Origin of the sequence: Campylobacter sp. RM9333, assembly GCF_020137705.1 — a bacterium.
In the GTDB taxonomy this organism is placed as follows: Bacteria; Campylobacterota; Campylobacteria; order Campylobacterales; family Campylobacteraceae; genus Campylobacter_E.
Window position 1 is genome coordinate 1 of sequence record NZ_JACGAY010000018.1, and the last position, 42,676, is coordinate 42,676.

43 protein-coding genes, 1 pseudogene and 1 riboswitch are annotated in these 42,676 nt (G+C 28.3%); of the genes and pseudogenes, 13 read left to right on the forward strand and 31 right to left on the reverse strand.

The features are described 5' to 3' along the window. Positions 1 to 55: 55 nt before the first annotated feature. The gene (gene ppsA / locus AVBRAN9333_RS06865) at positions 56 to 2,416 is read right to left on the reverse strand and encodes a phosphoenolpyruvate synthase (protein WP_336609667.1); all 2,361 of its coding nucleotides are present in this window, start codon (positions 2,414 to 2,416) and stop codon (positions 56 to 58) included. A gap of 55 nt (positions 2,417 to 2,471) precedes the next feature. Between ppsA and ppsR the strand changes: the two genes are divergently transcribed. Together ppsR and AVBRAN9333_RS06875 are read left to right on the forward strand one after the other, a co-directional pair. Beyond that, the gene (gene ppsR / locus AVBRAN9333_RS06870; protein ID WP_214120410.1) at positions 2,472 to 3,290 is read left to right on the forward strand and encodes a posphoenolpyruvate synthetase regulatory kinase/phosphorylase PpsR; all 819 of its coding nucleotides are present in this window, start codon (positions 2,472 to 2,474) and stop codon (positions 3,288 to 3,290) included. Between the two features lie 76 nt (positions 3,291 to 3,366). After that, a complete protein-coding gene (locus AVBRAN9333_RS06875) occupies positions 3,367 to 4,344 on the forward strand; it encodes a catalase (RefSeq protein ID WP_214118345.1) in 978 nt (325 codons plus the stop codon). 50 nt (positions 4,345 to 4,394) lie between these two features. On the opposite strand, the gene AVBRAN9333_RS06880 is transcribed toward AVBRAN9333_RS06875, so the two are convergent. The 5 genes and pseudogenes from AVBRAN9333_RS06880 to AVBRAN9333_RS06900 form a co-directional block, all read right to left on the reverse strand. After that, entirely contained in the window at positions 4,395 to 5,567 is a 1,173-nt protein-coding gene (locus AVBRAN9333_RS06880) for an NRAMP family divalent metal transporter (protein ID WP_214118343.1), read from the reverse strand. Continuing rightward, a complete protein-coding gene (locus AVBRAN9333_RS06885) occupies positions 5,567 to 6,304 on the reverse strand; it encodes a 5-oxoprolinase subunit PxpA (RefSeq protein ID WP_336609668.1) in 738 nt (245 codons plus the stop codon). The genes AVBRAN9333_RS06880 and AVBRAN9333_RS06885 overlap by 1 nt, the downstream gene beginning before the upstream one ends. Beyond that, positions 6,294 to 7,217 carry a biotin-dependent carboxyltransferase family protein gene (locus AVBRAN9333_RS06890; protein ID WP_214120412.1) on the reverse strand — a complete coding sequence of 308 codons (924 nt, stop codon included), beginning with the start codon at positions 7,215 to 7,217 and terminating at the stop codon, positions 6,294 to 6,296. The genes AVBRAN9333_RS06885 and AVBRAN9333_RS06890 overlap by 11 nt, the downstream gene beginning before the upstream one ends. After that, entirely contained in the window at positions 7,214 to 7,873 is a 660-nt protein-coding gene (gene pxpB, locus AVBRAN9333_RS06895) for a 5-oxoprolinase subunit PxpB (protein WP_214120413.1), read from the reverse strand. Before pxpB ends, AVBRAN9333_RS06890 begins: the two co-directional genes overlap by 4 nt. A 30-nt stretch (positions 7,874 to 7,903) precedes the next feature. Further along, a pseudogene (locus tag AVBRAN9333_RS06900) lies at positions 7,904 to 8,680 on the reverse strand (putative hydro-lyase); the annotation flags it as partial. Positions 8,681 to 8,896: 216 nt separating this feature from the next. Continuing rightward, positions 8,897 to 8,997, forward strand: a riboswitch (TPP riboswitch). Between the two features lie 41 nt (positions 8,998 to 9,038). Here AVBRAN9333_RS06900 and AVBRAN9333_RS06905 point away from each other — a divergent pair. The 5 genes from AVBRAN9333_RS06905 to thiD are packed head-to-tail and all read left to right on the forward strand — an operon-like array spanning position 9,039 to position 12,793. Beyond that, positions 9,039 to 10,172, forward strand: coding sequence for a cytosine permease (locus tag AVBRAN9333_RS06905; protein WP_336609669.1), 1,134 nt, complete (start codon positions 9,039 to 9,041; stop codon positions 10,170 to 10,172). Continuing rightward, complete coding sequence (gene thiM / locus AVBRAN9333_RS06910) at positions 10,150 to 10,929, forward strand: hydroxyethylthiazole kinase (protein WP_239802916.1); 780 nt, start codon at positions 10,150 to 10,152, stop codon at positions 10,927 to 10,929. The genes AVBRAN9333_RS06905 and thiM overlap by 23 nt, the downstream gene beginning before the upstream one ends. Then, complete coding sequence (gene thiE, locus AVBRAN9333_RS06915) at positions 10,913 to 11,530, forward strand: thiamine phosphate synthase (RefSeq protein ID WP_336609670.1); 618 nt, start codon at positions 10,913 to 10,915, stop codon at positions 11,528 to 11,530. Before thiM ends, thiE begins: the two co-directional genes overlap by 17 nt. Then, positions 11,506 to 12,060 (forward strand): hypothetical protein, encoded by a 555-nt coding sequence (locus AVBRAN9333_RS06920; RefSeq protein WP_336609671.1) that lies wholly within the window; start codon positions 11,506 to 11,508, stop codon positions 12,058 to 12,060. The genes thiE and AVBRAN9333_RS06920 overlap by 25 nt, the downstream gene beginning before the upstream one ends. Beyond that, complete coding sequence (gene thiD / locus AVBRAN9333_RS06925; protein WP_336609672.1) at positions 12,029 to 12,793, forward strand: bifunctional hydroxymethylpyrimidine kinase/phosphomethylpyrimidine kinase; 765 nt, start codon at positions 12,029 to 12,031, stop codon at positions 12,791 to 12,793. The genes AVBRAN9333_RS06920 and thiD overlap by 32 nt, the downstream gene beginning before the upstream one ends. 282 nt (positions 12,794 to 13,075) lie before the next feature. Here thiD and motB read toward each other — a convergent pair whose 3' ends face one another. The 4 genes from motB to polA are packed head-to-tail and all read right to left on the reverse strand — an operon-like array spanning position 13,076 to position 18,376. Next, the gene (gene motB, locus AVBRAN9333_RS06930) at positions 13,076 to 13,804 is read right to left on the reverse strand and encodes a flagellar motor protein MotB (protein WP_214150479.1); all 729 of its coding nucleotides are present in this window, start codon (positions 13,802 to 13,804) and stop codon (positions 13,076 to 13,078) included. A 2-nt stretch (positions 13,805 to 13,806) separates the two neighbouring features. Continuing rightward, positions 13,807 to 14,580 (reverse strand): flagellar motor stator protein MotA, encoded by a 774-nt coding sequence (motA, locus tag AVBRAN9333_RS06935; RefSeq protein WP_214118320.1) that lies wholly within the window; start codon positions 14,578 to 14,580, stop codon positions 13,807 to 13,809. 35 nt (positions 14,581 to 14,615) lie between these two features. Next, entirely contained in the window at positions 14,616 to 15,758 is a 1,143-nt protein-coding gene (locus AVBRAN9333_RS06940; RefSeq protein ID WP_336609673.1) for a GGDEF domain-containing protein, read from the reverse strand. 11 nt (positions 15,759 to 15,769) lie between these two features. Next, complete coding sequence (gene polA / locus AVBRAN9333_RS06945; protein WP_336609674.1) at positions 15,770 to 18,376, reverse strand: DNA polymerase I; 2,607 nt, start codon at positions 18,374 to 18,376, stop codon at positions 15,770 to 15,772. A 131-nt stretch (positions 18,377 to 18,507) separates the two neighbouring features. Between polA and AVBRAN9333_RS06950 the strand changes: the two genes are divergently transcribed. After that, entirely contained in the window at positions 18,508 to 19,428 is a 921-nt protein-coding gene (locus tag AVBRAN9333_RS06950; RefSeq protein ID WP_214118314.1) for a bile acid:sodium symporter family protein, read from the forward strand. Between the two features lie 81 nt (positions 19,429 to 19,509). Here the strand turns inward: AVBRAN9333_RS06950 and AVBRAN9333_RS06955 are convergent, their stop codons facing one another. The 3 genes from AVBRAN9333_RS06955 to AVBRAN9333_RS06965 are packed head-to-tail and all read right to left on the reverse strand — an operon-like array spanning position 19,510 to position 20,419. Beyond that, positions 19,510 to 19,641 (reverse strand): hypothetical protein, encoded by a 132-nt coding sequence (locus AVBRAN9333_RS06955; RefSeq protein ID WP_275591981.1) that lies wholly within the window; start codon positions 19,639 to 19,641, stop codon positions 19,510 to 19,512. 46 nt (positions 19,642 to 19,687) lie between these two features. Next, positions 19,688 to 19,843 carry a CstA-like transporter-associated (seleno)protein gene (locus AVBRAN9333_RS06960; protein WP_214118312.1) on the reverse strand — a complete coding sequence of 52 codons (156 nt, stop codon included), beginning with the start codon at positions 19,841 to 19,843 and terminating at the stop codon, positions 19,688 to 19,690. A gap of 54 nt (positions 19,844 to 19,897) precedes the next feature. After that, a complete protein-coding gene (locus AVBRAN9333_RS06965) occupies positions 19,898 to 20,419 on the reverse strand; it encodes a thermonuclease family protein (RefSeq protein WP_336609675.1) in 522 nt (173 codons plus the stop codon). A 54-nt stretch (positions 20,420 to 20,473) separates the two neighbouring features. Here AVBRAN9333_RS06965 and AVBRAN9333_RS06970 point away from each other — a divergent pair, with 54 nt between their 5' ends. Beyond that, positions 20,474 to 21,082, forward strand: coding sequence for a LysE/ArgO family amino acid transporter (locus AVBRAN9333_RS06970; RefSeq protein WP_336609676.1), 609 nt, complete (start codon positions 20,474 to 20,476; stop codon positions 21,080 to 21,082). Between the two features lie 182 nt (positions 21,083 to 21,264). Here AVBRAN9333_RS06970 and AVBRAN9333_RS06975 read toward each other — a convergent pair whose 3' ends face one another. From AVBRAN9333_RS06975 to napA, 10 genes are all read right to left on the reverse strand, one after another. Next, the gene (locus tag AVBRAN9333_RS06975; RefSeq protein WP_214120420.1) at positions 21,265 to 21,579 is read right to left on the reverse strand and encodes a hypothetical protein; all 315 of its coding nucleotides are present in this window, start codon (positions 21,577 to 21,579) and stop codon (positions 21,265 to 21,267) included. Between the two features lie 180 nt (positions 21,580 to 21,759). Next, positions 21,760 to 22,137, reverse strand: a complete 378-nt coding sequence (locus tag AVBRAN9333_RS06980) for an NINE protein (RefSeq protein ID WP_214118308.1) — start codon at positions 22,135 to 22,137, stop codon at positions 21,760 to 21,762. A gap of 180 nt (positions 22,138 to 22,317) precedes the next feature. Continuing rightward, the gene (locus AVBRAN9333_RS06985) at positions 22,318 to 22,476 is read right to left on the reverse strand and encodes a CstA-like transporter-associated (seleno)protein (protein WP_214118306.1); all 159 of its coding nucleotides are present in this window, start codon (positions 22,474 to 22,476) and stop codon (positions 22,318 to 22,320) included. Beyond that, positions 22,457 to 24,541, reverse strand: a complete 2,085-nt coding sequence (locus tag AVBRAN9333_RS06990; RefSeq protein ID WP_336609677.1) for a carbon starvation CstA family protein — start codon at positions 24,539 to 24,541, stop codon at positions 22,457 to 22,459. The genes AVBRAN9333_RS06985 and AVBRAN9333_RS06990 overlap by 20 nt, the downstream gene beginning before the upstream one ends. Positions 24,542 to 24,674: 133 nt before the next feature. After that, positions 24,675 to 24,986: a chaperone NapD gene (locus AVBRAN9333_RS06995; protein WP_214118302.1), complete on the reverse strand. Its 312-nt coding sequence runs from the start codon at positions 24,984 to 24,986 to the stop codon at positions 24,675 to 24,677. Continuing rightward, positions 24,986 to 25,813 (reverse strand): hypothetical protein, encoded by an 828-nt coding sequence (locus AVBRAN9333_RS07000; protein ID WP_214118300.1) that lies wholly within the window; start codon positions 25,811 to 25,813, stop codon positions 24,986 to 24,988. The genes AVBRAN9333_RS06995 and AVBRAN9333_RS07000 overlap by 1 nt, the downstream gene beginning before the upstream one ends. Further along, positions 25,810 to 26,331: a nitrate reductase cytochrome c-type subunit gene (locus tag AVBRAN9333_RS07005; protein WP_214118292.1), complete on the reverse strand. Its 522-nt coding sequence runs from the start codon at positions 26,329 to 26,331 to the stop codon at positions 25,810 to 25,812. Before AVBRAN9333_RS07005 ends, AVBRAN9333_RS07000 begins: the two co-directional genes overlap by 4 nt. Then, the gene (gene napH / locus AVBRAN9333_RS07010; RefSeq protein ID WP_214118290.1) at positions 26,328 to 27,131 is read right to left on the reverse strand and encodes a quinol dehydrogenase ferredoxin subunit NapH; all 804 of its coding nucleotides are present in this window, start codon (positions 27,129 to 27,131) and stop codon (positions 26,328 to 26,330) included. Before napH ends, AVBRAN9333_RS07005 begins: the two co-directional genes overlap by 4 nt. Beyond that, complete coding sequence (gene napG / locus AVBRAN9333_RS07015; protein ID WP_214118289.1) at positions 27,131 to 27,883, reverse strand: ferredoxin-type protein NapG; 753 nt, start codon at positions 27,881 to 27,883, stop codon at positions 27,131 to 27,133. The genes napH and napG overlap by 1 nt, the downstream gene beginning before the upstream one ends. A 5-nt stretch (positions 27,884 to 27,888) precedes the next feature. Beyond that, the gene (gene napA, locus AVBRAN9333_RS07020; RefSeq protein ID WP_214118288.1) at positions 27,889 to 30,660 is read right to left on the reverse strand and encodes a periplasmic nitrate reductase subunit alpha; all 2,772 of its coding nucleotides are present in this window, start codon (positions 30,658 to 30,660) and stop codon (positions 27,889 to 27,891) included. Between the two features lie 279 nt (positions 30,661 to 30,939). Between napA and nrfH the strand changes: the two genes are divergently transcribed. From nrfH to AVBRAN9333_RS07035, 3 genes are all read left to right on the forward strand, one after another. Beyond that, positions 30,940 to 31,407 (forward strand): cytochrome c nitrite reductase small subunit, encoded by a 468-nt coding sequence (gene nrfH / locus AVBRAN9333_RS07025; RefSeq protein WP_214118286.1) that lies wholly within the window; start codon positions 30,940 to 30,942, stop codon positions 31,405 to 31,407. Between the two features lie 11 nt (positions 31,408 to 31,418). Further along, positions 31,419 to 33,098 (forward strand): ammonia-forming cytochrome c nitrite reductase subunit c552, encoded by a 1,680-nt coding sequence (locus AVBRAN9333_RS07030; RefSeq protein WP_214118283.1) that lies wholly within the window; start codon positions 31,419 to 31,421, stop codon positions 33,096 to 33,098. A gap of 184 nt (positions 33,099 to 33,282) precedes the next feature. After that, entirely contained in the window at positions 33,283 to 33,825 is a 543-nt protein-coding gene (locus tag AVBRAN9333_RS07035) for a hypothetical protein (RefSeq protein WP_336609678.1), read from the forward strand. 1,316 nt (positions 33,826 to 35,141) lie between these two features. On the opposite strand, the gene hemH is transcribed toward AVBRAN9333_RS07035, so the two are convergent. From hemH to AVBRAN9333_RS07070, 7 genes are read right to left on the reverse strand one after another with little or no spacing between them, the layout of a single operon-like run. Next, entirely contained in the window at positions 35,142 to 36,071 is a 930-nt protein-coding gene (gene hemH / locus AVBRAN9333_RS07040; protein WP_336608803.1) for a ferrochelatase, read from the reverse strand. A gap of 42 nt (positions 36,072 to 36,113) precedes the next feature. After that, entirely contained in the window at positions 36,114 to 37,049 is a 936-nt protein-coding gene (locus AVBRAN9333_RS07045) for an acetyl-CoA carboxylase carboxyltransferase subunit alpha (protein WP_214118277.1), read from the reverse strand. A 5-nt stretch (positions 37,050 to 37,054) separates the two neighbouring features. Further along, positions 37,055 to 38,308 carry a beta-ketoacyl-ACP synthase II gene (locus AVBRAN9333_RS07050; RefSeq protein ID WP_214118274.1) on the reverse strand — a complete coding sequence of 418 codons (1,254 nt, stop codon included), beginning with the start codon at positions 38,306 to 38,308 and terminating at the stop codon, positions 37,055 to 37,057. 9 nt (positions 38,309 to 38,317) lie between these two features. Beyond that, the gene (acpP, locus tag AVBRAN9333_RS07055) at positions 38,318 to 38,551 is read right to left on the reverse strand and encodes an acyl carrier protein (protein WP_214118272.1); all 234 of its coding nucleotides are present in this window, start codon (positions 38,549 to 38,551) and stop codon (positions 38,318 to 38,320) included. A gap of 55 nt (positions 38,552 to 38,606) precedes the next feature. Then, positions 38,607 to 39,350, reverse strand: coding sequence for a 3-oxoacyl-ACP reductase FabG (gene fabG / locus AVBRAN9333_RS07060; RefSeq protein WP_336608804.1), 744 nt, complete (start codon positions 39,348 to 39,350; stop codon positions 38,607 to 38,609). Between the two features lie 8 nt (positions 39,351 to 39,358). After that, positions 39,359 to 40,609 carry an MFS transporter gene (locus tag AVBRAN9333_RS07065; RefSeq protein ID WP_336609679.1) on the reverse strand — a complete coding sequence of 417 codons (1,251 nt, stop codon included), beginning with the start codon at positions 40,607 to 40,609 and terminating at the stop codon, positions 39,359 to 39,361. Between the two features lie 9 nt (positions 40,610 to 40,618). After that, positions 40,619 to 41,017 carry a MarR family winged helix-turn-helix transcriptional regulator gene (locus AVBRAN9333_RS07070; RefSeq protein WP_214118266.1) on the reverse strand — a complete coding sequence of 133 codons (399 nt, stop codon included), beginning with the start codon at positions 41,015 to 41,017 and terminating at the stop codon, positions 40,619 to 40,621. Positions 41,018 to 41,128: 111 nt separating this feature from the next. On the opposite strand from AVBRAN9333_RS07070, the gene AVBRAN9333_RS07075 reads away from it, so the two are divergent. Next, entirely contained in the window at positions 41,129 to 41,797 is a 669-nt protein-coding gene (locus AVBRAN9333_RS07075) for an HAD family hydrolase (protein WP_239802928.1), read from the forward strand. Positions 41,798 to 42,173: 376 nt separating this feature from the next. On the opposite strand, the gene AVBRAN9333_RS07080 is transcribed toward AVBRAN9333_RS07075, so the two are convergent. After that, positions 42,174 to 42,575, reverse strand: a complete 402-nt coding sequence (locus AVBRAN9333_RS07080; protein ID WP_214150678.1) for a putative quinol monooxygenase — start codon at positions 42,573 to 42,575, stop codon at positions 42,174 to 42,176. Positions 42,576 to 42,676: the final 101 nt, after the last annotated feature.

The window sequence follows — 42,676 nt, forward strand, 5'->3', positions numbered from 1 at the left end:
AAAAAAAATAAATTTACATTGCTTTTTTATTTTTAGCAATGTAAATTAACTATTTTTAAATACTAGCTAGGCGTTTTGAAGTGCTAATAACGCTATCAGGATTAAGTGACATTGAGCTAATGCCTTTTTGTTTTAGCCAAACAGCTAAATCTATATGATCACTTGGACCTTGACCACAAATTCCTACATATTTGTTTGCTTTTTTACAAGCTGTAATTGCTCTTTCTAACATAAATAAAACCGCTTCATCTCTTTCATCAAAATCAGCCACTAAAATATCCATTCCACTATCTCTATCAAGTCCTAAAGTAAGCTGGGTTAAATCATTGCTACCTATACTAAAACCATCAAAATATTCTAAAAACTCATCGCATAAAATAGCATTACTAGGCACTTCGCACATCATAATCACTCTTAAGCCATTTACACCACGCTTTAAGCCATTTTTTGCTAATAGATTTATAACTGAATTTGCTTGTGATAAAGTCCTTACAAAAGGCACCATAATTTCAATATTATTTAGCCCCATTTCATCTCTTGCTATTTTTAAAGCTTCACATTCAAGCTTAAAGCATTCCGCAAAACTAGGAGCTAAATACCTACTTGCACCACGAAATCCTAGCATGGGGTTTTCTTCGTGCATTTCGTAAAATTCTCCGCCTAATAATTTTCTATATTCATTAGTCTTAAAATCACTAAGTCTAATAATCACAGGCTTAGGATAAAAAGCAGCTGCAATTGTAGCTATACCTTCGGCTAATTTTGATACAAAAAATTCTCTTGCATTAGCATAGCCTTTACTAGCTTCATTTATTTTATTTCTTAAATCATCATTTATATTGTCGTAATCTAAAATAGCATTGGGATGAATGCCTATGTGATTATTTATAATAAACTCAAGTCTAGCAAGTCCTACACCATCATTTGGCATTTGTGCGAATTTGAATGCTAATGCAGGATTTCCCACATTCATCATTATTTTTACACCGCAATTTTGCATTTCAAATTCTTCATTTTCAATTACTTCGTATTTTAATGCCCCTTCATAAACCCTACCTTCATCTCCATGAACACAACTAACGCTTACTAAATCTCCATCTTTTAATATAGTTGTAGCATTACTAGTGCCAACTACTGCACCAATTCCTAGCTCTCTTGCAATAATTGCTGCATGACAAGTCCTACCACCCCTATTTGTAACTATTGCTGCGGCTTTTTTCATAACAGGTTCCCAGTTTGGATCGGTCATATCAGTAACTATTACATCTCCAGCATTTACACGAGAAATCTCGCTAATATCGTTTATAACCTTAACTATCCCAACGCTTATTTTTTGTCCTATTGCTCTACCTGTTATTAGGACTTTTGATTCTTCTTTTAATTTATAGCTTATATCTTTTTTCTTTTGAGATTGAACGGTTTCAGGTCTTGCTTGAAGTATATAAATCTTACCATCTAATCCATCTAATCCCCATTCTATATCCATAGGTCTTTTATAATGCTCTTCTATAATTAAAGCATATCTTGCAAGTTCGTTTATTTGCTCATCATTTAGGCTAAATTTATCTTGCATATTTTTAGCTACATCTACTACTTTTACGGCGTTTTCTCCTGCTTTTCTTTCTTCTTTAAATTCCATTTTAATTAGCTTTGAGCCGATTTTTCTTGAGATTATTGCTTTATTATTGTTTTTTAGGCAAGTTTTTGATACATAAAACTCATCAGGATTCACCGAGCCTTGAACCACACATTCGCCTAATCCATAAGATGAAGTGATAAATACAACATCTTTAAATCCACTTTCAGTATCAAGGCTAAACATAACCCCGCTACTTCCTTTATCACTTCTTACCATACGCTGAATACCAGCACTAAGCGATACTTCAAAATGTGAAAAACCCTTATGCACTCTATAAGAAATCGCCCTATCATTATAAAGTGATGCAAAAACCAAACGGATTTTATCCAATATATCATCAATTTCACTAACATTCAAAAAAGTTTCTTGCTGACCAGCAAAAGAAGCATCAGGCAAGTCTTCTGCGGTAGCTGATGAACGAACAGCAAAAGTGCCTAATCCATCGCTATCTAATTCTTTATAAAACTTAATGATTTGCTCTAAAAATAAAGGCTGAAAATTAGCTTTAGTTATTAAGCTTCTAATTTTTGCACCACACTTAGCAAGTGCATCTAAATCATCAGGATTTAAATTCTTTAACTCATTAGTAATTATTTCATCTAAATTATTGTATTTTAAAAAATCTCTAAAAGCTTGTGCTGTAGTTGCAAAACCATCAGGCACTCTAACCCCACTACTAGCAAGATTTGAAATCATCTCGCCTAAACTAGCATTTTTACCACCAACTATTTCTACATCGCTCATTCTAAGTTTTGAAAAAGCTAAAACATATTCCATTTTCACACTCCTTTTTGATAGAATTATTTTATTTTAACAAGCAAGGATAACTTAAATGAAACAATTAAATAAAAAAATTGTGTTTTTTATAAGTGATGGAACAGGAATAACCGCTGAAACATTTGCTCACTCGGTATTAGCTCAATTTGAAGATGAATATGTTTTCACACAAATTAGAGAACCTTTTATAAATACTGAAGAAAAGGCGATTAAGGTTGCAAATAAAATTAATGAATTAGCAAAAACCGATATTCCGCTAGCATTTAGTACTTTAATTAATGTAAATATTGCTAATCATATTAAGAATTCTAATTGTGTTTTTATAGATTTATTAGAGCCTTTTGTTAGCTTAATTTCAAATAAATTAAATGTAAAACCAAGCATAAAACAAGGTCTATCTCACTCAAACACTCATAATAAAAATTATCAAAATAGAATAGAAGCTATTAATTTTACTTTAGAACACGATGATGGGCAATTCATCTACGCACTTGATAATGCTCAAATAATTTTAATAGGGGTTTCAAGATCAGCAAAAACACCAACTAGCCTTTATCTTGCTATGCAATATGGAATTAAGGTAGCTAATTATCCACTAACTCCTGATGATTTTAAGGCTTGTGCTTTGCCTAATGCTTTAAAACCTTATAAAAACAAGCTTTTTGGTCTTAGCATAGACCCATATCGCCTAAGTGAAATACGCAACGAAAGGCTGCCTAATTCTGAATACGCAAGTATAATTAATTGTAAAAATGAAGTAAAAAATGCGGAATTTTTAATGAAGATAAACAATATCCCATTTTTAAATATCACAAATAAAAGCATAGAAGAAGTAACTTCTACTTTATTAGATATATTTGACATACATAATTAATTATTACTTAAAAATAATTATTAATTATTAATATTTATCTTATAAGATTTTTTATATTTATATTAAGGAGATAAAAATGAAAAATCTTATAAAAATTAGTGTAGCAACAACTCTTTCAATTAGTTTATATGCTAACAATATAAATGAAGAAATTGCTGCAAAAGAATATGATGCTCAAAAACTAGCAGATATTATTGTAAAGTTAAATGTTATGGGAGATAAAAGCAAAAAACCAAATCATCATAAGGGTTTTTGCGTAGGTGGAGTTTTTAAGCCAGATAGTAATATTAATGAATATTTTAACATTGAGCTATTTAAACAAAAAAGCATACCTGTAAATGGAAGAGTTTCTTTAGGTGGTGGTGAATTAAATGATAAAAGTAAAGCAAGGGGTTTAGCTATTAAGCTAGAAGGAGATAATGATAATTGGACTATGGTAATGCTAAGCAATCCAATTAATTTTGCAAAAACTCTAAAAGAATTTGGATATTTTCACGAAATGCAATTACCTGATGAAAATGGTAATGTAAATAAAGAAAAAATAAAACAAGCTTTTAGCGAAGTTCAATCTTTTAAAAATTTTGCAGAATATACTAAAAATATAGGGTTTTCAAAAAGTGTTGCTAATACTCAATTTTACAGCGTTCATACTTTTTTCTTTGATGATAAAAACAATAACAAATTTCCAGCTAGATGGACTTTTAAACCAAAAGATGGAGTTAAATTTTTAAGCGAAGAAGAAATAAAAACAACAAGCAATGATTATTTAGCAAAAGATTTTCAAGAAAAAATAAAAAATGCTCCTATTGAATATGAATTATTTTTTACATTACCAAATGAAAATGATGAATTGTATTCAACAAATGCTTTATGGCAAGGAGAACACAAGCAAATTTTCGCAGGGACTTTGCAACTTACACAATATAATGGCTTAGATTGCAATCTTGATGTATATTTTCCTTGGGATATGGCAAAAGGAGTATATGAGCCAAAAGATGAACTTTTTATACCAAGAAACGAAGCTTATGTAATAACTTTTGGTTATAGACAATAAGCTAAAGGGGGTTTTAGAATTTGAAATATTAATTTCAAATTCTAATTATTTTAAGAGTTTATATATTTCATTAAAGTTACATAGCACAAATACGCCATAGCAATGGTAATTAACCAACCTATTAAAGCAAGTAGTTTAGAGTGTTTATAATCTCCTACTATGTTTTTCTTATAAGCTGCAATTAATATCACACATAAAGCAATAGGCAATATAAAACCATTTAAAGTCCCTACCAAAATTAATACTGCAGTTGGTTTTCCTATAGTTGAAAATACTAAAGTAGAAAATATAATAAAGGCTATTATTATATTGTTTTCATTCTTTTTAAGCCAAGGACTAAAGCTTGATATAAAACTAACTGATGTATAAGCACAGCCAACTACTGAAGTAATAGAAGCAGCCCAAATTACAATACCAAAAACAACACTACCAAAATTACCCAAAATATATTCAAAAGGAGTAAGAGCTGGATTGTTAGGATTTAAACTAACGCCTAAAGAAATAACCCCTAAAACTGCTAAAAATAAAAATACCCTAATAATACTAGCTATAATTATTCCTGAAACCGAACTTTTACTAACTTCTTTTAGGTTTTCAACACCACAAATCCCCGCATCAAGTAAGCGATGAGCACCTGAAAAAGTAATATATCCGCCAACCGTTCCGCCTATTAAAGTAACCAAGCTTAAAGCATCAAATTTTGATGGAGCAAATGTCTCAATAGCTACTTCTTTTAAAGGTGGATTTGATTTAAACACAATATAAATTATTATAAGTATTAATATAGCACCTAAAATCTTAGCAAATCTATCCATATGTGCACCTGCGTCTTTATTAATGAAAATACCTATAGCAATTACTGCACTAATACAAGCTCCTAAAATAGGATTTATCCCAAAAATAGTCTCAAATCCAAGTCCAGCACCTGCAATATTACCTATATTAAATGCAAGTCCACCTAAAATTATCAAAAATGATAATAAATATCCTACACCTGGAAAGACCTTATTAGCAATATCTTGAGCTTTTAATTTACTAACTGCAATAATTCTCCATACATTAAATTGAACCCCAATATCCATTAAAACCGACATTAAAATAATAAAAGCAAAACTAGCCCCTAAGCTTTGCGTAAAGCTAGCAGTTTGAGTTAAAAATCCAGGTCCAACTGCTGAAGTAGCCATTAAAAATGCAGCACCTAATATAGCTTTATTATTTTTCATTAATTACTCCTTATGCTTATATTGTTTTCTTCTAAAGTTTTTTTGATTTTTTGTGCGAATAAAAGTGCTTTTTTGCTATCTCCATGAACGCATAAACTATCAGCTTTTATATTAATTTTTTTACCATTTTCACTGATTACATATGAATGTTTTATCATATTTAATACTTGATTTATTGCTTCATCTTCATTTTCAATTAAAGCATTTTCTTTAGTTCTTGATACTAATAAACCATCATCTGTATATCTTCTATCAGCAAAAACTTCACTAATACTATTAATACCTACATCATTTGCTGCACTAATTAAACAAGAATTGCTAAGCCCCATTAATGCTATATCTTTGCCTAATTTTGCAACTTCTATTGCAATATTTTTTGCTAAGTCTAAATCAACACAAGCCATATTATATAAAGCTCCGTGCGGTTTAACATAGCTTAATTTTACCCCCACTAATTCGCACATTTGCTTAATCGCACCAAATTGATAAGCAAGTAGTGCTTGTAATAATTCTTTATTTAAATTCTCATTAGTTCTTCCAAAATTTGCCCTATCATTAAAGCTTGGGTGAGCTCCTATTCTTAAATTATATTCTTTAGCTTTAATTAAAGTATTATATATTTCTTTATATCCACCAGCGTGAAGCCCACAACATACATTAACAGAGCTTATTAAAGCTAATATCTCATCATCATTTTGCATACCTTCAGCTAAATCTGAATTAAAATCAATTCTCACTTGCATACTCCTTTATTTGATTTATATGTGAAATTCTTTCTTTTTTTGCCATTAGAGCTTCTTCAATACTTACTAATTCAAAACTAATCTTAGAATTAATTCTACTTTGAGCAAAAAGCCCTAAATCAGCTTCAATTACTTGAGCAATTTTTGGATAACCGCCTGTTGTTTGTGCGTCTTTTAATAAAACTATAGGCTCTCCACTACTTGGCACTTGAATAGTTCCTGCACTAACTCCGTGAGATGGCAAGCTTAATTCATTGATTAAATTAAGTTTAAAATCACTATTTAGCCTATATCCCATTCTATTACTTGAGCTTGATATATTAAATTCTTGATTTAATAAATTATGCTTTGCTTCATCACTAAAAAGCTCCCATTCAGCACCTTTAATTATTCTTATTTTATCTCTTGGTTTTATCCTAGATACTGCTATTTGAGATAAATTCATTCTTGAACCTATGCTTAATTCATCGCCTACTTTTAATGCTCTACCATTAAATCCACCAAAAGATGCGCTAAGATTTGTAGAAGCTGAATTAAGAACAAAATCAGCACTAAAACCACCATAAGCACAAATATAAGCACACATTCCTGACATAGCTCTTATTAATCTAAGAGTTTTTCCTGCTTCAATTCTAATTCTATAATTATTATGAATTGGCTTTTCATCTATGAATGCTTCATAATTTGCCCCTGTGATACAAAAAGTCATTGCCTTATTACAATATATTTCTATCCCACCTAAAATCACTTCAATTGCAGGTGCATTTAAGTCATTTCCTAATAAAGCATTACCTAACATAAAGCTCCACTTATCTAAAGCCCCACTCTCATTTACCCCATAACCTTTATACGAAAACCTACCTAAATCTTGAATAGTTGCAATTGATGATATTTTTGTAATTTTCATAATCTCTCCTTAATGCTATTGATTACAAATTTTAATCTATCACCTGCTTTTAAAAGGCTCGGATTTTCGCTATTTACATCAAATAATTTTGCCTTTGTATTTCCTATGATATTCCATCCACCTGGACTTTGATAAGGATATATTCCTGTTTGAGCTCCGCCTATACCAACCGAACCTGCTGGAATTTTAAGTCTTGGGGTGCTAAGCCTTGGAGTGTGTAAAATCTCATTTAATCCACCCAAATATGCAAATCCTGGTTGAAAACCTATAAAATAAACATCATAAATAGGCTCGGCGTGTAATTTAGCAAACTCACTCATACTCATACCTTTAGCCTTTGCAATTACCTTTAAATCAAGTCCTAAATCCCCACCATAATCAACAGGAATTTCAATCAATCTTCCTGATAGCTCTAGTGGTTTAGTGCTAGTAATTAACTCATTTAATTTACTTTGTAAATCTAATAAATCTTTATAATTTAAATCACTTGTTAAGACATAAAGAGTATTCATTCCGACCACTACTTCTTTTATATAAGGCATATCTTTAATTACTAAATTAAGTGCATAGCATAGGCGTTGTTTTTCTATGCTTATTGGAGGCTCAAGATATAAAAGCAATGAAGTTTCGCTTGTAATTTTAAATTTGTTATACATAATCATCCTTTAAATTTATTTTTTTTAATACTAAAACACACTATATTCGCTATCTTTTCTATCCGTTACAAACATATATCCAGGAGAATGAGTTATCATAATATCAGGCTTACTAGTAAGTGCTATGCTTTGCGGAGTTACCCCACAAGCCCAAAATACACATTCTTCATCAGGATAAATAGTAGATGCGTCTCCAAAATCAGGATTATTAATATCTTTAATACCTATTACACTAGGATTTCCTATATGAACAGGTGCTCCATGCACGCTAGGATAAAGAGCTGTTGCGGTTGTAGCTTTGATTAAATCTTTATGTTTAATTGGTCGCATTGAAACAACCATTTTTCCATAAAACTTACCAGCACTTGCACAATCAATATTTGTAATATACATAGGCACATTATGATCTTCATCAATATGTCTTAAAGGTATATTGTGATTTAATAAAGCTGCTTCAAATGAAAACGAACAACCTATTAAAAAACTCACATAATCATCTTTAAAATGATTAATAATATCGCTTGTCTCTTCTACTAATTCGCCTTTTTTATATATTCTATATTTAGGAATACTAGTTCTAATATCTGCATTATTTGCACTTGTTTTTGTAAGATATTCTCCCGCGTCTAAGACTTCAATTAAAGGACAAGGTTTAGGGTTTCTTTGACAAAATAATAAAAAATCATAAGCATCACTTTTAGGCAAAATCGCAAGATTAGCTTGAACATAACCTTTACAAACCCCTGCTGTAGGTTTATTGAATTCATTTTTAGAAATTAAAGCTCTTAACTCTTCTGGTCTCATTTTTTCTCCTTTTTGAAATTGTAGTGTGAAAAAATGTGAAGAAAAGTAAAAATATAAAAAACTTAACTAAAATTGTTACAAAATTACACAATTAATTATATATAAAATAAGTATTAAATATATTGATTATTTATATTAAAAATTAAGAAATTATTGCAATATAACAAATAATTATTGTAATATTTTATATATCTATTTCATAACTAATTTTAATTAGAATAATGATTTTAGGGGAGCAAAAGCTGAGAGTAGGCGTAATAGTCTTGACCCTTTGAACCTGTTTGGGTAATGCCAGCGTAGGGAGATACAAATTTTTAATCCTTTCTTAGCATTCCCATAAATTGATTTTATGGAGAGTTGTATGAGTAATTTTTTCTTGTGGCTTGGAGCTAGTATTTCGCTAGCTGAAATTGAAGCCGGTAGTTTATTTTCAGGTCTTATTTTAAGTGATTCTTTATTTGCTATATTTTTTGGACATTTTTTAGGTGGAATTTTATTTTTTGCTATGATGTATATTAGCACTAAACTAAAATGCAATGCTATGGGTAGTCTTAAATATTTTTACTCACAAAATGGCAAAATATTCTTTTCATTTTGCAATTTTCTAGCTTTAATTTGCTGGAGTGCAGTTATGATTATGAGCGCAGCAATACTACTAAATGGACTATATCCAAATACAAATTTTAACTTAGTAGCAATTTTGTTATCATCACTTTTAATAATATGGCTATTCTTAAAACAAAATTTATTAATGTTAATAAATAATTTTATAGTTTGCATACTTTTTTTGATAGTAATTTATATTTTTTATAACTTAATTAATCTTAATTTAAACCAAATAGAAGTTAATAAAATAAACTTAATAAATGCTATTGAACTAAGTATTGCTATGCCAATTTCTTGGCTTGCATTAGTTGGTGATTATACAAAATATTTTAAAAATCCAATAAAAGATAGTTTAGTAGCTTCAGTCGCGTATTTTCTAGGAAGTTCACTTATGTATATAATTGGATATTTAACCATGAAATACTATAGCGACCTTTCTAGTTTTTTAATCACTTTAAAATTATCAATGTTAATAATATTTTTGATTATTTTTTCAACAATAACAACAACATATTTAGACATTTTTTCAGCTAATGAAAGTATTAAAAATATAAATAATAAATTTGGTAATAAAATTACAATTTTATTAATAATCTTTATCGCTTTATTAATAGCTATTTTTATACCTTTTTCTTTATATGAAAATTTTTTATATACATTAAGTTCAGTATTTTTACCTATGGCATCGGTTATGGTATGTGTATATTGTTTTAAACTAAAAAATTCAGCTAAATTAAATTTTTTAATTTGGTTTATTGGATTTTTAATTTATCAAATACTGATTTATTTTGATTTTTTAGCATCAATTTTAACTTTTTTAATCATTTTAATTTTAACCTTAGGAGGAGAATATGTATCAAAACATTATGCAAAAAACAAGAAATCATAAAACTTTAGTAGAAAGTATTACAAATTATGTAACGATAAATGACTCAGCTAACGCTATTTTAGCTGTTGGTGGCTCACCTATTATGGGAGATTTTTATGAAGAAGTTGGCGAAATTGTTACAATTAGTAATGCGGTTTTGCTAAATATCGGGCAGTTAAACGAAAATCTAATAAAAGCCCATAAAAACGCAGCCTTAAAGGCAAATGAATTAAATATTCCTATTGTTTTTGACCCCGTTGCAGCAGGAGTTAGTAATGCAAGAAATAATTTATGTAAATATTTAATGCAAAATATAAAATTTTGTGTAATTAAAGGCAATGCAAGCGAGATAAATTATCTAGTAAATAAGACATTAAATACAAGTGGCTGCGATAGTAGTGATGAAATAAATCAAAATGATTTAGAAAAATACATTGATTTTGCTAAAAAACATAAAACTATTTTGGTAATCACAGGTAAAAATGATTTTATCATCAATAAAACAAATGTTTTTATGCTAAGCAATGGTTCGGCAATGCAAACAAAAATCACAGGTGCAGGTTGTATGCTAGGCAATATCTTAGCCGTTTTTGTAGGGGCAAATGATGATAAATTAAATTCTGTAATCACAGGTATAAGTGCATTTAACATAAGTGCTGAAATAGCCGAAACTAAAGCAAATGGCACTATGTCGTTTAAAATGCACTTAATTGATGAGTTAAGCAAAATTGATGGAACTACCATAAAAGAAAGGATAAAAATTGAAAAACTTAGATGAAATTTTAAGATTTTATGCAATTAGTGATGATATATACACTAAAGAAGATGAATTATTAGATATTTGTGAGATTTTATTTGCAAATCATGTAACTTGCTTTCAAGTAAGAAATAAAGCGAATAATTATAGCCTTAATACACTTTTAAAATTAAAAAATCTTTGTGAAATAAAAAAAGTAGCTTTAATAATAAACGATGATTTAGACCTTGCAATTAAGCTAAATGCTGATGGTATTCATCTAGGACAAAGCGATATAAACAAAAATCTAAAAATACCAAAAAATATGTTTTTAGGAATAAGTGCAAGTAATTATGAAGAAGCGTTAAAAGGCTTACAATTAGGAGCGAATTATCTAGGCATTGGAGCAATTTATGAGAGCAATACTAAAAAAGATGCAAAAATACTAAGCAAAAATGACCTAATAAAAATAGTGCAAGAAATAAACATTCCTAAAGTGGCAATAGGAGGATTAAATTATCAAAATATAGACAATTTAAAAGAATTTAAAATAAAAAATATAGCTTGTATAAGTGCGATTTATGAAAATCAAAATTATAAAGCAAATTGCGAAAAATTATGGAAAAAGATTTCTCTTTTATAATTGACCTTGATGGCGTAATCATCAATAGCGTTGGCTTTTGGCAAGAATTAGCTAATGGATATAATTTAGATGATTTAAGTTTTTATGATGGGCTTAAAAAAATTGATGAATTAAACAAAACTAAATTAAGTAAAAAAATCATTAAAACTTGCATTGATTTTTATAGCAAAGAAGCTAATTTATGTATAGGTGTAAATGAGTTTTTAGCCAAATTTAGAGCTTATAAAAAGTGTATTTATACAGCTAGTCCATTTGCAAAACTTGTTTTAAAAAGATTTGATATTTTAGATGAATTTGTTTTCATTCAAGATGAAAGAAAATATTTAAAAACTACTCAAATAGCTTTAAAAACTTGTATGAATAAGCTAAATACTAATAAATTTATTTTAATTGATGATAGCTTTAAAATAATTGATTTAGCTAATAAAAACGACATTTTTAGCGTTGGAATCAATTGCGAAAATGCAACAATAAATATTAAAAACATAGGAGAATTAAATGAAAAAGATATTAAGTATAGCTGGAAGTGACCCATCTGGTGGGGCTGGGTTGCAAGCTGATATAAAGACAATTCAAGCTCATAAAATGTATGCAATGAGTGTAATTACAGCCTTAACTGCTCAAAATACTAGCGGGGTTTTTGGCGTTTTAAGGGTTGATACAGATTTTATAAAAGCTCAAATAAAAGCTTGTTTTGATGAATGCGAAATAGATTTTGTAAAAATCGGAATGCTTTATGATGAAGAAATTATAAATTGTGTTAAAAATACTCTAAATGGATATAGTAAAATCGTATTAGATCCAGTAATGGTATCTACAAGTGGTGCAAGATTGCTTGATGAAAGGGCGATTAATGCTATAAAAGATTTTGCAAAAAATGTTTATTTGATTACTCCAAATTTATATGAAGCTGAAGTTTTGTTAGGCGAAAAAATCACAAATGAAAAAGATGCAATAAATGCAGCAAAAAGTCTAGAAAAAACTCTAAATTGTAAGGTTTTGTTAAAAGGTGGACATTTAAAAGCAAGTGATTTTTTAAGCGAAAATGGTGAAATTACTATTTTTAAAGGCGAAAAAATAAAAAATATTGTAACTCACGGCACGGGTTGCACTCTAAGCTCTGCAATTGCTTGTAATTTAGCTTTAAACGAAGATATTAAAACAGCTTGTAAAAATGCAAAAGATTATGTAAGTAATGCTTTAAAAAATAGCTTTAATTTTAATTACAAAGTAAAATTATTAAATCATTTTGTAGCATTATAGTTTTAAGCTTTAATTTTAAAATATATTTTTTGAAATTAAAGCTCTTAACTCTTCTGGTCTCATTTTTTCTACTTTTTGAAATTGTAGTGTGAAAAAAAATGTGAAGAAAAGTAAAAATATAAAAAACTTAACTAAAATTATTACAAAATTACACAATTAATTATATGTAAAATAAGTATAAGGTTTTTATTATTAATTTATAAAATATAAAAGTAGTAAAAATATAATATTTAAAGCTTTAAAAGAATTTGAAATTCCTTAAAACTTTAAATACATATAAAATTATTTAACTTTTTCTACTGCATCAAGTATTGTTTTTTGAGATTTTATATCGTTTATATCAGTTTTAAAATATAATTCAACTCTATTATTTTTGATAGATTCTAAACTATTATTATCAAATCTAGGATTGTTTGCTCCATAGCTTTTGATACTAAGTTTTGATGAATCAACCCCGCTTTTAATAAGTATCTCAAGGACTTCTCTAGCTCTTGCAGTCGCTAAATCAAAACTTGTTAAATAACTATCATCATTATCGCTAAATCCACGAATTTCAAGCTGAACCCCATCTCCTAAGCCTTGCATAATCATTTTAATTCTTTTAAGATATAAAATATCATCACTATTTGCAACTCTAGTTTCATCTTTATTAAATAACAATATTGAAGGAAGTTCCATATAAAATTGGTTTTCTCTTTGATCTAAAATAGCTTTTAGTTTTTCTATACTTTCTTGCTGATTTATATTTTGAGCTTGTAAAGCACGAGATTCTTCGTTATTTGATGGGCTATGTTTGCCATCTGTTTTACTCTCTTTTTCTACCACCTGCGTGCTTGGAAAATCAAAAATCTTTACAAATTCTTTAGTTAAAGCCTTTGCTTTATCAGTATTTACCGAAGCAATAGCGTAAAGTGCGATAAATAACGCTAGTAATAATGAGAAAAAGTCTGCTAAAGGAACAGCCCATTTCTCGCATGCTGGTATTGGTGGGCACTTTTTTTTCTTAGACATTATTATTCACCAAATTGTGATTTAGGTACTAAACCATGTGGGAAATATAAAAATAGCTTTTGCTCTAAATCTCTTGGATTTGCACCTTCTGCTATACCAACTACCCCAGCCATCATAAGCTCTTTTTCTACTATTAAATCATGTCCGTTACCTTTGATTTTGTTTCCCCAAGGCACAAACACTCCATAACAACAATAAATCCCTGTAACCGTAGCCGTAAATGCACCCGCAATACCCATCGCCATTGCTTGCGGATTATCAAGTAATTGAAGTGCTAACATAAGACCGCACACCGCTCCAACAAGTCCGAATGTAGGACAAGACTCACCTACACGACAAAAGAATTCCCTACACTCATCATAATAAGTTTCTGAATGAGAAATATCAAGCTCCATACTTTCTTTTATCTCTTCAACATCTTTACCATCAACCATCATCATCATTGCTGATTTTAAGTAGTGATTATCTATTTCAGCTACTTTTGGTTCAAGTGCTAAAAGCCCATCTTTTCTAGCAATAGAAGCAAATTCTATTAGCTGATCGGTTCTTGCTTGAAAATTAACCCCACTACCTTTAAAAACTATTTTAAGCTCTTTAAAAGCTCCTTTTATAAAATATTTATTCGTTCCAACCATAGTAGAGAAAAATGCTGTTGGTAAAACGATTAAAACCGATGAAATATGAATAAGGTGTAATGGGTTACCACCTTCTAAAATATCCCCTACGCAAATAGATGTAAGAGCTAAAACCATTCCTAAGACCGTTGTTAAATCCACATTTTTTCCTTTATTTAAATCTTAAAATATTACATTCATTTAGTTAAAATTTCTTCATTATATACTTTTATGCAATTTTTGCCAGCATTTTTAGCAGCATACACTGCTAAATCGGTTTTTTTCATAAAATCATTAGAATTTGTAATAGTAGTAGGTAAAATTGTAGCCACTCCTATACTAATACTACTTTTCCATCTATCATCTAGCTTATTTCCTACTTGAATATTTAAACTTCTAGTAACATTTAAAAGTGTTTTTGCTAATAACATAGCACCATCAATATCTGTATTTGGTAGTAAAACAAAAAACTCATCTCCACCAAGTCTTGCTAAAACATCATCAGTTCTAATAGTTTCTTTGATTGTTTGCGAAAACTCTCTTAATACCTTATCGCCCATTTCGTGTCCATAAGTGTCATTTACTTCTTTAAAATTATCTAAATCAATCATTAAACCACTTGTAATTAATGAATTTTCTTTAGCTTCATTTAAAATAACTTCTAAAACTTCAAATAAATGTCTTCTATTTGGCAAATTTGTTAATACATCTGTTAAAGCTATACTTCTTAAAGTTTGATTTGTTGCTGCTAATTCTCTTGTTTTCTCTTTCACTTTTAATTCAAGATTTCTTTTAAGTTCTAATAATTCACTATTTTTCTTAACTACAACATTTAAAAGATTACTAAGAGCTTTTACTAAAGGTGCTGTTTGCTTATTTTCATTTTGAACTACTATCTCATAAGCTTCTTTAGCTTCAAGACCTTGATTAATTAATTCTATTTGTTTTGCCATATTTTGGTCAATCCCTAAAATATGAAAAGCAAGCCAAGAAATCAAAAACTCTAACAAACTCTTAACAGCTTCTTTATTAGTGCCATCTCCAACATCATCATATAATTGCTTAGTTTGTTCTATAAACATTTTATGACTTAATTTATGCTCTTGAAAAAAATCACTAAAAATATTTACATTTTGCATTAGCGTTTCTTCTTCTGAAAAATGCTCTTTAGCATAGTTTAAAATACCATTAAAAGCTTCATCTAACTCATTTTTATTTAAATTCTTTTCGCTTAATTTTAAAGCTAGTTCATTGATTAATTGCACTAAATAATAATGCTGCTTATCAACATTATCAATATTTGTTTCATAGTCTTTATTCCAAGCAAATATTATTTCCATAACCTTTCCCTTTATTTTAATTTATCCCAACTTTTCCCAACACTCAAACTCGTTTTTAGTTTAACTTTTAAACCATAAGCATTTTCCATTATATTTTGAGCTATTTTTGAAAATTCCAATACATATTCATCTTTTACTTCAAAAATTAACTCATCGTGAATTTGCAATATCAATTTTGCATTTTCACTCAAATATGGATAAATCTTAATCATAGCTAATTTAATTAAATCTGCTGCCGAACCTTGCAAAATGCTATTTATACATTCTCTATCGTTTGCATTATTTATCTTAATATCATTTGTATATTTGAAAAATCTTTTCCTACCTAAAAGCGTTTTGATATAACCTAAATCTTTTGTTTGTTTTTTTGTATTTTCAAAATATTCTTTAATCAAACTAAAAGAAGCAAAATATTTTTTAATATAATCACTAGCATCACTATATGGTATTTTTAACTCTTCACTAAGTCTTCTAGCACCCATTCCATAAATTAGACCAAAATTTATGCTTTTTGCATAATTTCTTTTATCTTTATCGCTCGTGCCAAAAATCTCAATAGCAGTTCTTGTATGAATGTCTTCATCAAATAAAAATGCTTTTAATAAATTTTCATCTTGGCTAAAATGAGCCAACATTCTAAGCTCAATTTGAGAATAATCAAGACTAATAAATGAATAACCAGTTTGCGGGATAAAAGCTTCTTTTAAATAACTTGCGTATTTGCTTCTAGCAGGGATATTTTGTAGATTTGGATTGTTTGAGCTAAGTCTTCCTGTTGCTGTGCCTGTTTGTAAAAAGTTTGAACGCACTTTGAAATTCTCTTGATTATCTACATTTAACTCAAGCAATGGTAAAACATAAGTGCTAAGGACTTTGCTAGCGGTTCTATATTCTAAAATCAATTCAGCAATAGGATGCTCTATGCTTTGTAAGGCTGCTTCATTGGTTGAGCCTTTATGATTATCAGGTAGTTTTAATTTATCATATAAAATCTCTTTAAGTTGCTTTGGAGAATTTAAATTAAAGCTTAAGCCAACCATATTAAATATCTGATTTTCTAATTCTTTTAAATTAAGCTCTAATATATTTTGAAGATTTAATAATTTTTCTTTATTTAGTGTAATTCCATTATTTTCTAAAGAAATTAAAACTTTAATAAACTCACATTCAAAATCAAATTCTTTTTTGCGTTCATCATCTAAGTTTTTAAAAGCGTGTTCATAAATTGCTTTAGCTATAAACGCATCTTCACTTGCATATTCACAAGCTAATTTGGTATTAATATCGCTAAAATTTTCGCCCTTTTTAACTACTTCTTCATAAGCTAAACAAGTATAATCAAAATACTCCTTAGCAAGATAATCAAGTGAGTATTTAGAACTTGAATCAAGTAGCCAAGCAGCTATCATACTATCTTTAAATTTCTTTGGATACGAAATACCTAAGTCATTTTTCAGCATTTTTAAATCAAATTTTAAATTATGACCTATTATTACTTTTTCAAATATCTTATTTATAGCTTTTATTGCATCTTCTTTAGCAATATTTTTTGCATTTTTATGTAGTATTGGAACATAATAGCTTTTATCTTGATTGCAAAACGAAAATCCAACTATCTTATCATCATAATTAAGCCCTGTTGTTTCGGTATCAAACCCAACCTCATCGCCTAAATTGTCTATAATCTTAAATAATTCTTCTTTATCATCTAATAAGGTTTTTGTATATTTTAAGCTTACTTGTTTTTCTTCTTTTATCTCGTTTTGTTTATCTATAAATTTTAAGAATTTAAATAATTCAAATTCTCTTAATTCATCTTCAATATTATTAAATATATTAATACTTGGCTTACTAGCCTTGCTTAGAAAATCTCCTAAAGGCAAATCATCAACTAATTTTGCTAATTTTTTAGATAAAACTGCATCATCTTTATGTTCGGATAATTTTTTTTGAGAACTTTTATTGCCTAATATATTTAGATTTTTATATACATTATCAAGGCTATCGTATTCGTTTAATAGTTTTTTAGCAGCAACTGGTCCAATACCAGGAATACCTTTAAAATTATCAGCACTATCGCCTACTAAGGTTAAATAATCAAGCATTTGATAAGGCTTAACTCCAAATTTCTCAATACAAGCTAACTCATTTATAATCTCATAATTCTTACCAATTAGCTCAGTATTATTATCATCAAGCAATTGATAAAGGTCTTTATCGGTTGAATAAATGCTAGTAAATAAGCCTTGTTGCTTAGCAAACTTACTAACACTAGCAATAATATCATCAGCTTCATAATTAGGAATTTCTATTGATAAAAATCCTGATTTTTTAATAAGCTCGATACATACTGGAATTTGCTCTTTTAATTCAGGCTCTAATTCTTTTCTATTAGCCTTATAATCAGGCAAAAGCTCTTTTCTAAATGACCCGCCAGAGCTATCAAGTGCAAAAACTACATAATCACATTCAATTTCTTCAACAATTTTTAACATAAAATTTAATAAACCAAATATCATTCCTATTGGTTTTTCATCTTTTGCACTTTTTAAATTCCTCATCGCATAATAAGAGCGAAATAGCACATTTAAAGTATCTACTACTATTATTTTTTTCATATTTTCTACCTTTGATTTTGCCTTTATGTTATCAAAAGAATAATTAATAAAACTAATAAAAAACTAATTTTCATTTTTAATTTACTTTAAAGTTTAATTTAATAAATTTCGTGTTTTTTAAAGGAGATTTTATGAAAAAAATTAGCGATTTTATTTCAAAAAATTTAGCTATTTTGGTTTTAGTTTGCACTGCTTTTGCTTTGTTTTATCCAAGTATTTCTAATATTATTAAGACAAGTTATGTTAATTATTTGCTTGGAATTATTATGTTTGGAATGGGGCTTAGCGTTAGAGCTAGTGATTTTAAGGAATTATTTTTAAGACCTAAAGATGTGATTATAGGTATTTTTGCACAATTTATAATAATGCCTTTTATAGCTTTTGTTTTGATTTTTGTTTTCAAACTTGATAGTGCTTTAGCAATAGGTGTTGCTTTAGTTGGTGCTTGTCCTGGTGGCACTAGCTCAAATGTGATTAGCTACCTAGCAAAAGCTGATGTTGCTTTATCAGTTAGTATTACAAGCTGCACTACGATTTTAGCTCCGATAATTACTCCATTTATTACTTATTTATTAGTTGGAAAAAGCATTGATATTAACGCTATTTCAATGTTTGTTAGCATTATTCAAGTAATAATTATTCCTATTTTATTAGGTGTTTTAGCTCATAAGTTTTTACCTAAAATTACTGAAAAATTACAAGATACTTTGCCACTTATTTCAACCTTTGGAATTGTAGCTATAGTAATGAGCGTAGTTGGTGCAAATGCAACAAAAATCTTAGATAATTTAGGCATTATTTTAGTAGTTGTAATGCTTCATAATGTCTTAGGCTATCTTTTAGGCTTTTTTGCGGGAAAAATCTTTAAATTAGAATTAGCAAAACAAAAAACTCTAGCAATAGAAGTAGGAATGCAAAACTCAGGCTTAGCTGCTTCACTAGCAACTACTCATTTTGCTGCTTATCCTTTAGCTGCTGTTGTGGCTGCTTTATTTAGCGTGTGGCACAATATTTCAGGTGGGATTTTAGCAACAATTTTTAGAAGATTTTAATATTTATAATTCCTATTTTAATTTTAAAATAGGAATTATTTTAAATTAATTTGTAAAACTAAACTAGCTTCTTTTAAATAATCAACAACTTTTTTTAATCGTTTTAAATTCTTCTTCACTTTTTGGCTTTTCGCCTGTTTTTTCACATTCAGCTAAGTATTTTTCATAGCTTTGAGTTTTTGTTTTAAAAAATGCTTTAAGCTTTTTAAACATTGCTTGTCCTTAATCTTGTATAAGCAAACTTGCTTCTTAATTAACCTCAAGCACAATTAGAATTTAAACGCTCTTTCTCACGCTTTAAAAATTCTTCTTTGCTTAAAGGCTCTTCATTTGGGTATTTTTCCTTATGTTCTCTTAAATAAGCTTCATAATCAGGAATACCACAAGCTGCTTTGAGTTTATCAAAAAATCCCATAGCTTTCTCCTTAAGTTAAAATAAAATCTAAAGATAACATAAAAGATTTGCTAATCAATCTCTTTTATGCTCTAATCTAAATTCTCTTGGATTTTGTGGATTTTTACCTTGCCATAATCCTAATTTATTGGCTCTTGCGTATTTTTCATCATCTAAATATTTTTTCGTATAGTTTTGATACGACCACGCACAACCATTTCTTACCATTGCTTTATTTATATCTTCGCCATTAGCATAGACAATGCCTACAACCCGTCCATATTTATCTTTGTCTTTAATCTCTAACTTAATATCTTTATTTTTAAGAAAATCACTTAGCATATTTTTACAAAATTGCCCGTATTCTTGAGCGCTTTCTGGTGCATCTATGCCATAAAATCTCACTTTGATTTTTTCTCCTTTGCTAAGCAAAACTATAGTATCTCCATCACTTACTTTTTCTAGTAAATACTCTTTAGTAAAAGAAGTAAAATAAGAAAAATTTGCAACTACTAAAAAAACAATTAAAGCAATTATTTGATATTTAAATGGTAATTTTTTAATTAATTGCATTTGTGCTTTTGTTGGTTTTTTCATATTAATCCTTAAAATTATTTTTTTATATAATATTATTTTTAAAAGGATTTTACAATGGTTTTTATAAAAGGTTTTATATTAATATTATCATTAATTGTTGCTATCGGAGCTCAAAATATGTTTGTAATAAAACAAGCAATATTAAAAAATCATATAATTTTAATATGCAGTATTTGTTTTATTTGCGATGCTATTTTACTTGCTTGTGGAGTATTTGGAGTTGGTAAAGTATTATTAAAAAATGAAACAATGAGTTTAATAGTTACAATTTTAGGTATATTATTTTTAATCACTTATGCGATGATTTCACTAAAATCAGCCTTTATGAACACTAATTGTGATTTTCAAAATGATAATGAAAAATTAAGTGTAAAAAAAGCAATAATTTTAACCTTAGCAATTACTTTACTAAACCCACATGTTTATTTAGATACCATATTTTTAGTTGGAGCAAACGCTATAAATATTCAACAAAATGAAAGGATATTATTTTTCTTAGGTGGTGTATGTGCTTCTTTTTTGTGGTTTTTTTCTTTAGGATTAGGAGTTAGTAAAATTAGTAAAATACTTTTAAATAAAAAAATATATTTTTTTATAGAAATATTAACTAGCCTAATAATGATTTATATAGCTTATGATTTATTAAAAATTTTAATCAATTAGCCGTAAAATAGCTTTTTCGTTATTATTTTACGCTTTCTAATTTTAACTTCTTGATGATTTTAAATTCTAGTATTTAAAACACTAGTCTAATCTTAGAATTTTAATTTTTATTTATACATTAAGCTTTGTTATAAAAATAACAGAGCTTAATGTTTTTATAACTTTAAGATAAAAATATTAAATCAGTTTTGTGTTTTATTTTTATTCTTAGCTTTTTGCACAAAGTATAATGCTATTAACGCTATTACAAATCCTAAGATAAAAGTTAAACCATAAGAAGCATATAGTTCTAATGCCAAACGCTCTTGCGATATAAATTTATCAAATTCCCCTACACTTTTTACTAAGTTAATTGTTGCTTCAATATTTTTCAACGAGTTATAAGGATTATTAGGATTCTTTAAATACAACATAAAAGCAAATACCTTAGTGCTAAATAAACTAGCAGCTATTAAACCTACAATAACACCAATACCGATATTTTTCTTTTTTTTCATTTTTTCCTTTAATTTTATTTTCTTTATTTTTAATTTTAAAATGGATTAAAGGCAAAATATAGGCAAAATAACTTTGCAATATTTAATCTTACAAATTATTTAGCTTTTAATAATTCTGTTCTTTGCTATTATCTTTTGCACTAATTTTGCCGTTATTTGGTATTGAAAACCAATTATTACTTAGCCTATAGCTTGTAAAATTTTTTGATAATTACTTTGTTGAATTGCTTTATATACAAAATAAATATCTATTAAAACATAAATATATAAAGCCCATAAAATAAATATCCCTATAAAAAGAAATACACTAATTAAGCCTATTAAAAATATTCCTAATTTTAAAAAACCTAAAGACCTATTACCTTGATAAAACCTATCAATACCTAATATCCCGAAGAAAAACCCTAAATTCATTGCCAATATAGGGTGTTTGTAATTAATACAAGAAAGATTTTTGAATTTCTCTTCACTTAAGCTGTCAAGTTTATTGCTTAGCATAAACTTTTGCTCGCTTGATATTTTATTATCAAGCAACATTAAATAAGAACTTTTGTCCATAATGACTCCTTTGATTAAATAAAAGAGCTATTGTAATACCCCCCCCCGCTAACAAGAAGTTAATGGATTAAAATTATTTAATAATTATTCAAGATTTTTAAAAATAAAATTATAAAAAAAAGATAAAAAATATTTGCTAATAAAGATAATTTGTATTAGCTAACTAGCTACTTATCTTTATCAGCATTTTGTTTTACGCTTGCTTGTTTGTTCTATGAAAAACTCCTTTTTAGTTAAAGGAGTTTTATCAGGGTGCATTTTCTTAAAATGCTCTAAATATTTTTCATAATCAGGTGCTCCAAGCATTGCGTAAAAAAACTCACGAAGCTGCTTTTTCATAAACCACTTCTTTAAGTGGAATGCTAAACCTATTAGAATAACTTTCTTTCCAAATTAGAACGAATTTAATTCCAACTATTATGGTAACTAATAAGAAGAAAATCGTTAAAATAGCATTTACTACATTAGAATGTGCCACTTGTTTAGCTTTATTAAATTCTTTTAAAGTCGCTTCACTATTATCTCCTGCATTAATTTTTACTAATAATTCATCAGCTTTAGCAAAATTAATTTGAGCTGTTGCTACGTGAGAAATTGAGTTTGTGATTTTGCTTTCACTTTGTGGTAATACCTTTGCAATACCTGCTGTAAATGTAGTTGAGATTACAAAAAGCGCAGGTAAAACAATAGCTAAGATATACTTTCTTTTTCCCATTTTAATAAATACAGAGCCACATAAAAACATAGCAACTACTGCTAAAAGTTGATTTGATACGCCAAAAAGCGACCAAAGTGAATAAATTCCGCCAAGTGGGTCAATCGCACCACCATATAAGAACCAGCCCCATCCAGCAACACAAATTAAAGTAGCGAATATATTTGCTCCTAAATTACTTGTGTTTGCAAGTGGCTTATAAACATTTCCTAACATATCTTGAACCATAAACCTACAAGTTCTAGTTCCCGCATCAACCGCTGTTAAGATAAATAATGCTTCAAATAAAATAGCGAAGTGATACCAAAATGCCATCATTTCCTTTCCACCGATTAGCTCGTGAATAATTAATGATAAGCCTATTGCAAATGTAGGTGCTCCACCTGTTCTACTTAATATAGTGCTCTCACCTATATCATTAGCAAGTGTTTGAATATCAGCAGGAGTTACGCTAAATCCCCAAGCACTAATAGCTGCACTCGCACTCTCAAGTGTCGTGCCTATAATTGCTGGTGCTGAATTTATTGCAAAATATACTCCAGGTTGAAGTATGCAAGCAGCAATTAAAGCCATAATAGCAACCGCACTCTCCATTAGCATTGAACCATAGCCTACCATTTTTGCTTGTGTTTCATTTTCTAGCATTTTTGGACTTGTTCCACTAGAAATTAATGCGTGAAAGCCTGAAATCGCCCCACAAGCAATATTTATGAATAAAAATGGAAATAATCCACCTGCAAAAACAGGGCCTGTGCCATCTATAAAATGTGTAACTTTTGCCATTTTAATTTCAGGAGAAACTAAAACAACACAAATAGCCATTATCAAAATTACACCAATTTTTAAAAATGTTGAAAGATAATCTCTTGGTGCAAGTAAAAACCAAACTGGTAAAATCGCAGCTATCATTCCATAGCCCATCATTATAAAGCTAAGTTCAAGAACGCTAAAATCAAAATGTCTTGCTAAATCAGGGTCGTTTGATACAACTTTTCCTAAATATAAAGCTATCATAAGTAAAACAAAGCCAATTATACTAGCTTCTCCGACTGCACCTGGGCGAATAAATCTCATATAAATTCCCATAAAAATAGCAATAGGAATTGTTGAAGCTATTGTAAATGTCCCCCAAGGAGAATGTGCTAAAGCTTTTACAACAACCATAGCTAAAATAGCAATGATAATTAACATAATAAGAAAAATTCCTATCATAGAAACAACACCAACGAAATTCCCCATCTCGTCTTTAATCATTTCGCCAAGACTTTTTCCACCGCGTCTGCTTGATACAAAAAGCACAACAAAATCATGCACGCTACCAACTAAAACGCCACCAATTAATATCCATAATACACTAGGCAAATATCCCATTTGAGCTGCTAGGATTGGTCCAACAAGTGGTCCTGCACCTGCAATTGCAGCAAAGTGATGGCCAAATAAAACATATTTGTTTGTAGGAACAAAGTCTTTTCCATCGTTAAGTGCTACAGCAGGAGTAATCTTAGTAGCATCAACGCCGCAAAGCTTAGTTTCTATAAACAAAGCATAAAATCTATAGCCGATTGTATAAATACAAACAGCAGCTACAACTATCCAAGCAGCATTTATTGTTTCGCCATTATTTAAAGCAATAACGCCCATACAAAATGCTCCAAGAATAGCAACAACTATCCATAAAAGCTTATTCATAGCTTCTCCTTAAAAATAAATTAATTTTTTAATCTAATTAAAAATGTGAGTAAGTATTATAATCTAAAATTATAATACTTATAAGAATTTTATATTAAAAGATAAAAATATAAAAAAATTACGAGTTAAATTATTAATATTTATTATAAATGTTTCCATAATACTCAATATTCTCTGCATTGCCTAAAGCATTTACTTTATCTGCTATTTTTTGAGCGTTAATTTCTAAATCAAATTCACTAGCTTCACTAAAAGCCATATTAACATCTATAACACTATCTAATCGCTTAATGGCATTAAAAGTTGCTAAAGTATTGTCAAAATCACTAGCTTCAATTAAAACGATAAACTTTTTATCAATTACTTGTTCTATGTTGGCATCTTTTATATTTTTTATTTCGTTTTCAAATTCTTCATTTGCAATAACTACTAAAGATGAAATCATTAAAAATCCTTTTTGTATAAAATTTTTGAATAAGCATTGAGCTTTAATGTATTTTTATCAAATAATATTGAATTAAGATATAAATTACCTATATTTATTTTATCCTTACCTATACAAATATTATTTTCTAAATCGCAAGAATAAGCAAAGTTTAAATTATCACTTAAAGCGCAATTATAAACTAAATTATCACTTTCTATATTAGTAATTTCATTTAATTTATCATCATTAATTATAACTTTTCTATCAGTTGAGCAAGAAATAATATTATCTTTTTTATAATCTACATTATAAATATTATCTTTATGAACTTCCTTGCTTATAAAATCATTAGAATTTAAATCATAAACAACTATTTTTCCACTTTCAAATCCTAAAGCAATTTTTGCCTTTTCTTTATTAATACTTGCAGCATTTATGCTTGCATTTGAAAAATGAACTTTTTTTATTAAGTTAAATGATAAATCTCTTATGATTAGTTCGCTTCCTAAAGAAGTAAGAATTATTTTATCTTTGTATAAAAATGCCTTATTAATATCGCTTGAGATTTTAAATTTCAATAATTTATTATCTTTATAAATGTTTAAAGTCTTTAATCCATCTTTTGAACTAATTGCTAAAATGCTACTATCGTAATCATCAATAAAAATAATATTATCATCAAGGCTTAAAACCTTATCATTATTTTTATAAATATCATTGCCACACGCCACAAATTCATTATTAATATAGTTTATATAACAATCATATTCTAAATATTCTAATTCATTTAGGTTTAGCTCACTTGCTAAACCTAAACTAGCTATAAATAATAGCAATTTTTTCACTTTAATCCTTCATTTATTACATCAAGTAAATTTGAACGATGTTTGCCTAATTCATCATTTCTAAAATCAGGCTTAAATGTGTTTTTGATTCCACTATCAATATTTGCTTGTGGTGCGTGGCATTGAACGCAGTTATATCTTGCTTGAGATATAGAATCAAGTTTTTTCTCATTTCTTAAATCATAATAATGGCTTGCTGGCATAGGAGTTGCTTCTTCAATACTAAGCTTTACACGCTCATTATCAGCACCTAAATCATGACAGCTAAGACACATATTATTATCTTGAGTAATTGGTAAAAAATCTTCTACATTGTGTGGAATTTGTGGTGGAGCATTTAAATAAGCTCTTTCAAAACGCTCTGCTTCTCCAGCTTCTTTTTCAGAGTATGTAAAATTCTTGATTTCTAATTTTGTTTCATCGTTTAGTGAATGTTTTCTTAAACCAATTTCAGTATCACTCACACTAGCAGCAATCAACAAACTACTAGCAGCTAAACTTAAAAATATTTTTTTCATTTTTTTCCTTTCAAAAAATTAATTAAATTAAAATTAAGTGCATCATCATCGCATACTTCAATACATCTAGCACACTTAATGCACTCACTATTGCTAACATTACCACTATATTTTGTAATAAGTGATAATACTTGAGCTTCTGGACAAATCATTTTGCATTTCATACATTTAGTGCATTTATTTAAATCATAACTTACTTTTAACATAGCAAATTTTGAAATTAAACTATAAAAAGCACCTAATGGACAAAGATGCGAACAAACTAAATTCCTTTGCACAAATAAATCAAGTAAAAATATAATAATTGCAACAAATATAGCCGAAGTTTGCATAAAAATTATTCCCCTAGTAATTATTCCTATATGAGAATACTTTTCAAATACTGGCTCATTTGCTATCAAACACAAAATCAAAATACTAAATAATATAAAATATCTAGTGTTTTGTTTAAAATTAGTCAGCTTAGAGCTTTTAAAACTTGTGTTTTGCTTGATAAAATCTGCTAAATTTGTAATCAAATTAACAGGACAAACAAAAGAACAAAATGCACGACCTAAAAACAAAGCATAAATAATAAAAACTAAAAATGCAGATATAAATAATCCCACATTAAGAGTAAAAGTTGCTAAAAATATTTGCAAATACGCAAAAGGGTCGCTTAAGCTAATACTATTAAATAATAGCGAAGAGCTAAGATTTCCTTTTAAAATAAAATCAGCACTAGGTAATATAAATAAAGCTAAAAGTCCTAATTGGATAAATCTTCTTAAAATCAAATATTTATTTTTTAATATCTTCATTAAAATTCTCCATCATTTAGGTAATTTATAGCTTTTTTCTCATCGTGTTTTTTGCTAGTATCTATGTGTTTTAATCTTTCATCATCACCACTAACCCAGCCTTTAACATAATTATCATTTCTCTCACCCAATATAAAACTAGTAGGCAAAATAACAATAGCTGGCTTTTTAGTAATACAAACTTTTTCGCATAAACCACAACCCACACAATAATCATAATCAACCTTAGGCACTAACATTGCATGTTTTTTAGTTCGCTCATTTCTTTTATATTCAAGCTTTAAAGCTTTATCTATAAAAGGACACGCCCTATAGCAAGCATCACATTGAATTCCAAAATGAGCTACACAAGAGCTTTCATCTACTATTGCACGACCAATATTTACTAAAGAAATTTTATTAATACTTTTATCTAGCGCATCTGTCGGACAAGCCTTAATACAAGGCAAATCATCGCATAAATAGCAAGGAATTTCATTTGCACTAAATTTAGGAGTTCCTAAACTAGCAAATTCCCCTATCTTAGCTAAACTTAAAGTATTATAAGGGCAAGCTTTTACACATTTAGCACAACGAATGCAATTAGCCAAAAAATGTTTTTCACTAACAACTCCTGGTGGGCGTAGAAAAAAACTCTTTTTAAGTTCAATTTTGCTTTCACTTTTTGGTGTATCGTTTAGTTTGAATATGCTAAAAGTTCCAACACCAACTGCTAAAATCTTTATAGTATTTGTAAAAAATTGCCTTCTCATAAATATTACGCCTTAGTTATTTTTACTGCACACTTTTTAAAATCAGTTTGTTTTGAAATTGGACAAGTTGCATCTAATGTAACTTTATTAATATAAACATTCTCATCAAACCAAGGAACATAAACAAGACCTCTTGGTGGTTTATTTCTTCCACGCATATCAATACGAGCTTTAACTTTTCCACGGCGAGATTCTATCCATACTAATTCTCTTTGCTCAACTCCTAAAGCTTTAGCATCTTCTGGATGAATATAGCACATAGCTTCAGGAACTGCACGGAATAATTCAGGAACTCTCATTGTCATTGTTCCACTATGCCAATGCTCTAAAACCCTACCAGTGCATAACCAGAATGGATATTCTTCAGATGGTCTTTCAGGTGCTTTCATAAATGGTCTAAAGAAAATCTTAGCTTTATTTGTAATTGCTGTTGCTTCTTCGCTTGTTGGTTTTACTAAATCACCACTTTTAATTGATTTATCAAAATCCCCATAGAATGCAAAATCACCTTCAGGATTTGCTTTTTTAGCATATACATCGTATTTTGTATTAAATCTCCATTGAGTTTCTTTACCATCAACAACAGGCCATCTTAAGCCCCTTACCTTATGATAAGTTTCAAAACTAGCTAAATCGTGTCCGTGACCAGCTCCGAATTTTCTATATTCTTCCCATAAATATTTTTGAATAAAGAAATTATAGCCTTTAAATACATTGCCATCACTACCTTTTACATTTCTACTATCGCCTTTAACTTCGCTATTTAACCAATCTTTTAAGCTTTCACTATCATCTAATGAAATTTCTTTACATTCTTTATTAGCAAATAAAACATCGTATAAAGTATCATCTTCTTTATATCCCATTTCTTTAGCTTTTTCTAATACGCTTGGTAATGTTGTCTTTTCATCAATTTTTACTTCATTCCAAACTTCGCTTAATTTAAAGCGTTTGCTAAGCTCTAATAATTGCCATAAATCACTCATAGCTTCGCCAACTGGCAATACTTGTTGTCTCCAATGTTGAGTTCTTCTTTCTGCGTTTCCGTAAGCTCCCCATTTTTCATAAATCATAGCTGTAGGTAAAATTAAATCCGCAACTTTTGCACTAATTCCAGGATAGCAATCACTTACTACTATAAAATTATCTTTTTCTCTAGCAGCTTTTATCCAGTGATTTGCATTTGCAGTATTTTGCCAAGGATTATTTACCATAACCCATGCAAATTTTTGTTTTCCATCTTCAAGATTTCTCATCATTTGCATAAAGTGATTTCCTTGAACACCATTAATTGTTCCTTCAGGAACTTTCCAAAGTTCTTCACTTTTAGCTCTATGTTTAGGATTTGCTACAACCCAATCAGCAGGTAAGCGGTGTGCAAAAGTTCCAACTTCTCTTGCTGTTCCACAAGCACTTGGCTGACCTGTTAAAGAGAATGCTCCATCACCTGGTTTTGCTTGTTTTCCTACTAATAAATGCACAGTGTATGCAAGTTCATTTACCCAACTACCACGAGTATGTTGGTTAAAGCCCATAGTCCAAAAGCTTACTACCTTTCTGCTTTTTTCAATATATAAATCAGCTAATGCTTTTAATTTTTTCTTAAATTCTTCTATATCTTCATCAGGATTTCCTTTAGCTACGCTTGCAACATAATCTAATGTATAAGGTTCAAGTGCTTTTTTGAAATCTTCAAATTGAATTTGCCAGTTAAGTGCTGCTTGAGCTTGATGTTTCATTTCAAATTTTTCGCCATCTTTTACACCTAAATGACTTAATGCTATTGCTTCATCTTTATCTAAAGTGATTGCATTTTCTTTAGCTACGGTATCTTTTTCAGCTTCGCTAAAGCTTGGATGATTTGGATTATTTCTCATTCCATATCCAATATCAGCAAATCCTGTTGTAAATACACAATGATTTTTTACAAATTCCCAATCAATTGCTTTTGGATTGTTATATACAATTTCTCTAGCAATATAATTCCATATTGCAATATCAGAACTTGGAGTAAATATAAGTTCCATATCAGCAATGTCGCTAGTTCTTGTTGTATAGGTTGAAAGATTTACAATTTTTACTTTTTCAGGGTCTCTTAATTTTCTATCACTTACACGGCTCCATAAAATTGGGTGCATTTCAGCCATATTTGAACCCCAACAAATAATAGTATCAGTAAGTTCAATATCATCATAGCAACCTGCAGGCTCATCAATACCAAATGTTTGCATAAAGCCAATAACAGCACTTGCCATACAATGTCTAGCATTTGGGTCTATATTATTACTTCTAAAACCAGCTTTAAATAATTTTGAAGCAGCATATCCTTCTTGAATAGTATGCTGACCACTTGCAAACATTCCTATACCATTTACACCTTGTTCTTTTAAAGCTTTTTTCATATGTTTTTCCATCTCATCAAAAGCTCTTTTCCAAGATACTGGAGCAAATTTTCCGTTCTTATCAAATTCACCCTTAGCATTTACTCTTAATAAAGGCGTTACAAGTCTGTCTTCTCCATACATAATTTTTGCATTAAAATATCCTTTAATACAATTTAAACCACGATTTACAGGTGCTTCAGGGTCGCCCTTAGTAGCTACAATTTTGCCATTTTTAGTAGCAACCATAATACCACAGCCAGTTCCACAAAATCTACAAACTGCTTTATCCCAAGTCCATTCACTTGTTTCGTCTTTTGCTAAAGCAATAGTAGGATTTATGCAAGCTGCTGCACTTGCAACTGCTGTGCTCTTTAAAAAATCTCGTCTTTGCATTTATTCTCCTTATAATAATAATGTAAAAATAGATTAGATTATTTGCTTTAAAATCTTATTGATTAAGATTAATATTTTTTTTAAAGTAAAGCACATAAATATTATCAACATTAAATTAACTTAAAATTCTTAATTCAATAAAAATTGAAAAAACATTCATAAAATAATATAAAATATTTAAAAATTAAATTAAATTTAAAAAAATATATTAATTACCATCAATTATTTTTAAGCTTTTTTATATTAAAGTAGTGTTTCAAATTTTCACAAGGTGTATAAATGAAAAAACCAACAAACAAACTTTTATTAGCCCTTTGCATAGTAATTGGGATTTTTATTGGTGGTGGAATTTATACTTTTATAATAGCAGATGGCTTTTTAATGATGACTTCTAAACCTGAAGCCTGTAGCAAATGTCATATTATGACAGATGTTTATGATAGCTGGGCAAAAGGTGAGCATTCAAGCAATGCAGGTTGCGTAGATTGTCATTTACCTCAAGGTGATGTGGTAGCTTATTGGACTAAAAAAGCTTATCACGGATTAAAACACGGCTATTATTTTACAGTAGGAGGAAATCCACCTAATTTAGAACCTACCGAAATGACACACGAAGATGTTAATCGCAATTGTGCGACTTGTCATAAAGACTACGCACATAATGCAATCAATGCAACGACAAAATTAAATAGCGAGCCACTTGATTGCCTTAGCTGTCATAGAACAATAGGTCATTTACATAATTAAAAGGAGAAAATATGTCAAAATCAGTTTATGTTGCGGCTATTGTGGTAGCTGCTTTAGGTGGTGCAGGCTTATTTGCACTTAATACAAACATTGCAGAACATAAAGGTGAAAGTAAAACTCAACCATTAAAAACTTTTGAAATTAGTGATGAAGAACCAGATTTTGCAAAATGGGGTAGAAATTTCCCAGCTCAATTAGATGGTTATTTACAAATGAAAGATGAGTATATTGAAACACCATTTGGCGGAAGCTTACCTTATAGTAAGATTATTCGCTGGCCGGCTGCGACAACATTTTGGAATGGATATGCTTTTGCGGTTGATTATTCTAAACCAAGAACTCACTATTACTCACAAATTGACCAAATGGAAACAAAAAGAAACAATAAAGAATATCTAAATGCTCACGGATTACCTGCATTTAAAGGTCAGCCTGGTGCTTGTGTAAATTGCCATACTGGATTTTTAACTGCTATTTATAAAAGTGATAAATTAAGCCCAAGTTTTATGCTAGGTAAAACTGAAGTAATGGGTGCAAAGAAAATGGGATTTTTTGACGCATTTGGTGAAAAAGGCGAAGCTATGAAAGAAGCTTGGACAAATATGAATAAAATGCCTTATTTTGATGTTATGAAAAAAGTAGAAGAAAAATACGGAGATGGAATTCACGGCTCTCATATGGGATCAACCTGTGCGGATTGTCATAACCCAGATGATATGAGCCTTCGTGTAACTCGCCCTGCTTTTGTTAATGCTATGGTTTTAAGAGGCTATGAAGCAGACGCTAAAAGTGGTATCAAAGCTAGTAGAAAAGAAATGAGAAATTATGTTTGCATGCAATGCCATGTTGAGTATTATTTTGAAGGTAAAGATAGTACTTTAACATTCCCATGGACAAAATGGAAAAAAGATGAAGCATTTAAAATAGAGAATTTTGATGAATACTATGATGAAAAATTTGCAAATGGCGAATTCCCATATGATTACATTCAAAAAGATACAAAAACAAAAATAATTAAAATGCAACACCCAGAAGCTGAAATGTATTCAAGCTCTTTACATTATAGAAGTGGTGTAACTTGTGCAGATTGTCATATGCCATACAAAAGAGATGGAGCAAACAAAGTAACTAATCACAATATACTATCTCCATTAGCTGATATAAATGCAGCTTGCAAAACTTGCCATCCACAAAGCGAACAAGTATTAAAAGATAGAATTAGCTTTATTCAAAATCGCCACGCTTATGAGCTTAGAGGTTGTGAAAATAACTTATTAGCATTAATTGCTGATATAAAAACAGCTCGTGAAGAATTAGCAAAACTTCCTGAATTTGCAAATCTTGAAGATAAAGCAAGAGATGATGCTATTTCAAAAGTTATAGAAAAAGCACAATATGCTCATAGAAAAGCACATATTAGATGGGACGTATCATTTAGTGAAAATAGCTATGGCTTCCACTCACCACAAGAATTTATGAGAATTATAGGTCAATGTAAAGAAGTAGCTAGAGAAGGACAAGCAGAGTTAGCAAATGCGTTAGCTCCTTATGGAATTAAAATTGAATTAACAAAAACAGCAACAATTCCAGCAGCACCTCTAAAGCTAGATCACAAACCACCAACAGGTTCTCTACCAACAGAAACTATGAAAAAAGTTGATGAGGATGTAAAAAATCTAAACTTTAAATAAAAAATTGCGAGATTTTCTCGCAATTTACTCATTAATTAAAGCCCAATTTTAATAGCATAAAAATTAAAACATTATATAATTGAAAATAAGAATTTAGTTTAAATATATTTTAATTAGTGTTAAAGCTAACTAATTTAATTGCTAAAATAATGTAATCTTAAATTATCAAAAAAAGGCTTATATTATGCAAAATGATAAAGAAATAATTCTGATAGTAAATCTTAAAAAAAGCTTATTGTTTTCTATATATAAATCACTATTTTTATTATTTCCTAATGTTATTGTATGCTTGTTTATCATTTTAATTTTTGCTTGTTCTTTGTATTTTAATGATGGTTATTTAGTGATATTGCTATTTGTTTTATTTGCCCTTCCTCACCATTTTCGTTTTATGCTTTTTCCACTTATGATAAGAAAAATTATCTGTTATGATGAGTATTTTGAAATCATTAGGCTTTTTAGTAAAACAAGGATATATTATGATAATTTAAAAGAATATTATTTCGAATATTTAAAAACTAGATTTTCATCACACAAGATTTTGCATCTATCTTATAAAAACAAATTCTTTAGCAGCATTATAAACACCGAATTGCTTAATCCAGAAGATTTAGAAAAATTAATAGAATTATTAAACGCAAAGGGTATTAATAAAAAAGTTTCAATCATAGATGATAAAATATTTTATAATGTTTTTAGTATTGTAGATAAAATCTTTAAAATTTAAATCTAAGTTATTAAGAGTTTTAAAGGTATTACAACTAATAAAAGTAGCACAAATATAATCTGTATTAAAAATCAAATTCTCATTTTAAATTCTAAATTTTAAAACTAAACTTATTTGTAAAATCTAAAATATTAGAATTTAAAATATACACAATTAATAGTATTTTAAATAGCTTTTATTAGTAATTTTTCATATTAAATTATGAAATTTAAATTATAAATTTCAAATACAAATTCTTATTTTAAATTCCATAATATTTAACATCAAAATAAATGAAATAACAACTAGAATATAAAAACTGCTGTTAAGAAACCTACCTTGATTTTTATAAATATAAGTAAGTATAAAGGTTAGAAAAACCTAGATTATGTTAAAACAAAGATAATGACTAATTATGTAATAAGGATACGAGAATAACTAAATGAAGTTTGTATCCGTCCCCTTCTAAGTAAAAATAAATCAGAATAAGTTTTTGAATAGAAAAAATCTATTAATTTTTAAATTTATTAAATGAAAACAGAAAAAATTACAAAGCAAATATTTGCCTTGTAAATCCACATTCTCAACCATTGCAACATTTTAAAATTGTGATAATAAAAACTTACTATTAGCTTTAAATTATAGATAAAAATATTTAAAGCCAAGAATTTTTTTACTCGCTAAAGTTAGATGAATTTTTATGGAATATATTGCTTAAGCTTGACTTAATATTATTTTTGCGAAACTCAAACTGCATAAAATATCATTAAAATATGATTTTAAGGACTTAATAAGATTAATTTAATTTTACCTATTTTGTAAAATTTAATAACGATTATACATATTTTTCGTGCATTAGTTTTTATACTTTAAAAGCTCTTTAAATTCCATTATAAAACTTTAACGATATTACAATCAAGTATTTTAAAAATTCGCCACATTTTGTATATGATATATATATTTACTACTTACATTTTTTAATGTTATTTTTACAATTTTAATTATAATTTTATTTGCTTTGCTAATAAAAAACACTTAAAACTCTAATCTTTTATATTTTTAAAATTAGTTTAAAATTTAATAAAATATATATTAACTTAAAAACTATGGAATTTAAAATAAAAGTTTATTTTTTAAATCTAATTTTAGCCAAACTACTATTTTATACTCCAAATAAATATATCTATAAATACCATAAAATCTAAAAAATTGAAATAAGAATTTCAAAACTTAATATAAATTGTAAAGAATAAATAAGATACCAATTATAAACAAGTAAAATTATTGAAATTCTTTTGATAAGTTATTTATATTAGTTAGAAAAAATCATTTTAATCTTAAATTTTATTTTGACTTTCATAATTTAAATTAGTATTTGCAAATTCCAATTTGCTTAAGATATATTTAGCAAAATCTTCACTATCATTTGGACATTTACACACATTATAATCACCTTTATACTGATGTCTATATTCAATATCTAATTCTAAAATAGTTTCAGAACAATCAATACAAAATGATAGTGGATATATTAAAACACTTTTATTGCCTAATTTATCTAATTCATCACTAAGTGCAGGTTCTAACCATTTTACAGGTCCTAATTTTGACTGATAAGCTAATTTAATTTCTTTAAAATCGTTTTGCAATTTATCCTTTAATATAGCAAAATGTTCTTTTATATGCTCTTCGTAAATATCACCCTTTTCTATAGTTTTTATCGGTAAAGAATGTGCTGATATTATCAAGCAATCAATATTTTTATATTTTTGTATCTCATTTAAAATAATATTATTATAAAGCTCATCTTGGTAAAAATAAGGTATTTCTTTTATACTGATTTTTTTATCAAAATTTTTATAAAAATCTTGCAAAGATGATGTAGTAGTGGTTATAGAATGATGTGGATATAAAGGAAATAGTATTATTTCATCATTATCTTTAAAATCATATTTAGCTAAGACTTCTTTAGCAAAAGGCGGAACATAAGTTGATATAAAATCAAAATGAAAATCTTTTTGCAAAGAATTTAATTTATCACAAAGAGATTTTTGGATTTTAGTTAAAGGACTTTTACCACCTATTTTATTATAATTTTCTTTCATAGATTTAATACGAAATTTTCTTATCATAAATGCTACAAGACTTCTTAAAAAATCTGATTTTATTCCCAAAATATTTGGGTCATTAAACATATTTTTTAAAAATACTTCACATTCATCAATTTGATTTACACCACCCATATTGAGTAAAAAAACATATTTCATATACAAACCTAAAATTATCCAAGTAAGATACTTGGATAAATATTATTTGTCTTCATTAAAAGAACCCAATTTGAGAATTTTTTGCATTCTTTTTGCAACCAATTCATCAAGATTTAATGGTTTTAGTTCTTCTATTTTTTCTAAAACATAATTTTGTATATTATTTGCAGTAATCTCTTTGTTTCTATGAGCAATGCCTTCTTCTATAATATCATCTATTAATCCTTGCTCATATAAATCATCAGCACTTATTTTCATAGCCTTTGTTGCAGCTTCACTTTTACTTGGGTCATTCCATAATATAGCAGCACAACCTTCAGGAGATATTACAGAAAACACTGAATTTTTAAGCATAGCTAATTTATCAGCTACACCTAAAGCTAAAGCTCCACCACTTCCGCCTTCTCCAATTACTATAGAAATAATTATTGTTTTTAAAGCGCTTAATTCATATAAATTTGTAGCAATTGCCTCACTTTGACCACGCTCTTCAGCTCCTACTCCAGGATAAGCACCTGGAGTATCTACTAAAAATACAATAGGTATTTTAAATTTTTCAGCCATTTTAGCAAATCTTAAAACCTTACGATAACCCTCTGGATGTGGCATACCGAAATTTCTATGTAATTTATATTTTGTTCCACGACCTTTTTGTTCGCCTATTAACATTACTTTTTGCTCGCCAATATAACCAGCAAAACAAACTATAGCAGGGTCATCTCTAAATGCTCTATCTCCATGTAATTCATGGGCATTTTTTAAAATTATTCTCACATAATCAAGAGAATATGGTCTATCAGGATGTCTTGCTAGCTGTAGCTTTTGAAAATCACTTAGGTTTTTATAGGTTTTTGTTAATTCTTTTTCTAAATTCTTTTTTAAAATCTTAACTGCTTCTATATCGCCTTTAATATTAGCATTAATAATATCTTCATCTAATTGTTGAATATTTTTCTCAAAATCTAAATAAGCTGCCATCTTAATTAATCCAATTTTCTAAAAATCACTGAAGCATTCGTTCCGCCAAAACCAAACGAATTACTCATAGCTGTTTTAATTGTATGCTTTCTAGCCACATTAGGCACATAATCTAAATCACAATCAGGGTCAGGGTTTTTATAATTTATTGTAGGTGGAACTATACTATCTCTCATAGCCATTAGACAAATTACTGCTTCAATAGCACCAGCAGCACCTAAACAATGTCCTGTTTGACCTTTTGTAGAACTTACTAAAGGCATATCATCTTTAAACAATTCTTTCATTGCTGCTGTTTCATTTTTATCATTAGCTGGAGTTGATGTTCCGTGTGCGTTAATATAATCAATTTTAATTTTATTAGCAGAGCAATCAAATCCCTTTGCCATACATAAAGCTTTTTTCATAGCTCTTAATGGACCATCTAAAGCTGGAGAAGTTATATGATTTGCATCTGCACTTTCACCAAACCCTATAACTTCAGCATATATTCTAGCACCTCTTTTTTTAGCATCTTCATAATCTTCTAAAACAAGAGCAGCTGCACCTTCTCCCATAACAAAGCCATCTCTACTAGCGTCAAATGGACTACTAGCTGTTTCTGGAGTATCATTTTTAGTAGATAAAGCTTTCATTGAAGCAAATCCACCTATACCTACTGCACAAATAGCTGATTCAGCTCCAATTACTAACATTTTATTTGCTTGATTGCAAACTATTGTTTTATAAGCTTCGCCAATTGCGTGAGTTCCTGCTGCGCAAGCAGTTACACAAGATAAATTTGGACCTTTCAATTTATAATCAATTGAAGCCATTCCCCCTAGCATATTAACTAGAGCTGAAGGTATGAAAAAAGGCGAAATCCTGCTTGCGCCCTTTTGCAAACATACATTAGAATTTTTCTCAATATTAGGTAAGCCACCAATTCCTGCTGCACTTACTACTCCAAATTCATCTAAATCAACTTCACTAATCACGCCATCAACCATTTTAAAATTAGCATCACTTATAGCTTCTTTTGCAGCGTGTAATCCAAGTTGAATAAATCTATCAGCTTTTTTAACATCTTTTGCATTTAATACTGTTAAAGGATCGAAATCCTTAACTTCTGCGGCAATTTTAACACTTAAATCACTGGTATCAAAAAGAGTAATTTCTCCAACACCGCTTTTTCCATCACAAATCGCCTTAAACGAACTTTCTTTATCAAGCCCAAGGGCATTTATCATTCCAATGCCAGTTACTACTACTCTTCTCAATTTAAATCCTTATTGTTTTTTTGCTTCTATGTATTTTACTATATCATTAACTGTTGCGATTTTTTGACCATCTTCATCAGGAATAGAAATATCAAATTTTTCTTCTAAAGCCATAATTAATTCAACTACATCAAGTGAATCTGCACCTAAATCTTCAATAATTTTAGCATCAGGTGTAATACTAGCTTCATCAGCTCCTAATTCTTCTACAATAACTTTTTTAACATCTTCAAAAATAGACATTTTTTTCTCCTAAAATAAAATTAAACTCGTATTCTTACAAAAAAGTGTAAATAAATTACACATACATTCCGCCATTAACTTTTAAAATCTCACCTGTAATATAACTAGAATAATCACTTAATAAAAACGCAACTGCATTTGCAACTTCGCTAGGTTTACCAAATCTAGCAAGTGGAATTGCTTTATAATAAGTTTGTTTAATTTCATCACTTAATACATCTGTCATATCACTTTCTATAAATCCTGGAGTAATTGCGTTATAACGAACTTCTCTACTAGCTGCTTCTTTAGCAAAAGACTTAGTCATAGCAATAACTCCACCTTTACTAGCAGAATAATTTACTTGACCTGCATTTCCCATCTCACCAACAACTGAACTAATATTTACAACACTACCAAAACGCTTTTTACTCATTACTTTAAATGCTTCTTTACAACCTATAAAAGTTGAATTTAAATTAGCCTTTATAACATCATCAAAATCAGCTTCACTCATTCTTAAAACTAATTTGTCTTTTGTAATTCCTGCATTATTTACTAAATAACTTAATTCTCCATCGCAATCAATTATTGTTTTAATAGCATTTGTAAAATCACTTTCACAACTTGCATCAAAACAAATAATTGCTGCTTTACCACCATTTTTTTCAATTTCTTGTTTTAAATTCTCTGCAAGTTCAGGTTTTGAACGATAATTAATCCATACTTTTAGACCAAATCCCGCTAAAACTCTAGCTATTTCAGCACCAATGCCTTTAGATGCACCTGTAATTAATACATTTGTTCCACTAAATTTCATATTTTCTCCTAGTCTTTAATGATAATATCCGAGTGATTTTTTTCTAAAAAATTATCTTCATAATCTTTTAAATCTTTTTTAAAATCTTTTGATTTTCTCATAACAAAGGCATAATACAATATTAAAGAAAACAAAATTATCCCCGCACATATTTCATAAATCCTAGAATGCCCGCAACTAGGCTCAATCAAACCTAACAAATAAGGACTAATACCCATTCCAACATCTAAAGCTATAAAAAATGTTGAATTTGCTAAGCCCATTTTCTCTTTAGGAGATAATTTTATAGCAAGTGATTGAAGACTTGAAGTAGCGTTTCCATATCCTAAAGCACAAAAAATAGCCGATAAATACATCATTAAAGAATTGTTTGTATAAGCTAAAATTATTAAACTTGCTACATAAAACAAAATAGAAGGAACTATTACACAATCCGCACCTATTTTATCAAATACTTTACCTGAAATTGGTCTTGAAAACACACTAATACAAGCATAAAATACAAAAAATAATGAACCTGCTTCAATTAAATTAAGCTCTTTTGAATAAGAACTTATAAAAGCAATAATTGCTCCATAAACAAAACCCATACAAAATACGACATAAGCAACACCCAAAACCGATTTTTCAATGTAATTAAAAATTGAAAAAGATTTTTTAACGTGATTTATCTTATGTTTTCTAAATCTTTTAACTTTTATTACTATACTTGAAATTAATGCTATTAATATACTAATTAAAGAAATTATAAAACATAAATTAAAATTATTTTTACCCACTAAATATACTGCTAAAAATGGTCCAATAGCAGAGCTTAATACAACACTAACCGCATAATATCCTATACCAATTCCTCTTTTATTGCTAGGCACTAGTCTAGCTACTGCAGCACCACAAGCACAAGAGCATGCACCATAACACATACCAGCAAGCAATCTTGATAATATTAATTCAAAATTAGTTGATAAAAACAAGTAATATAAATTAGGTATAAAATACAAAACTAAACTAATAATCATAACTTTTTTTATGTTTATATTATCAATAATTGAGCCAAAATAAAGTCTTGATAATAGTGCTCCAATTACAAAAATACCATTAGCAAGACCTGCTATTGCTGTGCTAGATTGTAATATAGTTTTTGCAAAATCTGTAGAAGCAATAGTAGTAATAAAAAACACTAAACAAATAACAAAATTAATAATAAAAACACAAATAAAATTCTTATTCCAAATATTATACTTTTTGGATAATCCCATAAAAACTCCTTATAATTTTTTATTGATTTTATCAAGCATATTAATAAACAATCCAAATTCAGCATAATCTAAATCATCACAAATTTGCTTTTCGTAATTAGAAATTAAAATATTTGCATCAAAAAACAATTCCTTGCCTTTTAAACTAAGTGAAATGATTTTTTCTCTTTTATCATTTGAGCTTGAAATTTCTAAATAATTTGCTTTTTCTAGTTTCTTACAAATCCTAGACGCAATAGCCTTATCCATCTGATAAAACTCACAAATCTCACTTAAACTAGCACTTTTTGTTGAGCTAAGATAATAAAACACTCTCCAATCAGTCGCATTAATATTAAATGGCTTTAAAATTTCATTTACTTTACTGATTATTTTTCTATTTGCATAGGTAATTTTTTTAAAAAACATGTTATTCCTAATAGTTGATAAAGTCAATTAAATTAGATTTTATAATTAAATTTGTAAATTGTCAATAAATTAGCTTTATTTTGCTAAGCTTAAAATAAAAAAAGGATACAAATGATTATATTTTTTGATTTAGATGGAACTTTAATCGATTCTACCCAGCCAATAATTACTAGTCTTAGAAAAGCCTTAGAAAGTTATAATTTTAATTTAAGTGATGAATATATAAAAACATTAATTGGAATGTCTACTGAAGGAATGTTTGAAACAATAGGAGTGCCAAAAGAGCAAGTTGCTGATATAGTTAAATTATATAGACAAAATTATAAAATATATTATAAAGACGGAACTAGTCTTTTAAATGGGGCAAAAGAAGCAGTAAAACTTGCTAGTAAAAATGCTAAAGTAGGATTAGTAACTACAAAATCTGTTTATTTTGCTAAAGAAATTTTAAAAGATTTTGACATTTTAGATGATTTTAGCGTAGTTGTGGGTGGTGATGAAGTAAAATACTGCAAACCAAATCCAGAACCAATTTATAAAGCACTAAGTCGTTTAAAAGGCTCTGAAATGCTTGAAATTAACGAACTTAAAAAAGAATTTGACTTTAGTAAAATTTATATGATAGGAGATACTTTAAACGATACAGAAGCTGCTAAAGCTGCTGGAGTGAATGCTTATGTAACTTTATTTGAATACACAGATATAAATACTCTCAAGCAAAGTTGCGATAAAATATTTACAACCCCACTTGAATGCGTTCAAGATATTTTAAAAAAATAAATATTATAAAGTAAAACTAATTTAATAAAAAATTAGTTTTACTTATATCAATAAATTAGAATGGAATTTAAAAAACTAATAAATATATTTATTTTAATTTTAACTATATAAAATATTTATTATTACCACTTAATTAAACCTATTTTTTAATAGGGACTATTATATCTGTATAATATATAATATTTTGATATTTATAATATATTTTAGTGCAATTAAGTATCCATACATACATTAAAAATACTATAAAAATTACTGCTATAATTAATTAAGATAATAATTACTAATTAAATTAATTGATATTAAAATAAATTATTATACTCCTTGTCTATAAAACACACAATCTATTTAATACTTTTAATTAAAAAACATATAGAAATTATTGTCTTTTAAAAATTGCTTTAAAATTTTTATCACTTAATTGATAAGAATCAAGTAATTCAAGAGATTTTACCATATGCAATGTGCCTTTTTTATATTTTTGAAAATGTTCGGAATTAATATGTTTATTATAAGATTCTTGGTCTTTATAAATTTCTAAAATATTAATTATATTATTATTTTTTACAAGCATCATTGGATAAATAGATATTACACCCTTTTCTTTTTCAATTGAAGCTTCAGCAACTTCTTTTGCAATAACAAGGTATTCATCAAGATACTCTGGATAAACTTCAACAACAGAAATTCTAACCAACATTTTATTATTAATATTATCATCAGCATAAATATTAGAAGATAATCCAAATAGCGATAAAATTAAAGCTAATATTTTTTTCATTTTTCAACCTTTCAATTTTTTAAACCAAACAATATACTATAAATACATAAACTATTCCCCCACCATAAACCACTAATCCATTAAATACTAAAAACACCCAT

Excerpts from the sequence above, each read along its gene's own strand:
- pxpB (WP_214120413.1), bottom strand. The coding sequence starts at position 7,873 with ATGTATAACAAATTTAAAATTACAAGCGAAACTTCATTGCTTTTATAT.
- AVBRAN9333_RS06905 (WP_336609669.1), top strand. The coding sequence starts at position 9,039 with ATGAGTAATTTTTTCTTGTGGCTTGGAGCTAGTATTTCGCTAGCTGAA.
- nrfH (WP_214118286.1), top strand. The coding sequence starts at position 30,940 with ATGAAAAAACCAACAAACAAACTTTTATTAGCCCTTTGCATAGTAATT.
- AVBRAN9333_RS06920 (WP_336609671.1), top strand. The coding sequence starts at position 11,506 with ATGGAAAAAGATTTCTCTTTTATAATTGACCTTGATGGCGTAATCATC.
- napA (WP_214118288.1), bottom strand. The coding sequence starts at position 30,660 with ATGCAAAGACGAGATTTTTTAAAGAGCACAGCAGTTGCAAGTGCAGCA.
- hemH (WP_336608803.1), bottom strand. The coding sequence starts at position 36,071 with ATGAAATATGTTTTTTTACTCAATATGGGTGGTGTAAATCAAATTGAT.
- polA (WP_336609674.1), bottom strand. The coding sequence starts at position 18,376 with ATGAAAAAAATAATAGTAGTAGATACTTTAAATGTGCTATTTCGCTCT.
- AVBRAN9333_RS07070 (WP_214118266.1), bottom strand. The coding sequence starts at position 41,017 with ATGTTTTTTAAAAAAATTACCTATGCAAATAGAAAAATAATCAGTAAA.
- AVBRAN9333_RS06875 (WP_214118345.1), top strand. The coding sequence starts at position 3,367 with ATGAAAAATCTTATAAAAATTAGTGTAGCAACAACTCTTTCAATTAGT.
- motB (WP_214150479.1), bottom strand. The coding sequence starts at position 13,804 with ATGTCTAAGAAAAAAAAGTGCCCACCAATACCAGCATGCGAGAAATGG.
- AVBRAN9333_RS07065 (WP_336609679.1), bottom strand. The coding sequence starts at position 40,609 with ATGGGATTATCCAAAAAGTATAATATTTGGAATAAGAATTTTATTTGT.
- AVBRAN9333_RS07005 (WP_214118292.1), bottom strand. The coding sequence starts at position 26,331 with ATGAAAAAAATATTTTTAAGTTTAGCTGCTAGTAGTTTGTTGATTGCT.
- AVBRAN9333_RS06965 (WP_336609675.1), bottom strand. The coding sequence starts at position 20,419 with ATGAAAAAACCAACAAAAGCACAAATGCAATTAATTAAAAAATTACCA.
- AVBRAN9333_RS07045 (WP_214118277.1), bottom strand. The coding sequence starts at position 37,049 with ATGGCAGCTTATTTAGATTTTGAGAAAAATATTCAACAATTAGATGAA.
- AVBRAN9333_RS06880 (WP_214118343.1), bottom strand. The coding sequence starts at position 5,567 with ATGAAAAATAATAAAGCTATATTAGGTGCTGCATTTTTAATGGCTACT.
- AVBRAN9333_RS07080 (WP_214150678.1), bottom strand. The coding sequence starts at position 42,575 with ATGAAAAAAATATTAGCTTTAATTTTATCGCTATTTGGATTATCTTCT.
- napH (WP_214118290.1), bottom strand. The coding sequence starts at position 27,131 with ATGAAGATATTAAAAAATAAATATTTGATTTTAAGAAGATTTATCCAA.
- acpP (WP_214118272.1), bottom strand. The coding sequence starts at position 38,551 with ATGTCTATTTTTGAAGATGTTAAAAAAGTTATTGTAGAAGAATTAGGA.
- AVBRAN9333_RS07075 (WP_239802928.1), top strand. The coding sequence starts at position 41,129 with ATGATTATATTTTTTGATTTAGATGGAACTTTAATCGATTCTACCCAG.
- AVBRAN9333_RS06960 (WP_214118312.1), bottom strand. The coding sequence starts at position 19,843 with ATGGGATTTTTTGATAAACTCAAAGCAGCTTGTGGTATTCCTGATTAT.
- ppsR (WP_214120410.1), top strand. The coding sequence starts at position 2,472 with ATGAAACAATTAAATAAAAAAATTGTGTTTTTTATAAGTGATGGAACA.
- AVBRAN9333_RS06950 (WP_214118314.1), top strand. The coding sequence starts at position 18,508 with ATGAAAAAAATTAGCGATTTTATTTCAAAAAATTTAGCTATTTTGGTT.
- AVBRAN9333_RS06985 (WP_214118306.1), bottom strand. The coding sequence starts at position 22,476 with ATGAAAAAGCAGCTTCGTGAGTTTTTTTACGCAATGCTTGGAGCACCT.
- AVBRAN9333_RS06980 (WP_214118308.1), bottom strand. The coding sequence starts at position 22,137 with ATGGACAAAAGTTCTTATTTAATGTTGCTTGATAATAAAATATCAAGC.
- thiM (WP_239802916.1), top strand. The coding sequence starts at position 10,150 with ATGCAAAAAACAAGAAATCATAAAACTTTAGTAGAAAGTATTACAAAT.
- AVBRAN9333_RS07030 (WP_214118283.1), top strand. The coding sequence starts at position 31,419 with ATGTCAAAATCAGTTTATGTTGCGGCTATTGTGGTAGCTGCTTTAGGT.
- fabG (WP_336608804.1), bottom strand. The coding sequence starts at position 39,350 with ATGAAATTTAGTGGAACAAATGTATTAATTACAGGTGCATCTAAAGGC.
- AVBRAN9333_RS06995 (WP_214118302.1), bottom strand. The coding sequence starts at position 24,986 with ATGATTTCATCTTTAGTAGTTATTGCAAATGAAGAATTTGAAAACGAA.
- AVBRAN9333_RS07035 (WP_336609678.1), top strand. The coding sequence starts at position 33,283 with ATGCAAAATGATAAAGAAATAATTCTGATAGTAAATCTTAAAAAAAGC.
- AVBRAN9333_RS06970 (WP_336609676.1), top strand. The coding sequence starts at position 20,474 with ATGGTTTTTATAAAAGGTTTTATATTAATATTATCATTAATTGTTGCT.
- AVBRAN9333_RS06955 (WP_275591981.1), bottom strand. The coding sequence starts at position 19,641 with ATGTTTAAAAAGCTTAAAGCATTTTTTAAAACAAAAACTCAAAGCTAT.
- thiD (WP_336609672.1), top strand. The coding sequence starts at position 12,029 with ATGAAAAAGATATTAAGTATAGCTGGAAGTGACCCATCTGGTGGGGCT.
- AVBRAN9333_RS06890 (WP_214120412.1), bottom strand. The coding sequence starts at position 7,217 with ATGAAAATTACAAAAATATCATCAATTGCAACTATTCAAGATTTAGGT.
- AVBRAN9333_RS06940 (WP_336609673.1), bottom strand. The coding sequence starts at position 15,758 with ATGGAAATAATATTTGCTTGGAATAAAGACTATGAAACAAATATTGAT.
- AVBRAN9333_RS06990 (WP_336609677.1), bottom strand. The coding sequence starts at position 24,541 with ATGAATAAGCTTTTATGGATAGTTGTTGCTATTCTTGGAGCATTTTGT.
- ppsA (WP_336609667.1), bottom strand. The coding sequence starts at position 2,416 with ATGGAATATGTTTTAGCTTTTTCAAAACTTAGAATGAGCGATGTAGAA.
- napG (WP_214118289.1), bottom strand. The coding sequence starts at position 27,883 with ATGAGAAGGCAATTTTTTACAAATACTATAAAGATTTTAGCAGTTGGT.
- AVBRAN9333_RS06975 (WP_214120420.1), bottom strand. The coding sequence starts at position 21,579 with ATGAAAAAAAAGAAAAATATCGGTATTGGTGTTATTGTAGGTTTAATA.